The 55,401-nt window shown below is 56.6% G+C and carries 44 protein-coding genes, 1 rRNA gene and 2 pseudogenes; 25 read left to right on the top strand and 22 right to left on the bottom strand.

Annotated features, from left to right (window positions below; all coding sequences use genetic code 11):
• The 4 genes from rrf to SPH27_RS17240 all read left to right on the top strand — a co-directional run bounded on the left by rrf (position 1) and on the right by SPH27_RS17240 (position 3,237).
• Positions 1–116, top strand: a 5S ribosomal RNA gene (gene rrf, locus SPH27_RS17255).
• Positions 117–240: 124 nt separating this feature from the next.
• Positions 241–1,269 (top strand): UDP-N-acetylmuramate dehydrogenase, encoded by a 1,029-nt coding sequence (gene murB / locus SPH27_RS17250; protein WP_182072907.1) that lies wholly within the window; start codon positions 241–243, stop codon positions 1,267–1,269.
• On the top strand, positions 1,266–2,228 hold the full coding sequence (birA, locus tag SPH27_RS17245) for a bifunctional biotin--[acetyl-CoA-carboxylase] ligase/biotin operon repressor BirA (RefSeq protein WP_048976750.1): 963 nt from the start codon (positions 1,266–1,268) through the stop codon (positions 2,226–2,228). The genes murB and birA overlap by 4 nt, the downstream gene beginning before the upstream one ends.
• Before the next feature lie 16 nt (positions 2,229–2,244).
• Positions 2,245–3,237 (top strand): glycosyl hydrolase family 8, encoded by a 993-nt coding sequence (locus SPH27_RS17240; protein WP_182072906.1) that lies wholly within the window; start codon positions 2,245–2,247, stop codon positions 3,235–3,237.
• Positions 3,238–3,285: 48 nt separating this feature from the next.
• Here the strand turns inward: SPH27_RS17240 and bcsG are convergent, their stop codons facing one another.
• The 3 genes from bcsG to bcsE are packed head-to-tail and all read right to left on the bottom strand — an operon-like array spanning position 3,286 to position 6,711.
• Entirely contained in the window at positions 3,286–4,965 is a 1,680-nt protein-coding gene (gene bcsG / locus SPH27_RS17235; RefSeq protein WP_033146878.1) for a cellulose biosynthesis protein BcsG, read from the bottom strand.
• Positions 4,958–5,155, bottom strand: a complete 198-nt coding sequence (gene bcsF / locus SPH27_RS17230; protein ID WP_024908822.1) for a cellulose biosynthesis protein BcsF — start codon at positions 5,153–5,155, stop codon at positions 4,958–4,960. Before bcsF ends, bcsG begins: the two co-directional genes overlap by 8 nt.
• On the bottom strand, positions 5,149–6,711 hold the full coding sequence (gene bcsE, locus SPH27_RS17225; RefSeq protein ID WP_033146877.1) for a cellulose biosynthesis c-di-GMP-binding protein BcsE: 1,563 nt from the start codon (positions 6,709–6,711) through the stop codon (positions 5,149–5,151). Before bcsE ends, bcsF begins: the two co-directional genes overlap by 7 nt.
• Before the next feature lie 175 nt (positions 6,712–6,886).
• On the opposite strand from bcsE, the gene bcsR reads away from it, so the two are divergent.
• The 9 genes and pseudogenes from bcsR (at position 6,887) to SPH27_RS17180 (ending at position 22,831) form a co-directional block, all read left to right on the top strand.
• Positions 6,887–7,075: a cellulose biosynthesis protein BcsR gene (gene bcsR / locus SPH27_RS17220; protein WP_008503237.1), complete on the top strand. Its 189-nt coding sequence runs from the start codon at positions 6,887–6,889 to the stop codon at positions 7,073–7,075.
• An 11-nt stretch (positions 7,076–7,086) separates the two neighbouring features.
• The gene (bcsQ, locus tag SPH27_RS17215; RefSeq protein ID WP_029740463.1) at positions 7,087–7,839 is read left to right on the top strand and encodes a cellulose biosynthesis protein BcsQ; all 753 of its coding nucleotides are present in this window, start codon (positions 7,087–7,089) and stop codon (positions 7,837–7,839) included.
• Entirely contained in the window at positions 7,836–10,451 is a 2,616-nt protein-coding gene (gene bcsA / locus SPH27_RS17210; protein ID WP_029740462.1) for a UDP-forming cellulose synthase catalytic subunit, read from the top strand. Before bcsQ ends, bcsA begins: the two co-directional genes overlap by 4 nt.
• A gap of 10 nt (positions 10,452–10,461) precedes the next feature.
• Entirely contained in the window at positions 10,462–12,882 is a 2,421-nt protein-coding gene (bcsB, locus tag SPH27_RS17205; protein ID WP_045143092.1) for a cellulose biosynthesis cyclic di-GMP-binding regulatory protein BcsB, read from the top strand.
• Between the two features lie 6 nt (positions 12,883–12,888).
• A complete protein-coding gene (bcsZ, locus tag SPH27_RS17200) occupies positions 12,889–13,995 on the top strand; it encodes a cellulose synthase complex periplasmic endoglucanase BcsZ (protein ID WP_033146873.1) in 1,107 nt (368 codons plus the stop codon).
• Positions 13,977–17,432 (top strand): annotated as a pseudogene (bcsC, locus tag SPH27_RS17195) (cellulose synthase complex outer membrane protein BcsC); the annotation flags it as partial. The gene bcsZ and the pseudogene bcsC, both read left to right, overlap by 19 nt.
• A gap of 225 nt (positions 17,433–17,657) precedes the next feature.
• On the top strand, positions 17,658–19,664 hold the full coding sequence (gene hmsP, locus SPH27_RS17190; protein ID WP_039263030.1) for a biofilm formation regulator HmsP: 2,007 nt from the start codon (positions 17,658–17,660) through the stop codon (positions 19,662–19,664).
• Positions 19,665–19,823: 159 nt separating this feature from the next.
• Complete coding sequence (locus SPH27_RS17185) at positions 19,824–21,110, top strand: dicarboxylate/amino acid:cation symporter (protein ID WP_023309587.1); 1,287 nt, start codon at positions 19,824–19,826, stop codon at positions 21,108–21,110.
• A gap of 227 nt (positions 21,111–21,337) precedes the next feature.
• On the top strand, positions 21,338–22,831 hold the full coding sequence (locus SPH27_RS17180; RefSeq protein ID WP_033146870.1) for a M16 family metallopeptidase: 1,494 nt from the start codon (positions 21,338–21,340) through the stop codon (positions 22,829–22,831).
• A 63-nt stretch (positions 22,832–22,894) separates the two neighbouring features.
• On the opposite strand, the gene SPH27_RS17175 is transcribed toward SPH27_RS17180, so the two are convergent.
• Positions 22,895–23,824 carry a sugar kinase gene (locus SPH27_RS17175; protein ID WP_096150265.1) on the bottom strand — a complete coding sequence of 310 codons (930 nt, stop codon included), beginning with the start codon at positions 23,822–23,824 and terminating at the stop codon, positions 22,895–22,897.
• A gap of 229 nt (positions 23,825–24,053) precedes the next feature.
• Between SPH27_RS17175 and pdeH the strand changes: the two genes are divergently transcribed.
• Together pdeH and SPH27_RS17165 are read left to right on the top strand one after the other, a co-directional pair.
• Complete coding sequence (gene pdeH, locus SPH27_RS17170; protein ID WP_039263033.1) at positions 24,054–24,827, top strand: cyclic-guanylate-specific phosphodiesterase; 774 nt, start codon at positions 24,054–24,056, stop codon at positions 24,825–24,827.
• A 65-nt stretch (positions 24,828–24,892) separates the two neighbouring features.
• A complete protein-coding gene (locus tag SPH27_RS17165; RefSeq protein ID WP_182072904.1) occupies positions 24,893–26,935 on the top strand; it encodes an AsmA family protein in 2,043 nt (680 codons plus the stop codon).
• Between the two features lie 60 nt (positions 26,936–26,995).
• On the opposite strand, the gene SPH27_RS17160 is transcribed toward SPH27_RS17165, so the two are convergent.
• The 3 genes from SPH27_RS17160 to SPH27_RS17150 all read right to left on the bottom strand — a co-directional run bounded on the left by SPH27_RS17160 (position 26,996) and on the right by SPH27_RS17150 (position 30,556).
• Complete coding sequence (locus tag SPH27_RS17160) at positions 26,996–28,318, bottom strand: MFS transporter (protein ID WP_023309582.1); 1,323 nt, start codon at positions 28,316–28,318, stop codon at positions 26,996–26,998.
• A 260-nt stretch (positions 28,319–28,578) separates the two neighbouring features.
• Positions 28,579–29,604, bottom strand: a complete 1,026-nt coding sequence (yhjD, locus tag SPH27_RS17155) for an inner membrane protein YhjD (RefSeq protein ID WP_047059925.1) — start codon at positions 29,602–29,604, stop codon at positions 28,579–28,581.
• Between the two features lie 52 nt (positions 29,605–29,656).
• Positions 29,657–30,556, bottom strand: coding sequence for a LysR family transcriptional regulator (locus SPH27_RS17150; protein ID WP_045404754.1), 900 nt, complete (start codon positions 30,554–30,556; stop codon positions 29,657–29,659).
• Between the two features lie 119 nt (positions 30,557–30,675).
• On the opposite strand from SPH27_RS17150, the gene SPH27_RS17145 reads away from it, so the two are divergent.
• Entirely contained in the window at positions 30,676–31,434 is a 759-nt protein-coding gene (locus tag SPH27_RS17145; protein ID WP_048981462.1) for an SDR family NAD(P)-dependent oxidoreductase, read from the top strand.
• 97 nt (positions 31,435–31,531) lie between these two features.
• On the opposite strand, the pseudogene SPH27_RS17140 reads toward SPH27_RS17145, so the two are convergent.
• Both SPH27_RS17140 and SPH27_RS17135 read right to left on the bottom strand, forming a co-directional pair.
• Positions 31,532–31,630 (bottom strand): annotated as a pseudogene (locus tag SPH27_RS17140) (lysozyme); the annotation flags it as partial.
• A gap of 71 nt (positions 31,631–31,701) precedes the next feature.
• The gene (locus SPH27_RS17135; RefSeq protein WP_182072903.1) at positions 31,702–32,241 is read right to left on the bottom strand and encodes a GNAT family N-acetyltransferase; all 540 of its coding nucleotides are present in this window, start codon (positions 32,239–32,241) and stop codon (positions 31,702–31,704) included.
• Between the two features lie 148 nt (positions 32,242–32,389).
• On the opposite strand from SPH27_RS17135, the gene SPH27_RS17130 reads away from it, so the two are divergent.
• Positions 32,390–33,979, top strand: coding sequence for an STY4199 family HEPN domain-containing protein (locus SPH27_RS17130; RefSeq protein ID WP_032662140.1), 1,590 nt, complete (start codon positions 32,390–32,392; stop codon positions 33,977–33,979).
• A gap of 127 nt (positions 33,980–34,106) precedes the next feature.
• Here the strand turns inward: SPH27_RS17130 and SPH27_RS17125 are convergent, their stop codons facing one another.
• The 3 genes from SPH27_RS17125 to SPH27_RS17115 form a co-directional block, all read right to left on the bottom strand.
• Entirely contained in the window at positions 34,107–35,756 is a 1,650-nt protein-coding gene (locus SPH27_RS17125; protein WP_045355923.1) for an alpha,alpha-trehalase, read from the bottom strand.
• Positions 35,757–35,938: 182 nt separating this feature from the next.
• A complete protein-coding gene (gene gorA, locus SPH27_RS17120) occupies positions 35,939–37,291 on the bottom strand; it encodes a glutathione-disulfide reductase (protein WP_033146863.1) in 1,353 nt (450 codons plus the stop codon).
• Positions 37,292–37,362: 71 nt separating this feature from the next.
• Positions 37,363–38,205 carry a 23S rRNA (adenine(2030)-N(6))-methyltransferase RlmJ gene (locus SPH27_RS17115; RefSeq protein ID WP_032640380.1) on the bottom strand — a complete coding sequence of 281 codons (843 nt, stop codon included), beginning with the start codon at positions 38,203–38,205 and terminating at the stop codon, positions 37,363–37,365.
• A gap of 214 nt (positions 38,206–38,419) precedes the next feature.
• Between SPH27_RS17115 and prlC the strand changes: the two genes are divergently transcribed.
• Positions 38,420–40,462, top strand: a complete 2,043-nt coding sequence (gene prlC / locus SPH27_RS17110) for an oligopeptidase A (protein WP_048976969.1) — start codon at positions 38,420–38,422, stop codon at positions 40,460–40,462.
• A gap of 7 nt (positions 40,463–40,469) precedes the next feature.
• Entirely contained in the window at positions 40,470–41,222 is a 753-nt protein-coding gene (rsmJ, locus tag SPH27_RS17105) for a 16S rRNA (guanine(1516)-N(2))-methyltransferase RsmJ (RefSeq protein ID WP_033146861.1), read from the top strand.
• Positions 41,223–41,318: 96 nt separating this feature from the next.
• Here rsmJ and uspA read toward each other — a convergent pair whose 3' ends face one another.
• Entirely contained in the window at positions 41,319–41,756 is a 438-nt protein-coding gene (gene uspA, locus SPH27_RS17100; RefSeq protein ID WP_003861223.1) for a universal stress protein UspA, read from the bottom strand.
• Positions 41,757–42,038: 282 nt separating this feature from the next.
• On the opposite strand from uspA, the gene uspB reads away from it, so the two are divergent.
• Positions 42,039–42,374, top strand: a complete 336-nt coding sequence (gene uspB / locus SPH27_RS17095) for a universal stress protein UspB (RefSeq protein WP_003861224.1) — start codon at positions 42,039–42,041, stop codon at positions 42,372–42,374.
• 43 nt (positions 42,375–42,417) lie between these two features.
• Here the strand turns inward: uspB and SPH27_RS17090 are convergent, their stop codons facing one another.
• The 3 genes from SPH27_RS17090 to pitA all read right to left on the bottom strand — a co-directional run bounded on the left by SPH27_RS17090 (position 42,418) and on the right by pitA (position 44,866).
• A complete protein-coding gene (locus SPH27_RS17090; RefSeq protein ID WP_182071617.1) occupies positions 42,418–42,825 on the bottom strand; it encodes a hypothetical protein in 408 nt (135 codons plus the stop codon).
• Complete coding sequence (locus SPH27_RS17085; RefSeq protein ID WP_028018334.1) at positions 42,803–43,192, bottom strand: polymorphic toxin type 44 domain-containing protein; 390 nt, start codon at positions 43,190–43,192, stop codon at positions 42,803–42,805. Before SPH27_RS17085 ends, SPH27_RS17090 begins: the two co-directional genes overlap by 23 nt.
• A 174-nt stretch (positions 43,193–43,366) precedes the next feature.
• On the bottom strand, positions 43,367–44,866 hold the full coding sequence (gene pitA / locus SPH27_RS17080; protein ID WP_023309552.1) for an inorganic phosphate transporter PitA: 1,500 nt from the start codon (positions 44,864–44,866) through the stop codon (positions 43,367–43,369).
• Positions 44,867–45,094: 228 nt separating this feature from the next.
• Between pitA and SPH27_RS17075 the strand changes: the two genes are divergently transcribed.
• Positions 45,095–46,291: an NAD(P)/FAD-dependent oxidoreductase gene (locus SPH27_RS17075; RefSeq protein WP_096150772.1), complete on the top strand. Its 1,197-nt coding sequence runs from the start codon at positions 45,095–45,097 to the stop codon at positions 46,289–46,291.
• Between the two features lie 32 nt (positions 46,292–46,323).
• Here SPH27_RS17075 and SPH27_RS17070 read toward each other — a convergent pair whose 3' ends face one another.
• The gene (locus tag SPH27_RS17070) at positions 46,324–47,262 is read right to left on the bottom strand and encodes an NAD(P)-dependent oxidoreductase (RefSeq protein WP_182071621.1); all 939 of its coding nucleotides are present in this window, start codon (positions 47,260–47,262) and stop codon (positions 46,324–46,326) included.
• Positions 47,262–47,954: an RraA family protein gene (locus SPH27_RS17065; RefSeq protein WP_063441593.1), complete on the bottom strand. Its 693-nt coding sequence runs from the start codon at positions 47,952–47,954 to the stop codon at positions 47,262–47,264. The genes SPH27_RS17070 and SPH27_RS17065 overlap by 1 nt, the downstream gene beginning before the upstream one ends.
• Before the next feature lie 169 nt (positions 47,955–48,123).
• Between SPH27_RS17065 and SPH27_RS17060 the strand changes: the two genes are divergently transcribed.
• Positions 48,124–48,861 (top strand): IclR family transcriptional regulator, encoded by a 738-nt coding sequence (locus tag SPH27_RS17060; protein WP_182071620.1) that lies wholly within the window; start codon positions 48,124–48,126, stop codon positions 48,859–48,861.
• Positions 48,862–48,898: 37 nt separating this feature from the next.
• Here SPH27_RS17060 and SPH27_RS17055 read toward each other — a convergent pair whose 3' ends face one another.
• Positions 48,899–50,233 (bottom strand): MFS transporter, encoded by a 1,335-nt coding sequence (locus tag SPH27_RS17055; protein WP_182071615.1) that lies wholly within the window; start codon positions 50,231–50,233, stop codon positions 48,899–48,901.
• Between the two features lie 317 nt (positions 50,234–50,550).
• On the opposite strand from SPH27_RS17055, the gene SPH27_RS17050 reads away from it, so the two are divergent.
• Complete coding sequence (locus tag SPH27_RS17050; protein WP_182071614.1) at positions 50,551–50,949, top strand: potassium channel family protein; 399 nt, start codon at positions 50,551–50,553, stop codon at positions 50,947–50,949.
• 166 nt (positions 50,950–51,115) lie between these two features.
• Entirely contained in the window at positions 51,116–52,141 is a 1,026-nt protein-coding gene (locus SPH27_RS17045) for a TerC/Alx family metal homeostasis membrane protein (protein WP_024908851.1), read from the top strand.
• A gap of 60 nt (positions 52,142–52,201) precedes the next feature.
• On the opposite strand, the gene SPH27_RS17040 is transcribed toward SPH27_RS17045, so the two are convergent.
• Positions 52,202–52,864: an HAD family hydrolase gene (locus SPH27_RS17040; RefSeq protein ID WP_014885577.1), complete on the bottom strand. Its 663-nt coding sequence runs from the start codon at positions 52,862–52,864 to the stop codon at positions 52,202–52,204.
• A gap of 320 nt (positions 52,865–53,184) precedes the next feature.
• Here SPH27_RS17040 and SPH27_RS17035 point away from each other — a divergent pair, with 320 nt between their 5' ends.
• Positions 53,185–53,631 (top strand): NlpC/P60 family protein, encoded by a 447-nt coding sequence (locus SPH27_RS17035; protein WP_223862644.1) that lies wholly within the window; start codon positions 53,185–53,187, stop codon positions 53,629–53,631.
• A gap of 5 nt (positions 53,632–53,636) precedes the next feature.
• Here SPH27_RS17035 and SPH27_RS17030 read toward each other — a convergent pair whose 3' ends face one another.
• Both SPH27_RS17030 and SPH27_RS17025 read right to left on the bottom strand, forming a co-directional pair.
• Positions 53,637–54,431, bottom strand: coding sequence for an SDR family NAD(P)-dependent oxidoreductase (locus SPH27_RS17030; protein ID WP_045403298.1), 795 nt, complete (start codon positions 54,429–54,431; stop codon positions 53,637–53,639).
• Positions 54,432–54,463: 32 nt separating this feature from the next.
• The gene (locus tag SPH27_RS17025) at positions 54,464–55,345 is read right to left on the bottom strand and encodes a LysR family transcriptional regulator (protein WP_033146854.1); all 882 of its coding nucleotides are present in this window, start codon (positions 55,343–55,345) and stop codon (positions 54,464–54,466) included.
• Between the last annotated feature and the right edge of the window lie 56 nt (positions 55,346–55,401).

Raw genomic sequence — 55,401 nt, 5'->3', positions numbered from 1 at the left:
CCTGGCGGCTTTAGCGCGGTGGTCCCACCTGACCCCATGCCGAACTCAGAAGTGAAACGCCGTAGCGCCGATGGTAGTGTGGGGTCTCCCCATGTGAGAGTAGGGAACTGCCAGGCATCAAATAAGTAGAAAGGCCATCCGCAAGGATGGCCTTTTTGCGTTTATACGCTGCACAAACTAATCCCCCAACGCCCTGCTTATACGGTAAACTACCTGCGTTTTTGCATCAGGATAGCGTCTATGAACCACTCCCTTAAGCCCTGGAATACCTTTGGCATTCAACGCAATGCTAAACAAATTGTACGTGCCGATACTGCACAGCAAATGCTGGATGCATGGCAAAGCGCAACTGAAAATAACGAACCCGTACTGATTCTGGGCGAAGGAAGTAATGTCCTGTTTCTCGATGATTTTGCGGGAACGGTGATCGTTAACCGCATCATGGGAATTGATGTGGAAGAGCGTGCCGACAGCTGGCACCTGCACGTGGGGGCCGGAGAAAACTGGCATCATCTGGTGCAATTCACCCTCGAAAAAGGGATGCCGGGCCTGGAAAACCTTGCGCTTATTCCAGGCTGCGCCGGATCGTCACCTATTCAAAACATCGGTGCCTACGGCATCGAACTGAAACATGTCTGCGAATATGTCGACTGCATCGAACTGGCGACCGGAACGGCAAAGCGTTTAACGGCGGAACAGTGCCGGTTTGGCTATCGTGACAGTATTTTCAAACATGAATATCAGGATCGCTACGTGATTGTTGCCGTGGGCCTGCGCCTGTCGAAGGACTGGCAGCCTGTGTTGACCTACGGGGATTTAACGCGTCTCGATCCGGCTACCGTAACCGCCCGCGACGTTTTTGATTCCGTTTGCCATATGCGGATGGCCAAACTTCCCGATCCAAAAGTAAACGGAAACGCAGGAAGCTTCTTCAAAAACCCGGTTATCAGCAGCGAAAATGCAAAAGTCTTTCTTGAAGGATGGCCAGCCGCGCCACATTACCCTCAGGCGGATGGCAGCGTGAAGCTTGCCGCAGGATGGCTTATCGATCAATGCCAGCTAAAAGGCACTTCAGTAGGCGGTGCTGCCGTTCACCAGCAGCAGGCTCTGGTGCTGATTAATCAGCGCGATGCGACCAGCGATGATGTTGTACAGCTGGCTCATTATGTTCGTCAGCGTGTGGGCGAAAAATTTAACGTCTGGCTGGAGCCAGAAGTTCGCTTCATTGGCTGCACAGGTGAAGTTAATGCCGTGGAGGCTATCGCGTGAAGGACAATACCGTTCCCTTAACCCTGATTAGCATCCTTGCTGACGGCGAGTTTCATTCTGGCGAGCAGCTGGGTGAGCAGCTTGGCATGAGCCGTGCTGCTATCAATAAACATATCCAGACGCTTCGCGACTGGGGTGTTGATGTGTTCACGGTTCCCGGAAAGGGCTACAGCCTGCCGGAGCCGATTCAATTGCTGAATGAAGAAACGATCCGCAGCCAGATCGGACACGGCAATGTTGCGGTGCTGCCGGTGATTGATTCGACGAACCAGTATCTTCTGGATCGTCTGCCTGAGCTGAAATCCGGCGATGCCTGCGTTGCTGAATATCAACAGGCCGGTCGCGGCCGTCGCGGTCGCAAATGGTTTTCGCCATTTGGCGCTAACCTCTATCTGTCCATGTACTGGCGACTCGAGCAGGGCCCGGCCGCTGCCATTGGTCTGAGTCTGGTCATCGGCATCGTCATGGCGGAAGTGCTGCACGATCTGGGGGCGGATAAAGTACGCGTTAAATGGCCTAATGACCTCTACCTCAACGATCGTAAACTTGCCGGTATTCTGGTCGAACTGACGGGAAAAACGGGCGATGCGGCGCAAATCGTCATCGGCGCAGGCCTCAACATGGTAATGCGCAATGTACAAAATGATGTGGTGAATCAGGCCTGGACTAACCTCCAGGAGGCGGGGATCGTCATCGATCGCAACACCCTTGCCGTGCGTATGATTAAAGAGTTGCGCAGTTCGCTCACGCTTTTTGAGCAGGAAGGGCTGGCATCGTTCCTGTCTCGTTGGGAAAAGCTGGATAACTTCATCAACCGCCCGGTGAAATTGCTGATTGGTGATAAAGAGATCTACGGAACTTCGCGCGGTATTGACGCACAGGGCGCGCTGCTCCTGGAGCAGGATGGCGTGATCAAACCCTGGATGGGCGGTGAGATTTCACTGCGAAGTGCCGAATAACCGGATCGAGTTAATTATGCGAAAACCCGTCTGCGCAACGCTGGCCGTCATGATGAGTGTGCTGTTTTCGCCTCTCTCTCATGCGGATCGGGCCTGGGAGAGTTACAAGGCCCGCTTTTTCAAACCGGAAGGCCGCATTGTTGATACCGGTAATGGCGGCGTGTCGCATACGGAAGGTCAGGGTTTTGCCATGCTGATGGCGGTGGCTAACGACGATAAAGCCACGTTCGATAAGCTCTGGCAATGGACAGACAGTCAGCTGAAGAACAAAGAAAATGGTCTGTTTTACTGGCGCTATAACCCCGCAGAGTCCAACCCGGTCGCCGACAAAAACAACGCTGCAGATGGCGACGTGCTGATTGCCTGGGCGTTGCTGAAAGCCGACGCCCGCTGGCATGACAAACGCTACAGCACCGCATCGGATGCAATTACCAAAGCACTGATTGACCACAGCGTGATCCGCTATGCCGGTTACCGCGTAATGCTGCCCGGCGTCCAGGGGTTTAAGCTTGAGGGTGAAGTGGTCCTTAATCCTTCCTATTTCGTGTTTCCGGCCTGGCAGGCCTTCTCCAGACGCAGTCATTTGCCGGTCTGGCGCGATTTGATTAAGGACGGGAAAGGCCTGCTGGGGAAAATGGGCTCGGGTAAAGCGAATCTGCCCACTGACTGGGTTTCACTGGCATCAGGTGGCAAGCTGGCTCCTGCTAAAGGCTGGCCGCCGCGAATGAGCTATGACGCGATTCGTGTTCCGCTGTACGTTGCCTGGTCTGATAAGCAAAGCCCGCTGCTGACGCCGTGGAAGGCCTGGTTCGGTCAGTTCCCCCGGGAACAAACGCCCGCCTGGGTTAACGTCGCGACCAACGAATATGCGCCCTACATGATGGAAGGCGGCCTGCTGGCCGTACGTGATTTCACGATGGGGCAGGCTGCCGGTGAACCCGAAATCACCTCTAAAGACGACTACTATTCGGCAAGTCTGAAAATGCTGGTGTGGATCGCCCAGCAATAATGTCGACATTGCCCCTCTCCCCGATGGGGAGAGGGACGTCATACCGTGTTACTGCGGATACGGTACCCAATCCCCGCCGTTCAGGCGAACGTACGGTTTGTTCTGATACTGAATGACGACCGCGTTAGCGTTTTCTGAGACTTCTGCGGTTTGCGGCAGGTTACTGGTGAGCTGATCCCAGTTCACGCTATCCTCCACAAACAGCTTCCCGTCAACGGCGCGGGCAACCAGCTCTGAGATCGCCAGATAGCTGGTTGGCTGTGTAATCTCAATCGGTGCGCCCTGATGCGGTGCCTTCATCCCAAAGAATTTAATGCCTGCAGGCACGTTAGTGATGGACGGGCTTGGGATATCACGCAGACCCGACACCTGCATTCTGTCACCTTTCAGCGCACCACCGTGCTCAGGTACCACAACCACCATCACTTTACGGCCCGATTTTTCCAGCTCCGTGAAGAACGCGTCCAGCTCGTCAAAGAACTTCTGTGCACGCACTTTATAATCAGCCGTTTTGCTCACGCCCGGGAAATGGTTACCGTCGTGGAGCGGCAGGGTGTTAAAGAACGTCGCGCTGCGCGGATTACTGTCTTTTTCGATGGTCTGCAGCCAGCGCTGCAGGACGGCAGTATCGTCATAAACTGGCGAGCCGTCGAAGCCCAGCAGAGAGACGGGAAGACCGGTTTGATCCATCAGCGGTGCCTGCATGCCGCCCTGTTCGCGCACCTCTTTCAGGAAGTTACCGAACTGGCCGTTATGCCCCAGCATCAGGTGCTGCGTAAAGCCCAGCTTTGCGAGGTTATCGAACAGATAACACTGGTTGCCGGCGGGTTGATACAGGTTTTTATGCGATGTCTGACCGCAGCTTGCGCGCAGCAGGCGGATCGCCGCCGGGCCGCTGTACGAGGTGGCTGAGTTGAAATCTTTAAACTGAATATCGAAGTGTGACCACAGCGGATGAGACATCAAACCGGCGGCGTCCACGTCGGCCCAGGAGAGAGAACAGATGTTGATCACCAGCAGTTCAAACGGCTGAGCATCCGCCGGCAGCGCGTCCGGGAATTTAGTCTGTCGCTTGTCTTCCGCGGTATAGAAACTGGAGAGCCAGGCGTTCAGGTTGGTAGAGGTCGGCGGTGCGGTCTGGGTTGGGATATCGCCCACCACAGGCGTATCGCCTGCCGTTGTGACGGTTGCCGCCGCGCTTCCCCCTGTGGTGGTCACCGTGGTGGTCGGTTGACCGGCAGGCCACAGGGAAAAGTTCGGCCCAGCCAGCGTCAGCACGTTAAGCCAGATCATAATCGCGACGACAAACACCGTGACGCGGATCCACTGTGACAGGAACAGCCAGGCAACCAGCAGCACAAATACCGCGCCAATCATCTGCCAGTTAATAAAGCGCTCGGTCAGATCGAGGACATAGCTGGCGCTAAAGCCCGCCACCTGCGACCCCTGGCTCATAATGCTGTCCGGCCCCGGTAGCCAGGTATCATGCCAGAACAGCGCAAAGCCGACAGGTATAGCGACCCAGTGGCGCAAGCGATGTAACCTGATATTCGGCAGCGGCATCAGCAGGAAGGCCATAAACACGAGGTTGAGAAGGGGATGGAAATTCAGATAGCCTGCCCACAGCAGGCCAAACTTCACCAGAAAGTAGAAGTTCCAGCCGGAAAGGCCGCGCCAGTATTGCCAGAGCGGCGAGGGTGACGAAGCGGTATAGGTAGAATTAGTCATGTTTTCGGTCTGCCTTGACGTGTGATGCCCGTGTCAGTGTTCCGGCTGGTTTTACATAGCGAGGTTTAATAAACAGCACTCTGGCCGTATCACGGATACGGCGGATGGAATGGCGCGCATAGTAGCCAAGCGGGAAAAAGATCAGCGCACAGAATATAACCAGTTGAATGATATCGCTGATGTTCATGATGATGCGTTCTCCGCGTTGTCTGTTAATAAGCGAAGGGGTTCCGGAACCCGACGCCAGACGTGTCCATCATGCCTGGCATTGAGGATCGGTTTGGCATCGCTCTTGATAGCGAGCGGCTTAACCCATTGTTCAGGCTGGAGCGCACGCATCTGCACCAGCTCCGCGCTAATCGTATTATCTTCGAACCAAATCATACGGTTCGAGAAAATATCCCCTGTAGGCAGAGGGAAGATGTGGTTAAGCGCCGTATCGAGATCGTTTACCCGGCAGAAGGACAAAAACAGCACCAGGCGATTGTCGCCAATGGTCATGATGTCCCCTGTACGGTTCGGGCGACATAAGGTGAGAGCCTGTTCAACGCGAATACCCGGCACGGGACGCAGAGCAACCATGACCCCTTTTCCGTCAGCAGGAAGAAGCGTGTTGTTCATCATGTTGCCGACGGCGTCGCAGAAGGTATCCCATTTTTGGTATCCACGCAGCTTCATCGGCTGCGTCATGGAGAGCAGCGTGGAAATATCTTCCGGTACGTGGCGGCTAAACTGCTGGCCCTGAACGCTTTCGATAAGCGTCAGGCAGCGTGACAACGGCGCATTCCATGGAATAACCATATTGGCGCCGCAGCCGAGAAGCAGGCGCTCATCGGTGGCGCGCAGGCTGGTATTATTTTCGCGCACGATGATTTTCAACGCACTGCCGCGCTGGCGGCGTAAGGTGTGGATTTGTCGTGCCAGCGTCTCAATCTGGTTATTCTGCATCAGCGAGAAAATAAGGGTTGCCGCCTGGGTTGTGCGGGCTTCATGGAAAAGGGCTTCGTTAGAATCAAACAATGTCCAGTTTTCCGACAGGGCGGGTGCCCCCTCTAAAACCGCGATATGGCTCAGGATGCGTTTTTCATCACTGCGCGGCTGCACCACGGTTTCTTCCTGCTGCGCCAGGTGCCACTCGCCCTCAATATGTTTCAGCGTAAGCTGTTGCCTGGCGCTCACGCCTTTTTCATTACACCAGAATGCAATATCGTAGAGATAGCTGCCTGCCTGGTCACGAATGCTTGCCAGACCGAACAGGGAGCGATATTCGCCCATTAAAAGTGAGAACAGCTTGTCATTATTACTGCCGGGATTGACTATCAATAGCGTGCAATTTTGAAATTTTGCCCATTTATTGATTTTTTCCAGCCAGGGCAGCAGTTTTTCAGCGGGCATATTTTGCAGGACGTTATTTGCGCATTTCAGAATCACAAAATAGTGATCCGGATCAATAGAGCACTGAACGTCGCGGGACAAAAAGTATAGACTATCGGCTTCCGATGTCATGGAAAATAATCGCACCGTCTGGGGGCCGCGACCACTTTCAAGCGTAATAATTTTCTTCGGATCTTCGCCCATGCTAATGACGGCCACGCGGGAATCCTTATCCTGAGCAGCAATTGTCTGGTTTACCAGACTGATAGCATCTTCATTACGGTCCGTATTAATCCACCAGACTCCTCCGACTGGCATGTGGCTCAATTCGTCCCATAATGACTGGATGCCAATAGAAAATATGGAGTCCACGGTGTCCCTCTTTTCGTCTAATTTATCTGTATCTCAGTTTACTAGCGAAAGCGTAGAAATAAACCTAACATTGAAATTAAAGAACATCAGATTTAGCATGTAAATGAAATTTGTCAGGGCAGGAAGCCCCGCAACTTCTTTAGCGTGCGATTTTCCTTAAAGGGATGGAAAAAGAATGGATAATAACGAACCTGGAACCCCAGTCGACTCGACTCTGGGTTACACATTCCAAAACGATTTTCTGGCGCTGACGCAGGCCTTTTCTTTACCTGAAATAGATTACACCGATATTTCCCAGCGGGAACAGTTGGCCGCGGCTATTAAACGCTGGCCGTTATTAGCTGAATTCGCCCATCAACAATAAGGGAGCCATTGATGGCCATACTCGGATTACAGGGTGTCCGTGGCGGTGTGGGTACCACATCAGTTACCGCGGCGCTGGCGTGGTCATTACAGCTTTTAGGTGAATCGGTGCTGGTTATTGACGCCTGCGCCGATAATTTGTTGCGTATGTCGTTTAACGTCGACTTTTCTCGTGAAGAGGGCTGGGCCCGCGCGCTGCTTGATGATAAAGACTGGCAGGATGCAGGGATGCGCTATACCTCCCAGCTTGATCTGCTGCCGTTTGGGCAACTGAGCACCACGGAACGCGAGAATGAAGCCGCGTATCAGCGCCTGTTTTCGCAGTTCACGCTGGCGCTGCAAACCCTGAAAGAAAAGGGGCACTACAAGTGGATCCTGCTGGATCTGCCGCACGGCGCCGGCACGCTGACCCGACAGCTAATCGCCCAATGCGATCATATACTTTCCATCGTCAACGTCGATGCGAACTGCCATATCCGCCTGCATCAGCAGGGGCTGCCTCAGAACGCTCATCTTCTGATTAACGATTTGCGCATTGGCAGCCAGATTCAGGACGATCTGTATCAGGTCTGGCTGCAAAGCCAGCGCCGTCTGCTTCCCATTGTCATCCATCGTGATGAGGGGATGGCGGAATGCCTTGCGTCTAAGCAACCGCTCGGCGAATACCGCAGCGATTCACTGGCGGCAGAAGAGATCCTGACGCTGGCTAACTGGTGTCTGCTGAACTTCGCCAACAGGGCGGAGCATGCAGGGAGTTCTGTATGAGTCGTCTCGCCAGCTGGTTACTCATCCCACCGGTCAGTTCGCGTTTGAGCGAACATTACCGGCATTTCCGCCGGCACGGTGCTTCGGCATTTAGCGCCGCGCTCGGCTGCTTCTGGATGATTCTGGCCTGGATGTTTATTCCACTCGAACACCCGCGCTGGCAGCGCATACGTGCCCGGCACAGTGAGCTATATCCGCATATTAATCCCAACCGGCCGCGTCCTTTGGATCCGGCGCGCTATCTCATTCAGGCCATCTGGCTGGTGGTCACGTCATCCCGCTCAGAGAAAATAACGCCGCACTGGCGCAGTTTTTCCCGCGTGCAGCAGTTACGTGAGCGCTACCACCAGTGGCTGGACAGACTGCCCAACAGCGTAAGCGATAAGACCAGCCATCTGGATAACCATAAAGAGCTCGGGCATCTTCACCCGGGCCTGCGGCGTTTTATCCTCGGCGTGATCGTCGTGTTCTCGCTCATTCTGGCGCTGGTCTGTATTACGCAACCTTTCAACCCTCTGGCGCAGTTCACCTTCCTGATCCTGCTGTGGGGCGTGGCGCTGCTGGTCCGCCGTATTCCGGGCCGCTTCTCGGCGCTGATGCTGATTGTGTTGTCGTTGACCGTCTCCTGTCGCTACATCTGGTGGCGTTATACCTCAACCCTGAACTGGGACGACCCGGTCAGCCTGGTGTGCGGCCTGGTGCTGCTGTTTGCCGAAACCTACGCCTGGATCGTGCTGGTGCTGGGCTATTTCCAGGTCATTTGGCCGCTCAACCGCCAGCCGGTTCCGCTGCCTAAAGACACCGCGCAGTGGCCGTCTGTTGATCTCTTTGTACCGACCTACAACGAAGATCTGAGCGTGGTGAAAAACACCATTTATGCCGCGCTGGGCATCGACTGGCCGAAAGACAAGCTTAAGGTCTGGATCCTGGATGACGGCAACCGTCCGGCATTCCGCCAGTTCGCAGAGGAGGTTGGCGTCGAGTACATCGCTCGTCCGACTCACGAGCATGCGAAAGCCGGGAACATCAATAACGCGTTGAAGTATGCCACAGGGGAGTTTGTCTCGATCTTTGACTGTGACCACGTGCCGACGCGCTCGTTCCTGCAGATGACCATGGGCTGGTTCCTGAAGGAGAAAGAGCTGGCGATGATGCAGACGCCGCACCACTTCTTCTCGCCGGATCCGTTTGAACGTAACCTTGGCCGCTTCCGTAAAACCCCGAACGAAGGCACGCTGTTCTATGGCCTGGTGCAGGACGGAAACGACATGTGGGATGCCACCTTCTTCTGCGGCTCCTGCGCGGTTATCCGCCGTAAGCCGCTGGATGAAATTGGCGGTATCGCCGTCGAAACGGTCACTGAAGATGCGCATACCTCTCTGCGCCTGCACCGTCGTGGCTATACCTCTGCGTATATGCGTATTCCGCAGGCTGCCGGTCTGGCAACGGAGTCACTGTCGGCGCACATTGGTCAGCGTATTCGCTGGGCGCGCGGCATGGTGCAGATCTTCCGTCTCGATAACCCACTGATTGGTAAAGGGCTCAAGCTGGCGCAACGTCTCTGCTACGTCAACGCCATGTTCCACTTCTTATCCGGTATCCCGCGGCTGATCTTCCTGACCGCGCCGCTGGCGTTCCTGCTCCTTCACGCTTATATCATTTACGCCCCGGCGCTGATGATTGCGCTGTTTGTTCTGCCGCACATGATCCACGCGAGCCTGACGAACTCGAAGATACAGGGTAAATACCGCCATTCCTTCTGGAGTGAAATCTACGAAACGGTGCTGGCCTGGTATATCGCACCGCCGACGATGGTGGCGCTGATTAACCCGCACAAAGGGAAATTTAACGTCACCGCCAAGGGCGGCCTGGTGGAAGAGGAGTACGTCGACTGGGTGATCTCCCGTCCGTATATCTTCCTGGTATTGCTGAATATCGTTGGCGTCATCGCCGGTATCTGGCGTTACTTCTACGGCCCGGAAAACGAAATCCTGACCGTCTTTGTGAGTATGGCCTGGGTCTTCTACAACCTGATTATCCTCGGCGGCGCGGTGGCGGTGTCGGTGGAGAGCAAGCAGGTTCGTCGTGCGCATCGCGTTGAAATCTGCATGCCTGCGGCGATCGCCCGTGAAGATGGCCATCTCTTCTCCTGTACCGTGCACGACTTCTCTGACGGTGGCCTGGGGATCAAAATCAACGGCCAGGCGAAGGTGCTGGAAGGCCAGAAAGTTAACCTGCTGCTTAAGCGCGGTCAGCAGGAGTATGTCTTCCCGACGCAGGTTGTGCGCGTGGCGGGCAATGAAGTCGGTTTGCAGCTGATGCCGTTGACCAAAAAGCAACATATCGATTTTGTGCAGTGTACGTTTGCCCGCGCGGATACGTGGGCTCTCTGGCAGGACAGCTTCCCGGAAGATAAACCTCTGGAAAGCCTGCTGGATATTCTGAAGCTGGGGTTCCGTGGCTATCGTCACCTTGCAGAATTCGCCCCGTCGTCGGTGAAATTAATTTTCCGGTCACTTACTTCGCTGGTTTCCTGGGTCGTGTCGTTCATTCCTCGTCGTCCTGAGCGGGATGAGGCGAAGCAGGCGGACCCGGTTATGGCTCAACAATGATGATAACGCGATGAAAACAAAACTTTCCTGGTTATGTGCAGTGGCAATGGGGATGAATGTCCTCCCCGCAACAATGGCTAACGCAGCTCCTGGTAACGCAGCGGCAACGCCTGCGCCAACGGTACCTGTCGTCGCGCAAGCAACCGATCCGGTTGTCACCGCGGCACCTGGTCAAACAGAAAATATCATGCCGAACCAGCCAACGGAGGGGAACACCCTGCCGGCAGACGGCCAGGTCATCGGGCAGGTGATGCCGGGCGTCCGGGGGGCGAATGCGCCTGTCGTTGCGGACAATGCGCCGTCGCGGGACGTGAAGCTGACCTTCGCGCAAATTGCACCGCCTCCGGGCAGTATGGTGCTGCGCGGCATCAACCCTAACGGCGGCATTGAGTTTGGCATGCGCAGCGATGAGGTCGTCTCCAATGCGGTGCTGAACCTGGAATACACGCCGTCGCCGTCTCTGCTGCCGACGCAGTCTCAGCTGAAGGTCTACCTGAATGATGAGCTGATGGACGTACTGCCGGTCACCAAAGAGCAGCTTGGCAAGAAAACCCAGGCGCAGGTGCCGATCAACCCGCTGTTCATCACCGACTTTAACCGTATCCGTCTGGAATTTGTCGGCCACTATCGCGATGTCTGCGAAAACCCTGCCAGCAACACGCTGTGGATGGACGTCGGGCGTAACTCCTCGCTGCAGATGACCTACCAGTCGCTGGCGCTGAAAAACGATCTCTCGGCATTCCCGGTTCCGTTCTTCGATCCGCGTGATAACCGTCCGCTCACGCTGCCGATGGTGTTTGCATCATCCCCGGACGTGACCGAGCAGCTGGCGGCCACCATTGTGGCGTCCTGGTTTGGTTCACGTGCTGGCTGGCGTGGACAGAGCTTCCCGGCGATGTATGACAAACTGCCGGACAGAAATGCCATTGTGTTTGCGACCAACGCGAAACGCCCGGCCTTCCTGCGCGATCATCCGGACGTCAAAGCGCCGACCGTTGAGATGATAAGCCACCCGGAAAACCCGTACGTGAAGCTGCTGGTGGTGTTTGGCCGTGATGATAAAGATCTGGTGCAGGCAGCAAAAGCGATTGCCCAGGGCAACGTCCTTTTCCGTGGCAACAGCGTTGTAGTGGATGAGGTCAAACCGCTGCTGGCGCGTAAACCTTATGATGCGCCAAACTGGGTGCGTACCGACCGTGCGGTGACATTTGGCGAACTGAAAACCTATGAAGAACAGCTGCAGGCGACGGGGCTTGAGCCAGCGCCGATTAGCCTGTCACTGAATCTGCCGCCGGATCTGTATCTGCTGCGTACCAACGGCATTGATATCAATCTGAACTACCGTTATACCGCGCCAGCGACCAAAGACAGCTCGCGCATGGATATCAGCCTGAACAACCAGTTCCTGCAATCGTTCAGCCTGCAAAGCACGCAGGATACTAACCGCCTGATGCTTCGCCTGCCGGTGTTGCAGGGGCTGCTGGACGGTAAAACGGATGTCTCCATCCCGGCGCTGAAGCTGGGCGCGATAAACCAGCTGCGCTTTGACTTCCAGTACATGAACCCGACGCCTGGCGGTTCGGCGGAAAACTGCATCACCTTCCAGCCCGTACAGAACCACGTCGTGATTGGCGATGAGTCGACCATCGACTTCTCGAAGTACTATCACTTCCTGGCGATGCCGGATCTGCGCGCCTTTGCTAACGCAGGCTTCCCGTTCAGCCGCATGGCCGATCTCTCTGAGTCCATCGTTGTGATGCCAAAAGCGCCAAGCGAAGGGCAGGTCACGACCCTGCTGGATACCATGGCGACCGTTGGGGGGCAGACGGGATTACCGGCGATTAACGTCACGTTGACGGACGATGGCAGCCAGATCCAGAACAAAGATGCTGACATCATGGTGATCGGCACCATTCCGGATAAGCTGAAGGATGACAAACGTATCGATCTGCTGGTGAAAGCGGCCCAGTCCTGGGTTAACACGCCGCTGCGTCAGACCGAGTTCCCGAGCATTATGCCGGATATGAACGACCGTCAGGCCAGCGCGCAGACGACGGTAACGTCTCAGGGGGCAATGGCCGCGGTGGTGGGCTTCCAGTCACCTTACAACGAACAGCGTAGCGTGGTGGCTCTCCTGGCGGACAGCCCGCGCGGATATGAACTGCTCAATACGGCCATGAACGACAGCGGTAAGCGTGCCGCGATGTTTGGTTCCGTGTCGGTGATCCGTGAGTCCGGCGTCAATAGCCTGCGCGTGGGCGACGTGTACTACGTGGGCCATCTGCCGTGGTTCGAACGCCTGTGGTATGCGCTGGCTAACCATCCGGTTCTGCTCGCCATCCTGGCGGCGGTCAGCGTGGTCTTGCTGGCATGGGTGCTGTGGCGTCTGCTGCGTATCATCAGCCGTCGTCGCCTGAACCCGGATGAGTAAGATGTGATGAAAGCCTTTCGCTGGTGTGCATTAGCAGCGTTGATGCTGGCGGCGCTTCCTCTTCGCGCCGCCTGTACCTGGCCTGCCTGGGAGCAGTTTAAAAAGGATTACATCAGTGAGGGCGGGCGTGTCGTTGATCCCAGCGACACGCGCAAAATTACGACCTCTGAAGGGCAAAGCTACGCCTTGTTCTTTGCCCTTGCGGCGAACGATCGCAGCGCGTTTGACCAGCTGCTGACCTGGACGCGCGATAATCTTGCCAGCGGCAATCTCAACGACCATCTGCCCGCCTGGCTATGGGGCCAGAAAGATAAAGAGACGTGGGCGGTGATTGATACCAACTCCGCCTCTGACGCCGATGTCTGGATCGCCTGGTCTCTGCTCGAAGCGGGCCGGTTGTGGAAACATCCGGACTATACCCGCACGGGTAAGGCGCTGCTGAAACGCATTGTCAGTGAGGAAGTGGTGAAAGTGCCGGGGCTCGGCGCAATGCTGCTTCCCGGTAAAGTCGGTTTTGCCGATGAAAACGTCTGGCGTTTTAACCCCAGCTATCTTCCTCCGCAGTTAGCGAGTTATTTCACGCGCTTTGGTCCCCCGTGGACCCAGCTTCGTGAAACCAATCAGCGTCTGCTGCTGGAGAGCGCGCCGAAAGGGTTTTCGCCGGACTGGGTTCAGTATCAGAAAAACAAAGGCTGGCGGTTACAGCAGGATAAATCGCTGGTGGGCGGCTACGACGCCATCCGCGTTTATCTCTGGGTGGGAATGATGAGTGATAAAGATCCTCAGAAAGCCCGGCTGCTGACGCGCTTCCAGCCGATGGCGGCAAAGACAATGAAACGGGGTGTGCCGCCGGAGAAAGTGGATGTGGCGACGGGTAAACGCACCGGGAATGGTCCGGTCGGGTTCTCTGCCGCCATGCTGCCGTTTTTACAACAACGTGATGCTCAGGCGGTTCAGCGCCAGCGCGTTGCGGACCATTTTCCCGATAACAATGCCTATTACAGCTACGTGCTGACTCTCTTTGGGCAAGGATGGGATCAGCATCGTTTTCGCTTCACCGCAAAAGGTGAATTAATACCGGATTGGGGCCAGGAATGCGCAAGTTCACAGTAAATCTACTCACTTTATCGCTTGGCCTGGCACTGATGCCGATGGCTGAAGCCGCCAACTCTCCGCAGCAGAAACAGCTGCTGGAACAGGTTCGGCTGGGCGAATCGACACAGCGTGAGGATTTGGTTCGTCAGTCGCTTTACCGTCTTGAGCTGATTGACCCGAACAACCCTGACGTCATTGCTGCACGCTTTCGCTACCTGCTGCGCCAGGGCGATAACGCCGGTGCGCAAAAAGAGCTGGATCGTCTGAAAGGGATTGCGCCGGGCTCGAGTGCATACCAGTCATCACGCAACACGATGCTGCTGTCCACGCCGGATGGCCGCCAGCAGCTCCAGCAGGCGCGTTTGCTCGCCACCACGGGACACACGCAGGAGGCGATTGCAGCCTATGACAAGCTGTTTGACGGCAACCCGCCGGGCGGCGACGTGGCGACGGAATACTGGAACGTCGTGGCGAAAGACCCCGCTCGCCGGAATGCGGCCATTAACCAGCTCAAGAAAATCAACACCAGCAGCCCCGGAAATACACAGCTGCAGGCGACGCTGTCCCAGCTTTTGTTCCAGAGCGGACGCCGTGACGAAGGCTTTGCGGTATTGCAGGATATGGCTAAATCGACCAACGGGCGCAGCCAGGCGTCTGATATGTGGTATGACCAAATCAAAGGCCAGCCTGCCAGCAGCGCCAGCGTCAGCGCGCTGCAAAAATACCTGAGCGTATTCAGTGACGGCGATAGCGTCGCGGCGGCGCGTGCCCAGCTCGAAGAACAGCAAAAACAGCTCGCTGACCCGGCGTTCCGCGCGAAAGCGGAAGGGCTGGCGGCGGTGGATGCCGGGCAGGGAAGTAAGGCGGTCGCGGAACTGCAAAAAGCCGTCAGCGCCAACCATGCCGACAGTGAAGCGGTAGGTGCCCTTGGCCAGGCCTATTCCCAGAAAGGCGACCGCGCCCGCGCGGTGGCGCAGTTTGAAAAGGCGATTGCCCTCGATCCCCAGAGCGATAACCGGGGTAAATGGGACAGTCTGCTGAAGGTCAACCGCTACTGGCTGCTGATCCAGCAGGGCGATGCGGCCCTGAAGGCGAATAACCCTGCGCAGGCGGAGCGTTACTATCAGCAGGCGCGCAGTATCGACAATACCGACAGTTATGCCGTGCTGGGGTTGGGCGATGCCGCCGCGGCGCGTAAAGATAATGACGCAGCGGAACGTTACTATCGCCAGGCGCTGCGTATGGACAGCGGCAACAGCAATGCGGTCCGCGGCCTGGCCAATATTTACCGTGCCCAGTCCCCGGAGAAGGCCTCGCAGTTTATCCAGTCTCTCTCCGCCAGCCAGCGCCGGAGCATTGATGATATTGAACGCAGTCTGACCAACGAGCAGCTCTCCGCTCAGGCAGAACAGCTGGAAAATCAGGGAAAATACGCCCAGGCGGCAGAGATTCAGCGCCGTCGTCTGGCGCTCTCTCCCGGCGACGTTTGGATAACCTATCGTCTCTCGCGCGATCTCTACAGCGCGGGTCAGCGCAGCCAGGCGGATACCCTTATGCGTCAGCTTGCCAGCCAGAAACCGACCGATCCGGATCAGGTGTACGCCAGCGGGCTCTATCTTTCCGGCAACGATCAGGACCGCGCCGCGCTGGCGCATCTGGACACGCTGCCGCGCAGCCAGTGGAGCGGCAATATTCAGGAGCTTGCCGACCGCCTGCAAAGCAATCAGGTGCTGGAAACCGCCAACCGTCTGCGCGACAGCGGAAAAGAGCAGGAGGCGGAAAACCTTCTGCGTCAGCAGCCGACCTCCACCCGCATCGACCTGACGCTGGCTGACTGGGCGCAGCAGCGTGGCGATCTGGCGTCGGCGAAAACGACGTATAACGCCGTTCTGCAGCGTGAACCGCAGAACGAAGACGCGATCCTCGGCCTGACCGAGATTTACAGCGCGCAGGGTGACAAAGATGCCGCGCGCGCAGAGCTGGCGAAATTGCCCGCCGCGCAAAACGGCCAGCCGCTGTCGCTCAACATGCAGCGCCGGATCGCGATGGCGCAGGCAGGTCTGGGCGATTCCGCGGCCGCAGAACAGACCTTCAACAAAATCATTCCGCAGGCTAAATCGCAGCCCGGCTCCATGGAAAACGCGCTGGTGTTACGTGATGCCGCGCGTTTCCAGGCGCAAAACGGTCAGCCTCAGCAGGCGCTGGAAACCTATAAAGACGCGATGGTGTCGACGGGCATCACCACGACGCGTCCGGCCGACAACGACAGCTTCACCCGTCTGACGCGCAACGATGAAAAAGACGACTGGCTGAAGCGCGGCGTGCGCAGCGATGCCGGTGACTTGTACCGTCAGCAGGATGTTAACGTCACGCTGCAGCACGACTACTGGGGCTCCAGCGGCACGGGCGGCTATTCTGACCTGAAAGCGCACACCACCATGCTGCAGGTGGATGCTCCGCTGTCAGACGGGCGTATGTTCTTCAGAAGCGATCTGGTCAACATGGACGCCGGTTCATTTGATAACAATAACGGGACTTACGATCCAAAATGGGGGACCTGCTACGAAACGCCGTGTAGCGGCAACACCCATCAGTCCGACAATGGCGCAAGCGTCGCCGTCGGCTGGCAGAATAAAACCTGGGCGATGGATATTGGCACCACGCCAATGGGCTTTGACGTCGTCGACGTGGTGGGCGGTATCAGCTACAGCAGCGATCTGGGCCCCATCGGCTATACCGTTAACGCCCATCGCCGCCCCATCTCCAGCTCTCTGCTGGCCTTCGCCGGGCAAAAAGATACCAACACCGGCACCACCTGGGGCGGCGTACGTGCCTCCGGTGGCGGCGTAAGCATGAGCTATGACAAAGGGGAAGCGAACGGCGTCTGGTCAAGCCTGAACGCGGAAACGCTGACGGGTAAAAATGTGGAAGATAACTGGCGCGTCCGCTGGATGACGGGTTACTACTACAAGCTCATTAATAAAAACAACGAGCGCCTGACGGTCGGCGTCTCCAATATGCTCTGGCACTACGACAAAGACCTGAGCGGTTATACCCTGGGTCAGGGCGGCTACTACAGCCCGCAGGAGTATGTCTCCTTCGCACTGCCGGTGACCTGGCGTAAACGCACGGAGAACTGGTCCTGGGAGCTGGGCGGCTCGGTGTCCTGGTCTCACTCGAAAACCAAAGACGAACTGCGCTACCCGATCCAGAATCTGATCCCGACCGATGAGCCAGACCGCTATACCGACCGGGGCGTGATGGAAACGGGCAGCAGCTCCTCAGGCACGGGTTATACCGCGCGGGCCATTATCGAACGCCGCGTAACGTCCAACTGGTTTGTGGGCATGGGCGTGGATATTCAGGAAGCGAAAGACTATACCCCAAGCCATGCGCTGATCTATGTGCGTTACTCTGCTGCAGGCTGGCAGGGCGATATGGACTTACCGCCGCAGCCNTACCCCAAGCCATGCGCTGATCTATGTGCGTTACTCTGCTGCAGGCTGGCAGGGCGATATGGACTTACCGCCGCAGCCGCTCATCCCTTACGCGGACTGGTAATCGGATTATCCTTAATCCATTTGTAAGTCTCTCTTAATAGCGCGGCAATCGGGTATACTCAGGCGCGCCAGGTTTACACCCTGGCGCGCCCTGCGCTTCGAGTTTTGTGGAGAGTCATTTTGCGTGTCAGCCGTTCCTTAACAATCAAACAGATGGCGATGGTTTCTGCCGTCACCATGCTGTTTGTACTGCTCTTCTGCGTAATTTTGCTGTTTCATTCCGTACAGCAGAATCGCTATAACACGGCTTCGCAGTTAGAAAGTATCGCGCGATCGGTGCGCGGCCCGCTCTCTGCCGCTATCCTGAAAGGGGATATTCCCGAAGCGGAAACCATTTTAAAACGCATTCAGCCTGCCGGCGTCGTTAGCCGCGCCGATGTCGTCTTGCCCAATCAGTTTCAGGCGCTGCGGATGAGCTTTATCCCGGAGCGTCCCGTCCCGATGATGGTGATGCGCCTGTTTGAACTGCCGGTGCAGATTTCGCTGCCCGTTTATTCGCTTGAACGCCCTGCCAATCCGCAGCCGCTGGCCTACCTGGTATTACAGGCGGATTCCTACCGCATGTATAAATTCGTCATGAGCTGGGTGGTTACGTTAGTGACCACTTGCTTACTTATGACGCTTATTCTCAGCGTGGCGCTCACCTGGTGCATTAACCGGCTGATTGTTCATCCGCTGCGCCGTATCGCCCGCGAGCTGAATACGCTTGCGCCGCAGGATCAGATGGGGCATCAGCTTGAGCTGCCGCGTCTGCATCATGACGATGAGATAGGCATGCTGGTGCGCAGCTACAACCTCAACCAGCAGCGCATTCAGCGCCAGCAGGATGAGTTAAACAGCAGCGCCACGCGCTTCCCGGTGTCGGAGCTTCCCAATAAAGCCTTCCTGATGGCGATGCTGGAGCAGACCGTTGCCCGTCAGCAAACCACGGCGCTGATGGTTATCGCCTGTGAAACCCTGCAGGATACGGCTGGCGTGCTCAGGGAGAGCCAGCGCGAAATGCTGCTGCTGACCCTGGTGGAAAAAGTGAAGTCTGTCCTTGCCCCGCGCATGGTGCTGACCCAGGTCAGCGGTTACGACCTTGTGGTGATTGCCAACGGCGTAAAAGAACCCTGGCATGCGATCACTTTAGGTCAGCAAGTACTCACTGTCATTAATGAGCGGTTGCCCATTCAGGGTATCCAGCTTCGTCCAAGCGCCAGTATCGGTATTGCGATGTACTATGGCGATTTAACGGCAGAGCAGCTTTATCATCGCGCGTTCTCGGCGGCGTTCACCGCCCGGCGCAAAGGGAAAAATCAGATCCAGTTCTTCGCGCCGGAAGAGATGGAAAAGGCGCAGCAGCGCCTGACGGAAGAGAGCGACATCCTGACCGCGCTGGATAACCGCCAGTTTGCCCTCTGGCTACAGCCGCAGGTGAATTTGCTGACGGGAGAAGTGAAAAGCGCCGAGGCACTGCTGCGCGTGCAGCAGCCGGATGGTTCATGGGAGCTGCCGGAAGGGCTGATTGAGCGCATTGAATCCTGCGGCCTGATGGTTACCGTCGGCTACTGGGTGCTGGAGGAGTCCTGCCGTCAGCTTGCCGCCTGGCAGGAGCGCGGCGTGACGCTGCCGCTGTCGGTCAATTTGTCTGCCCTGCAGCTTATGCACCCGACCATGGTTTCAGAGATGCTGGAGCTGATCCATCGTTACCGAATCAAGCCTGATACGTTAACTCTGGAAGTGACGGAGAGCCGACGCATCGACGACCCTAATCAGGCAGTCGCAATTCTGAAACCGCTGCGTAATGCCGGCATTCGCATTGCTCTGGACGATTTTGGTATGGGGTACGCCGGGCTGCGTCAGCTTCAGCATATGAAAACCCTTCCGGTGGATGTGCTCAAAATTGACAAAGCGTTTGTCGACGGTTTGCCGGGCGACAGCAGCATGGTGCAGGCGATTATCCAGATGGCGCGCAGCCTCAACCTGCATCTTATTGCCGAGGGGATTGAAACCGAAGCGCAACGCGCATGGCTGGCAGAGGCGGGCGTGGAGAGCGGACAAGGCTTCCTTTTTGCCCCTGCTGTTCCTTCGGATGTCTTTGAAGAACGATACCTTTCTGGTGCTGACAATAACGCAAAAGTGTAATTTTGTTGCTGGCTTGTGCGAGCCAGCTCAAAGTTCTTAACATTTGTGTTTCAAATTTGAACTGAGTTTATTTCTGTCCTGTTATGTGGGTGTTATTTTAAAGCCGCAGGTTAACCATAACCTTACAAAACCTGTGGTTTTTCTTCCCAAGGACACCTTATGAAAACCTCACTCTTCAAAAGTCTTTATTTCCAGGTCCTGACAGCCATCGCCATCGGTATTCTGCTGGGTCACTATTACCCTGAGCTGGGTGCGCAAATGAAACCGCTTGGCGACGCGTTCGTTAAGCTCATCAAAATGGTCATCGCTCCGGTGATCTTCTGTACCGTAGTAACGGGCATCGCTGGCATGGAAAGCATGAAGGCGGTCGGCCGTACCGGTGCAGTGGCGCTTCTCTATTTTGAAGTGGTCAGTACCCTTGCGCTGATTATCGGTCTGATCATCGTCAACGTGGTGCAGCCGGGCGCGGGGATGAACGTAGACCCGTCAACGCTGGATGCCAAAGCGGTCGCGGTATATGCCGAGCAGGCGAAGGATCAGGGTGTGGTGGCCTTCCTGCTGGACGTGATACCGGGCAGCGTCATTGGCGCGTTCGCCAGCGGAAACATCCTGCAGGTTCTGCTGTTTGCCGTGATGTTTGGCTTTGCTCTGCACCGTCTGGGCAGCAAAGGCCAGCTTATCTTTAATGTGATCGAAAGCTTCTCCCAGGTGATTTTCGGCATCATCAATATGATCATGCGCCTGGCGCCGATCGGTGCTTTCGGCGCGATGGCCTTCACCATCGGTAAATATGGCGTCGGTACGCTGGTGCAGCTGGGTCAGCTGATTATCTGCTTCTATATCACCTGTATCCTTTTCGTGGTCGTGGTGCTGGGCTCCATCGCCCGCGCGACGGGTTTCAACATCTTCAAATTTATCCGTTACATCCGCGAAGAGCTGCTGATCGTTCTGGGGACTTCCTCTTCAGAATCGGCGCTGCCGCGTATGCTCGACAAGATGGAAAAGCTGGGGTGCCGTAAATCGGTGGTCGGGCTGGTGATCCCGACGGGCTACTCCTTCAACCTGGACGGCACCTCGATATACCTGACGATGGCGGCCGTGTTTATCGCTCAGGCGACCAACAGCCATATGGATATTTTCCATCAGATTACCCTGCTGGTGGTGCTCCTGCTCTCCTCTAAAGGCGCGGCAGGCGTGACGGGCAGTGGCTTTATCGTGCTGGCTGCTACTATTTCCGCTGTGGGCCACCTGCCAGTGGCGGGTCTGGCGTTGATTCTCGGTATCGACCGCTTCATGTCAGAGGCGCGTGCGTTAACCAACCTGGTGGGTAACGGCGTGGCAACGGTGGTGGTGGCGAAATGGGTGAAAGAGCTGGATCACAAAAAGCTCGACGATACTCTGAATAACCGTTCAACTGACAGCAAAAATCCTGGCTTAACCTCTTAATCTTGTCACAAATGCCCGTATTCCCTTGTCGGGATGCGGGCTCCTGCGCATAATAACTGTTCGTACCTGTCATAATTCGACAAGATTTTTTTTGGGTATATTTCACTTCTGACCGTGACGTTTTGCCGAACGCGCGGTCTAATCGACGTGTTTTCATCGTCATCTTTAAGAGTGAAGCGCGTCGCGAAACACTCTTTTTTAACCAGGAATGTTGATCAGGGGTTCACATGCAGGGCACAAAAATTCGACTCTTAACCGGCGGTTTGCTGATGATGGCAGCAGCCAGTTATGTGCAGGCAGATGCGCTCCAGCCAGACCCGGCCTGGCAACAAGGGACATTAGCGAACGGTTTTCAGTGGCAGGTTTTAGCCACTCCGCAACGTCCCAGTGACCGTGTAGAAATCCGTCTGTCCATTAATACCGGTTCCCTCGCGGAAAGCACTCAGCAAACCGGTTTTAGCCATTTTATTCCCCGGCTGGCGCTCACGCAGAGCGGCAGCCTGCAAGCGGTTCAGGTGCGTTCGCTTTGGCAGCAGGCCATCGATCCGAAACGCCCGCTCCCTCCGGCTGTGGTCTCGTATGACTACACCATGTTTAACCTGAGCCTGCCTAATAACCGTAACGACCTCCTTAAAGAAGCGCTTACGTATCTCTCCGATGCCTCTGGCAATCTGGCGATTACGCCGGACACCGTCAACTATGCGCTGAGCAACAGCGACATGGTGGCAACCTGGCCCGGGGATACCAAAGAGGGCTGGTGGCGTTACCGCCTGAAGGGCTCGACGCTGCTGGGACATGACCCGGCCGAACCGCTGAAACAGCCGGTGGACGCCGAACAGGTAAAATCGTTCTACCAGAAGTGGTATACCCCGGACGCGATGACGCTGATCGTGGTGGGTAACGTGGACAGCCGCGCGGTGGTGGAGCAGATCAACAAAGCGTTTGGTGATTTGAAAGGCAAGCGTGAAACGCCAGCCCCTGTCCCGACGCTCTCTCCGCTACGTGCAGAGCCTGTCAGCATTATGACGGACGCCGTGCGTCAGGATCGCCTCTCCGTCATGTGGGATAACGCCTGGCAGCCCATCCGCGAGTCCGCGGCGATGTTGCGCTACTGGCGTGCCGATCTCGCGCGTGAAGCGCTGTTCTGGCACGTTCAGCAGACGCTGAGCAAGAACAACGTGAAGAATATCGGTCTTGGCTTTGACTGCCGCGTGCTGTTCCAGCGTGCACAGTGCGCCATCAACGTTGAATCGCCGGGCGATAAGCTGAATGCCAATCTGGGCGTGGTCGCAAAAGAGCTGGCAAAAGTGCGTAAAGAGGGGCTTTCCGAAGAGGAATTCAACGCTCTCGTGGCGCAGAAAAAACTCGAGCTGCAGAAGCTGTTTGCGACCTACGCTCGCGCCGATACCGACATTCTGATCAGCCAGCGTATTCGTTCCCTGCAGAATCAGGTGGTGGACATTGCGCCGGAACAGTACCAGAAACTGCGTCAGGACTTCCTGAACGGTCTGACCGTCGAGATGCTCAATCAGGACCTCCGTCAGCAGCTGTCGCAGGAGATGGCGTTGATCCTCCTGCAACCGAAGGGCGAGCCGGAATATGACATGAAGGAACTTCAGAAGACCTGGGATTCCATTATGGCTACCGCGCCGCAGCCAGCGCAGGCCGCCACGGCTGATGATTTACATCCGGACGCGACGGATATTCCGCAGGGGCAGTAATGCTTAAACATTCCCTCTCCCTGTGGGAGAGGGTTAGGGTGAGGGCATCAGCCCGCACCCTCCTTAAACAGGCATCGCCTCACGCGGAATAATCGCCCCGCGATACTGAATCACCGTGCTGGCCGTCAGGTGACCACGCTGTGCCGCCGCTTCCGGCGTTCCACCCGTCAGACGTACCGCCAGATAGCCCGCGCTGAATGAATCACCGGCCGCCGTGGTATCAATCACTTTCTCTCTGGCAAGCTTCACCGCCGGAACGTCAACCAGCGCTTCGCCCGCCACCGCGACCAGGCTCGAATCTGCCCCGCGCTTAATCACCACTTCGCTCACGCCAGCCGCCTGCGTGCGTGCAATCACGTCCTCTACCGGTTTCTCACCCCATAGAGCGTCTTCATCGTCGAGCGTGAGGAAGGCGATGTCGGTGCACTGCAGCATCTGCTGATAGACCTGCTGCGTCTCTTCGCGGCTGGCCCACAGGCGCGGGCGGTAGTTGTTATCGAAAATAACCTTGCCGCCGTTTGCACGGCATTCGCGCAGCAGCGAGAGCAGCTTTTCACGGCTGGTAGGGCTCAGGATCGCCAGGCTAATCCCGCTCAGATAGAGGTAGTCAAAGGTCGCCAGCTCTTCGCAGATGGCCGCGGCCGCGTCGCTCTCCAGCCAGAATTTGGCCGCGGCTTCGTTACGCCAGTAATAAAACGTGCGTTCGCCGGTGCTGTCGGTTTCGATGTAATAAAGCCCCGGGAGGCGGTTCTCCATACGCTGAATCAGCGACGTTTCGACATGTTCACTCTGCCAGGCCTCCAGCATTTGCTGGCTGAAGCTGTCCGTACCCAGGGCGGTCACGTAGTTCACGGTGAGCGCCTCAGGCGCGACCTGACGGGCAATATAAACGGACGTGTTTAACGTATCGCCACCAAATCCGCGGCTGACTTCCGCGCCTTTTTGTGACAGCTCAATCATGCATTCGCCAATCACGGCAATTTTTTTGGACATAGTCGTGAACCTGAACAGAAGAATTATCAGCAGTGTGCGCTGAGTGAATTAACCGGTCAACTATATTAAAACAACGTTCCATTATTTTATTTGAGCCAGCGCGTGTTCCCGCGCATTTCTGTCATCTTAATTTCATTTTCCCGGTGAATTGAACATAAAGTTCTCAATTGTCGCGCCGATAATCCTGTGACGAGTCCAGAAAGGCTATCCCAACAACAGGACATCTGAAATGAAGTCAGAGCAGGTTATCCAGCGGCTGAGCACTACGCCTGAGGCAAGTATTGAGAACTTGCAGGAGCATCGCTACTGGCTGCAATGTGAGCGTGCGTACACCTATCAGCCGATCTACCGAACAGATGGTCGACTGATGGCAATTGAAATTTTGACCGTCGTTACGCATCCCTCAAACCCTACTCAGCGCATCGCGCCGGATCGCTATTTTGCCGAAGTTGCCGTTCGCCAGCGTCTGGACGTGCTGGAAGAACAGCTTCGCATGCTGGCGACGAAGCAGTCCTTTTTCGAACGGCACGATATCCTCGCCTCGGTGAACGTCGATGGTCCAACCCTGCTGGCGCTGCGTCAGAACGCAAAATTGCAGGAGCTGATCGCCACCCTGCCGTGGATGCGCTTTGAGCTGGTGGAGCATGTCCGCCTGCCGCAGGATTCCTCGTTTGCGTCGATATGCGAATACGGCCCGCTGTGGCTGGATGACTTTGGCACCGGCATGGCGAACTTCTCCGCCCTGAGTGAGGTGCGCTACGACTACATCAAAGTGGCCCGCGACCTGTTCATTATGCTGCGTCAGACCCCGGAAGGGCGGAATCTGTTTACGCTGTTATTACAGCTGATGAACCGCTATTGCCAGGGCGTGATTGTTGAAGGTGTGGAAACACTGGAAGAGTGGCGTGATGTGCAAAACTCTCCCGCAGCGGCGGCGCAAGGCTATTATCTCTCCCGCCCGGTACCCATGGATCGCCTCGATAGCGTTATAACGACCCTCTGATAAGCCCGCTTCCCTTTGTCTGGACTATAGTTTTACAGGACAGGTCATCAGGAAAGGGGATAAAAATGACGAGAACAACCAGGGTAATCTCCTGGACAGCAGGGATTTTCTTGTTGTTGATCGTGGTCGTCGCCATCATTATTGCGACGTTTGACTGGAACCGTCTCAAGCCGACCATCAACCAGAAAGTCTCAACCGAACTGAACCGCCCCTTCGCCATACGCGGTGATTTAGGGGTGGTATGGGAGCGTCAGAAAGAGGAGCCCGGCTGGCGTAGCTGGATCCCCTGGCCTCATGTCCATGCCGACGACATCATTCTCGGCAACCCGCCGGATATCCCGGACGTCACCATGATCCACCTGCCGCGCGTTGAAGCCACGCTGGCTCCGCTGGCGCTCTTCACCAAAACGGTCTATCTGCCGTGGATCAAACTTCAGCAGCCCGATGCGCGTCTGATCCGACTCTCAGAAAAAAACAACAACTGGACGTTTAACCTTGCCAGCGACAGCGAAAAAGATCCGAATGCCCGGCCTTCCTCCTGGTCGTTCCGTCTCGACAATATTCTTTTCGATCGCGGGCGGATCGCCATCGACGATAAGGTCAGCAAGGCGGACGTGGAGATCCTCGTCGATCCGCTTGGCAAACCGCTGCCGTTTAGCGAGGTCACGGGCACGAAAGCAAAAGGCGACGCGGCAAGCGTGGGGGACTATGTCTTCGGCCTGACGGCAAAAGGACGCTACAACGATCGGCCTCTCAGCGGTAAAGGGAAAATTGGCGGCATGCTGGCGCTGCGGAGCGAAGGCACGCCGTTCCCGGTGCAGGCGGACTTCCGTTCCGGTAACACCCGCGTGGCGTTCGTCGGCACGGTCAACGACCCGATGAATATGGGGGGCGTCGATCTTCAGCTTAAATTTGCCGGCGATTCACTGGGCGAGCTGTATGAACTGACCGGCGTGCTGCTGCCGGATACCCCGCCGTTCGAAACGGACGGGCATCTGGTCGCCAAAATCGATACCGAAAAAGCGTCCGTTTTTGACTACCGGGACTTCAACGGCCGTATCGGCGACAGCGACATCCACGGCACGCTGACCTACACCACCGGAAAACCGCGCCCGAAACTGGAAGGGGATGTCGAGTCCCGTCAGTTGCGTCTGGCCGATCTTGGTCCGCTGATTGGCGTGGATTCGGGTAAAGGTACCAGGTCGAAAGAGGTCAAAAAGGATGTTCAGCCTGCGGGCAAAGTGCTGCCATACGATCGCTTCGAAACCGACAAATGGAACGTGATGGATGCGGATGTGCGCTTCAAAGGCGGAAAAATTGAACATGGCAGTACGCTGCCGATCAGCAATCTTTCGACCCATATCCTCCTCAAAAATGCCGACCTGCGCCTGCAGCCGCTGAAGTTCGGCATGGCGGGCGGGACAATTTCCTCGAACATTCATCTGGAAGGCGATAAGAAGCCGATGCAGGGACGGGCGGAGATCCAGGCGCGTCGATTGAAGCTGAAAGAGCTGATGCCGAACGTAGAGCTGATGCAGAAAACCCTCGGTGAAATGAACGGTGATGCCGACATTCGCGGCGTGGGGAACTCGGTGGCGGCGCTGCTGGGCAGCGGCAATGGTAACCTGAAGCTGCTGATGAACGACGGGCTGGTCAGCCGCAACCTGATGGAGATCCTGGGGCTGAACGTCGGTAACTACGTCATCGGGCAAATTTTTGGTGATGACGAGGTGCGGGTGAACTGCGCGGCGGCCAATCTGGATCTGGTTAACGGCGTGGCGCGTCCGCAGATATTTGCCTTCGACACGGAAAACGCGGTGATTAACGTGACCGGGACCGCCAGCATGGCCTCGGAGCAGCTTGATTTGACGATTGACCCGGAAAGTAAGGGGATCCGCATCATCACCCTGCGCTCGCCGCTTTACGTGCGCGGAACCTTCAAAAACCCTCAGGCGGGCGTGAAGCCCGGACCGCTGATTGCGCGCGGTGCGGTGGCTGCGGCCCTGGCGACGCTGGTCACCCCGGCCGCAGCGCTGCTGGCGTTGATTTCGCCGTCAGAAGGCGAGGCCAATCAGTGCCGGACTATTTTGTCGCAGATGAAGAAGTAGCTCCCTTTCTCCCTCTCCCTGTGGGAGAGGGCCGGGGTGAGGGCATCAGGCCGCAGTGAATTACAGAGCCTGATGCTTCGTCTCGTGAGTCAGCAGCAGCGCAATCAGCGTCAGCGCCGCCATGGCCGCCAGATAGACGCCCACATAGAACAGACCATAGTTCGCCTGCAGCCAGGTGGCGATATACGGCGCAACGGACGCGCCCAGAATAGAGGCAACGTTGTAGGAGAACGACGCGCCGGTATAACGCACTTCCGTCGGGAACAGCTCAGGCAGCAGCGCGCCCATCGGGCCGAAGGTCAGCCCCATCAGGCTCAGGCCAATCAGCAGATAGGCCATCACCAGCGCCGGGCTACCTGAACCCAGCAGCGGCGGGAAGACGAACAGAGCAAACAGAATGATGAGCGTGGTGATCGTAATCATGCTCGCACGACGACCAAATTTGTCCGCCAGCAGGCCCGCAATCGGTACCATCACGCCAAACCCGATCACCGCCATCATCAGCATCCACAGCACTTCGTTACGCGGCAGGCCCAGGCCAACCGGCGCGGCGGCGGTACTGAACGTCATGGAGTAGACGGTCATGATGTAGAACAGCGTATAGGTTGCCAGCATGATGAACGTGCCCAGCACGGTCACGCGGACGTGTTTGGTCAGCAGCGTACCCAGCGGCACTTTCACCTGCTTGTTCGCCGCGGCCACTTTCGCAAAAACAGGAGTCTCATGCAGCGAAACACGCACATACAGGCCAATCAGCACCAGCACGGCTGAGAAGATAAACGGGAGACGCCAGCCCCAGCTCATGAACTGTTCATCCGTCAGCAGCCAGGAGAGCAGCAGGAACGTCCCGTTGGCAAAGAAGAAGCCAATCGGCGCGCCCAGCTGCGGGAATGAGCCGTACAGCGCGCGCTTGCGCGCCGGGGCGTTCTCGGTGGCCAGCAGCGCCGCGCCGCCCCATTCACCGCCCAGCCCCAGACCCTGACCGAAACGCGCCAGCGCCAGCAGGACCGGCGCCAGAATGCCGATGGTTTCATAGGTCGGCAGCAGACCGATGGCTACGGTGGAGATGCCCATCGTCAGCAGCGAGGCCACCAGGGTGACTTTTCGGCCAATGCGATCGCCAAAGTGTCCAAACAGCGCAGAGCCAATCGGACGCGCAACAAACGCGATGGCAAAGGTCGCCAGAGACTGCAGCGTGGCCGCCGTCGGATCGCCCTGAGGGAAGAAAATATGCGGGAAGACGATGACCGCGGCGGTGGCATAAATATAAAAGTCGAAGAACTCAATGGCGGTGCCAATCAGCGAGGCGACGACAACTTTATTGCGCGAGTTTACCGGAACGTTTTCCGTCCCTGAGTCGAGTGTGGTGGCTGTTGCTTGCATAATATTTTCTTATTTTTGTCGAACGAAAGGCCATATTACGCACAGCAAAAGCGACATTTCAATCTGTAACAAAGCCGCGTGCTGGTGATAAAAGCAACAAAAAGCGGATAATTTTCAGACCAGCGAAAACACGTCTATGAAATGCTTCACAGATTTTAAATATCAGTCAATTAAACTGGTTTTCAGTTAAATAAAAGTTACGGGCTGGATTTATATGCTGAAATGATGAATCGGGCTGAAATTTCAGCCCGAGAGCGGGGCTAGCGGTGCGTTTTACCGGGCATTCGCGTGTCGCCTTTGTACTCGGCGGTGGCAATCCATGCCGCGCAGAACAGCGTCAGGCGGGCGAAGAAATAGAAGAAGGCCATCAGTCCCAGCACCGAGCCAAACGCCGCACCAGAAGGGGATTTCACCAGCGACGGCAGCGTGTAGGTCATCACGATTTTGATCACCTCAAAGCCGATCGCCGCAATCAACGTGCCGCGGATCAGCGCCTTCTTGCGCGGACGATGGCGGGGCAAGCGCCAGAATATCCAGAAGAACAGCAGGTAGTTGGCGAAGATGGAAATGGCCAGCCCAATGCCGCGCCAGGCGGGCTTGAGCCATTCGATGTAATCAAGGTAAAGCGCGGAGATGATCATCTGCTGCGCCGAGCCCGCCACGGAGGTAATGGAAAGCGTCACGATCAGCGCGACGAGCAGGCCAATCAGCGAAACAAAATCGCGGAGATACTTCACCCAGATTTTCTCCTGGTCCTGCGGCTTACGCTCCCAGACGTCGCGCGACTGGGCGCGGATGGCCTCGCGCAGGTTGCCCATCCAGTTAACGCCGGAGTAAAGGGCAATCAGCAAACCGACGATGCCGACGGTGGTACGCTGCTGAACGGCGGTATTGATGGTGCTCTTGAGCGTGCTGGCAAGAGTCGGGTCACTGACGTTATTCAGGATTTTACTGAAGATATCCTGCAGCAGCGTCGGGTGCGACGCGAGCACAAAACCGGCCGCTGCAAACGACACCATCAGGATCGGGATCATCGACAGGAAGGAAAAATAGGTGATGGCGGCACCAAACTGGTTCCCCATGCGGTCATTAAACCGTTCTGTGGCGCGTATCAGGTGCGCAATCATGGGAAGCTGCTGGATCTTTTCTGCCATGCTGGTAACCGTACCCAGCGCTTTGCTGGCTGTTCCCGGCGTTGCGGGCGCTTCAGGCTCGGTTTCCATCTTTTTGATGGGCTCATATTCTAAATGTTGGGTGGGTCGTTGCGGATTGTTTTCCGGCGTCACGCGCATTTTCCTTTTCGTTGAGCTGGATGTGTTTTTGAATTATAGCTTGCGGCTAGTCCACGTAAGCTTTTGTGAGTTCAGTAAGCCACTCCATGAACAGATGGACCCGGCGGGAGAGGTTGCGGCGGTGGGGGTAAATCAGGGAGACAGGCATCGGTTCGGCCCGGTATTGCGGGAGGATCTCAATCAGTTTCTTCGCGCGCAGTAAATCACGCACCCCAACCCGCGGAACCTGAATAATGCCCAGCCCGGCGAGACAGGCAGCCTGGTAAGTTTCCGTGCTGTTGACGGTTAATACCCCGCCCGTTTTTATCCACTGCGTCGCACTGCCGTTATAAAACTCAAAGCCCTGCGGGCGGGTTCCCAGCATCGCGGCGTAGTGGATGACGGCGTGCGAGCCTAAATCGTCGAGCGTTTCCGGGTAGCCAAATCGCGCCAGATAATCCGGGCTGGCGCAGTTAATCACCGACAGCTTGCCCAGCGGACGGGCAATCAGCCCTGAATCCTTCAATGTGCCGACGCGCACCACGCAATCAAACCCTTCGCGGATCACATCCACCAGACGATCGCTGCTGCTGAGCTCGAGTTCAATGCCCGGATAGTGCTGCAGAAAAGCAGGCAGTTTGGGGATGACTAAATTTCGAGCAACGCCGACGGGCATATCCACGCGGAGCCGACCGCTGATGCTGGAGGGATCGTGCTGAAACATACCGTCGAGTTCATCAAGGTTTGCCAGCAGATCTTTTGCCCGTTCGTAATAGACCATGCCGTCCTGCGTCAGGCTGACGCGGCGCGTGGTGCGGTGCAATAGCTGGGTGCCAAGCCGGTTTTCCAGGGCCTGAATTTGCCGCGAGACGCTGCCTTTCGGCAGGGTTAATGTTTCGGCCGCGCGGGAAAAACTCTCCAGTTCCGCGACGCGGACGAACAACTGCATTGCGTGAATTTTATCCATAGAGGAAGCTCATTGTTGTTTCTGTTGAAACAGTGAAGCGTTATAACCCATCTTTATTGATTTTCTATCACCTAATAAGCTCTTTCTCAATCTCCTTAACAGCCAAAACGAGGTTTATGATGAGTGAACGTATCGCATTAGTGACGGGTGGTAGCCGTGGTCTGGGTAAAAACGCTGCGTTAAAGCTGGCGGCAGACGGAACGGGAATTGTCCTGACATACAATCGTAGCCAGCAGGAAGCGCTGGATGTTGTGCATGAAATTCAGGAAAAAGGCGTCAACGCAGCGGCATTACAGCTCAACGTCGGGGATATCGCGAGTTTTGATCATTTTGCCCGACAGCTTCAGGAAACCCTTAAGACCGTCTGGCAGCGCGAAACCTTTGACTATTTATTGAACAATGCCGGAACGGGTTTATATGCGCCCTATGCCGACACGACGGAAGCCCAGTTTGATGAAGCGCTGAACATTCATTTCAAAGGACCTTTCTTCCTGACCCAGCGCCTGCTGCCGCTGCTTAACGACGGGGGGCGTATCCTCAACGTCTCCAGCGGGCTGGCCCGTTTTACCCAGCCGGGCTCTGGGACCTACGCGGCCATGAAGGGAGCGATGGAAGTGCTGACGCGTTATCAGGCGAAAGAGCTGGGCGCGCGCGGAATTTCCGTCAATATCATTGCGCCGGGCGCGATTGAAACCGACTTTGGCGGCGGACGCGTGCGCGACAACGCGGAGCTGAATCAGCTGCTGGCGTCGCAGACGGCGCTGGGACGGGTGGGGCTGCCGGACGATATTGGCGATGCCATTGCGGCACTGCTCAGCGATAAATTGGGCTGGATGAATGCGCAACGTATTGAAGTATCAGGTGGTATGTTCCTGTGATGCACGGGCTTAAGGGGAAGGAACCTCTTAAGGAAACCCTTAATATGGATGTGTCTGCATACTGACAGTGATAAAGAACGCAGGCAGCCATAGCCGATAACCCATTTTCATCACGATATTTCTCAAGAGAAAGACCCTGATGTTTATTTATTAACGCAATGGCGGCAGAAAATATTTTCAGAGAATGACGTTTGATATTCGTTTCCTCTTAATAGCGACGCTGAAGAGGAAACGACGTCCGGGAAATATCTGCTAAAAAGCGGTTGGTCAGGAATTATTATTCAGGTATTCCTGCTGTAATAAACCAAATAGCCAGTCATTTTGCCAGCGCCCCGCAAGGTAATAGCTCTCGAGTAATTCACCTTCCAGACGAAAGCGGGCTTTTTCCAGCAGGCGTCTTGACGCGACATTTCCCGCGGTGACGGTGGCGGTGAGCCGCCGTATACCGCCCTGATCAAAAGCGTAATCGCAAAGCGCTTTCAGGGATTCAAAGCCGTAACCTTTCCCCTGCGCCTCGGGTGCGAAAAGGAAGCCCACTTCGGCGCAATCCTCCTCCCGATGAATATACCCGGTAACGCCCAGCGGGGCCTGCGAGGCGGTGTCACGCACTACGAGACAAAGCCAGTGTGCGCTGCCCGGTGCCCATGGGGCCAGGCGCGAATCAAACGCCTCGCGGATCGCCGCGACGGGGCGGTTTTCCGCCACAAAGCGCATCACGTCCGGGTGCTGCTGTAGCGCCAGAAAAAAGGGCCAGTCTTGCTCCTGCAGGGGCGAACAGGTCAGGCGAGAGGTAATTAAAACCGGCATTCAGATTCTCCTGAAACATTTTAAATCATTTTAGGGTTGTCACTTTATTTCAACAGAAACTCAGGTATGGTTAACCGCGTATAAATAAAAAGAATAAAGGGCGTTTCGTGCCCATTCCGGATGTCTTCGTTGTCGCTTAAGGAAAACAATGACTCTCAGCACATCACATCATATTCGCGAACAGTTTGAACACTGTCTGGCGGTCATTCGCCATGCGTCAGTGGAAATTTTACTCCTTCTGAATGTACATGCTTCTGAGGGCAAAGATCCACGCTGGTTCCTGGAACAACTCGACAGCGCGCGATTAGCTCTGGGCGGCTGGGGAGCCGTTGCGAAAAAACTCAACCTCAATGATGCCGAGATGTCGGAATTTACGCTCCAGCTGCGCCTGCTGCAGCAGCGCGTTCCGCAGTATGAAAGCGGACAGGATGTGAGTGAAAACCAGCTTATTGCGGCGATGCGGTTTGTGACCGCGCTGGAACATCTTCGCCTGCAGCAGCCGCTGTTGACCTACAGCACCGACCTGGCACCGGGAAGCGAACTCCAGCAGCAGCAGGCGCACAAGCAGGTACGCGCGATTGAGCTGATGATCAAAGGGCTCATCCAGCAGGCCTGGCCCGATCAGGTGCGGCTGAACAACCATCTTAAGACCCTGTTTAACGCTGACCGCGTACGGCGCTGGCTGAAGCTTGGCGAGATCAATGATGTCCTCAGCGGCATGATGTTCAGTGAACTGGCGCAGATGCTGGTGGATAAAAAAGAGTTCAGCCGCTATTACGCTTCGCTGTTCAGCGACCCGTCCATGCTGACGCTGCTGGTTGAACCGCGCAAAACGCTGCAAACCTTCCTCGATGACATTCGGCAAATCCGCAACAGCATCACCGTTCAGAAAACGCTAAGCTCGGCGCAAATCCAGCTGCTGGATAACTACTACGCGCAGATCGCGCGGCCCGTTCAGCGCGCGTTTGAAGAGGGGAGAACGCGCGTCAATCCGGCCGGATTCATGGCGGTAGATGCCAGCGAATTGCATACCTTCTGGGAAAAGGCGCAGAAAATGGATCGGGTCACTGGTGGGGATCTGTTTGAAGTCCGTGACACCATTGAAAAGCCGACCCAGCGCGCGCCGCGTACCCCTGAACAACGCGAGCAGCTCATTTCCGGTGCGCTATGGGGGGCGGTTGGCGTCATGGTGATTGCTATCGTGGCGGGAGGCTTCTGGCTGGTGACCAGCAGCAAACCGCAGCCTGCAACCGCCAGCGCGGCTGAAGCGGCCCCTCCGCAGGAAATGCGCGAGACGCCTTCCTCGCGCGAAACGCTCACGCGCATGGGGGTCACCTGGGACGAGAATAATTTCCGCTCGGCCATTAACCGCAACGATACCCGCGTGACCCTGCTATTTTTGCAGGGCGGCATGGACTGGAAGCTCTCCTGGACCGAAGAGGCGATGTCGGCAGGCTATGACGATGTGCTGGAGCTGATGCTACGCTACCGGCAGAACATGGTGGAAGAGAAGCCGTGCCGTCGCTTCATCAACACGCTCAGCCACGCCATGTCGAACGGCGAGTCTCTGACCTCGGTTCGTAAAGAGTATCTCAAAGCGTTCTGCACCGTGCCTGCCGTGGTGAAACGCCAGCAGCACGATCTCGACATGGCCACACGTCGCGCGCAGTCGCAGCCGGATGCCACCACGAAAAAATGGCAGTCCATTCAGACTGCCATTTATGAGGTGATTCGCTAAAATTTTTCCCCTCACCCCAGCCCTCTCCCCATAGGGGCGAGGGAGATGCAGAGCGCACCGTGCAGTCCCCTCTCCCCTTTGGGGAGAGGGTTAGGGTGAGGGGTGAGGGCACCAGACCGCACCCCGCTTAAGGCTCCCCATACAACCCAATCAGCCGCCGCACCACGCCGTTCGTCCAGCCGAAACCGTCCTGCAGCGGATACTCACCCCCGCCACCTTCGCGCGGCGTGCTGCTGGCGATGTGGTACTTCTCAATCAGCTTGTGATGCGTCTTATAAAAATGGTTCACCGTATGCAGCCAGCTCCAGGCGATCTCATCGCCCAGCGAGTCGTTGCCGTACTGCTTGAACCCCTGAATCGCCATCCACTGCAGCGGCGCCCAGCCGTTGGGTTTATCCCACTGCTCGCCGGTTTCGTATTCGGTCGCCAGAATTCCGCCCGGGGTCAGCAGCCGCGATTTGACCGCATCCGACAAACGTTCTGCCTGCTCGTGCGTCGCCATTCCAACATACAGCGGCACAATGCTGGCGGCAGAAAACAGCGCCAGCTCTTCGCGTCGCCAGTCGTAATCGCGGTAGCAGCCGCTCTCCTCATCCCACAGATAGCGGTTCACCGCCGCGCGGCGATCGTTGGCTTTCTGGCGGAACGCCTCTGCCGTCTCTTTATCCCCTTTCGACGCGGAGATGTTGGCGATAGCGCTTTCCAGCTTGAACAGGAAGGCGTTCAGATCGATGGGGATAAACTGCGTCGTGCGGATGCTGGCGAGCCGCGACGGATCGCGCAGCCAGCGGGACGAATAATCCCAGCCGGACGCCGCCCCCGCGCGCAGGTCGCGATACACCTCATTGGGCGGACGACCCGAGTGGCGGGCGGTTTCCACGTCCTCGATCCACGATTCGTCGCGCGGTGTATCGCGGTCATCCCAGTAGCGGTTTAGCAGTGAACCGTCCGGCATGCGCACGGCGCTGCGGTAAGCCTGGTTAAGCAGCAGCGACTCCGCGCCGTCCATCCAGAAGGCGTACTCCATTTTGAGGTGATCCAGATAGCGTTTCGCACCGCGCACGCCGTCCTCCTCGAACAGCTCCACCATCAGGGCAAAGACCGGTGGCTGCGAGCGGCTGAGATAATAGGTGCGGTTGCCGTTGGGGATATGCCCGTAGCGTTCAATCAGCCAGGCGAAGTTGTCCGCCATACACTTCAGCAGATCGTTACGGCCACTCTCCGCCAGCCCCAGCATGGAGAAGTAGGAATCCCAGTAGTAGGTCTCGCTGAATCGCCCGCCGGGAACGATATAAGCCTGCGGCAGGGCCAGCAGGGAAGACCAGGGAATATGATCCTGCGGCTCGCGTGTCAGCACCGGCCACAGGTTATCAATGTGCTCTTTCAGGGAGAGTCCCGGGTCGGAGACATATTCTGTACCGTACGTTTCCGGCATCCAGAAGTGGTTCTCCACAAACTGGCGCAGGTCGAAATCCCGGTGGCGTCTGACCTTGCGGTAGCGGATCAGGATATCTAACGGATCCATCTTCGGCGCGCAGTCGGGGAAGGTTTTACTGTCCGCAAACAGCCGCGTCGACTGCACATGCTCGAACAGTTCAAGATAGCGGTCTGCGGGCGTCAACGCATCGGAGGCGGGTAGCCCCTCGATCATTTCGGGTTCCGGCTCCGCCTCAATCATTTCATCCAGTTTCAACTCGCAGGGATCGGTCTCGTAGCGCAGCTCTTCTGCAATCTCGAACTCGATGTTCTCGGTAGCCTGTAGTTTCTGGTTGAACATGGTGATAGGGACCTCCGGTTGTGTGTTCAAAAGACAGGTTTATCCGGGCGTCCTATAAGCGTAGACATTCGCTTCGGTAGATGGGGAGGGATATGTGCGGTAGATCACTATTTTCGGAGCATTCGTTTTGCAACGATTTATGAATGTTAAAAAAAATGCCCCTCCGGAGAGGGGCATCAGGATTAACGCATGGTCACAAACTCTTCCGCGGCCGTAGGGTGGATGGCCACCGTGTTGTCGAAGTCTTTCTTGGTTGCGCCCATCTTCAGCGCCACGGCGAAGCCCTGCAGGATCTCGTCCATACCGAAGCCGATGCCGTGGATGCCGACAATCTTCTCTTCCGGACCTACGCAGACCAGCTTCATGCGGCACGGCTGACGGTGAGAGGTGACGGCGGTGTACATGGCGGTAAACGCCGATTTATACACTTTCACCTGGTCGTCGCCGTACTGTTCGCGCGCCTGCGGCTCGGTTAAGCCGACGGTGCCGATTGGCGGGTGGCTGAAGACCACGGTCGGGATGTTGCTGTAGTCCAAATGCTCGTCCGGCTTGTTGTTGAACAGGCGCTCGGAGAGACGACGACCCGCCGCAACGGCCACCGGCGTCAGCTCAACCGCACCGGTATTATCGCCGACCGCATAAATGCCCGGTACGCTGGTGTTCTGGAATTTATCGACGACGATATAGCCTTTTTCGTCGGTTTTCACGCCCGTTACGCCCAGGTTGAAGTTATCGTTCGCAGGTTCACGGCCAATCGCCCAGATCAGGCAATCGACGGTCTGGCTGCGGCCATCTTCCAGCTCCAGCGTCAGGCTGCCGTCCGCGTTTTTCACCACCGCTTTTGGCACGGCGTTGGTATGCAGGGTCGGGCCTTCGGTGTTCATCACTTCAACCAGCGTATCGACAATCAGCGGGTCAAAGCTGCGCAGCGGCGCGTGTTTACGTACGAACAGGTGCGCTTCCGCGCCCAGGCCGTTAATCACGCCAGCCAGTTCCACCGCGATATAGCCCGCGCCAACAACGGCAACGCGTTTTGGCAGGGCAGGCAGCTCGAAGAAACCGTCGGAGTCGATGCCGTATTCCACGCCCGGGATGTTCGGGTGGCTCGGACGACCGCCGGTGGCGATCAGGATGTGATCGGCGGTGATCGTCTCGCCGTTCACTTCGATCGTTTTCGCGTCCACAAAGCGGGCGAAACCGTGGATAACATCGACGTTATTTTTACCCAGCACGTTGTCGTACGAGGTGTGAATGCGGTCGATGTAGGCGGTACGGCTGGCGATCAGTTTGTCCCAGTCGAAGCGGTTGATGGTGGTGTCAAAGCCGTAGTCCGGGCCATACATATGGATAGCTTCACGGATCTGCGCCGCATGCCACATCACTTTCTTCGGTACACAACCCACGTTCACGCAGGTGCCGCCCAGCGCTTTGGCTTCAATCAGCGCGCACTTCTGGCCGTACATGGCCGCACGGTTGATGGAGGCGATGCCGCCGCTGCCGCCGCCGATTGCGATGTAGTCATAATGCTTAGTCATTGCTTTTGTCCTTAATCGTGAATTGCCGCGATTGTATACCTGAAATCAATAGTTTCCACCGATGACTGCGATTACTCCGGCACGATCCAACTGACGGTGGCGTGGCCTGTACCGGCGGGCACCAGCGTTTTATGCAGCCACGGCAGCACGTTGTTCATCTGCGCTTCGAGCTTCCACGGCGGGTTGATCACAATCATGCCGGAGGCGGTCATCCCGCGCTGATCGCTGTCAGGGCGTACCGCCAGCTCGATCTGCAGGATCTTGCGGATGCCGGTCGCTTCCAGGTCTTTGATCATGCGTTTGATTTGCGCGCGCAGCACCACCGGGTACCACAGGGCATAGGTGCCGGTAGCAAAGCGTTTGTAGCCTTCGTGGATGCCGGTTACCACCGCCTGATAGTCGGTTTTGATTTCGTACGGCGGGTCGATCAGCACCAGGCCACGACGGGAAACCGGCGGCAGTTTGGCCTTCAGCTGCTGGTAACCGTCGGCTTTTTCCACGCGGGCGCGGCTGTCTTTCTGGAATTCGGAACGCAGCAGCGGGAAGTCGCTCGGATGCAGCTCGGTCAACTGGAGGCTGTCCTGCTCGCGCAGCAGCTGGCGTGCAATCAGCGGTGAGCCAGGGTAGTAGCGCAGCTGGCCGTTGCGGTTGAAGTGATTCACCACGCCGATGTAAGGCTCCAGCTCGGCAGGCAGGTCGTCCTGCTGCCAGATGCGGGCAATCCCTTCCAGATATTCACCGGTACGCTCGGCATGCTCGCCGCTCAGCTGATAACGGCCCGCGCCCGCGTGCGTGTCCAGATAGAGAAACGGCTTCTCTTTCTCTTTGAGCGATTCGATGATCAGGCTCTGAACGGTGTGTTTAAGGACGTCGGCGTGGTTGCCTGCGTGGAAGCTGTGGCGATAACTGAGCATGGATGAATGTGTTCCAGGTAGTAAACGTAGGCCCGATAAGCGTAACGCCATCGGGCAAAAATAGAGCGTATCGCCACAGTATACAGAAAAGTTTCCACCGCCGCGAAAGCGCAACGCCCGGCATTGAAATCCTCTACACTTAACCCCATTCTAGATCCCATATGCATAGCGCCGGATGCGCGCTTCATTCACCTATTTCAACAGGACAGCGTTTATGACCAATCCATTACTGACGCCTTTTTCGTTGCCGCCGTTTTCTAAAATCCTCCCTGAGCATGTTGTTCCAGCCGTTACGCAATCGCTGGACAACTGCCGCGCGGCGGTAGAAAGCGTGGTAGCGCAGGGCGCGCCGTACACCTGGGAAAATCTGTGTCAGCCGCTGGCCGAAGTGGACGACGTGCTGGGGCGTATCTTCTCCCCGGTGAGCCACCTGAACTCGGTAAAAAACAGCCCGGAACTGCGCGAAGCCTACGAGCAGACCCTGCCGCTGCTCTCTGAGTACAGCACCTGGGTCGGGCAGCACGAAGGGCTGTACAAAGCCTACCGCGACCTGCGCGACGGCGACCACTATGCCGAACTGAACACGGCGCAGAAAAAATCGGTCGATAACGCCCTGCGTGATTTTGAGCTGTCCGGGATTGGCCTGCCAAAAGAGAAGCAGACCCGCTACGGCGAAATTGCCGCGCGTCTGTCCGAGCTGGGCAACCAGTACAGCAACAACGTGCTCGACGCCACCATGGGCTGGACGAAGCTGATTACCGACGAAGCGGAGCTGGCCGGTATGCCGGAAAGCGCGCTGGCGGCGGCAAAAGCCCAGGCTGAAGCGAAAGAGCAGGAAGGCTTCCTGTTGACGCTGGATATCCCGAGCTATCTGCCGGTGATGACCTACTGCGACAACCAGGCCCTGCGCGAAGAGATGTACCGCGCGTACAGCACCCGCGCCTCCGATCAGGGGCCGAATGCCGGTAAGTGGGACAACAGCCCGGTAATGGCGGAAATCCTCGCCCTGCGTCACGAGCTGGCGCAGCTGCTGGGCTTCGAAAACTACGCCGATAAATCCCTCGCCACCAAAATGGCGGAGAACCCGCAGCAGGTGCTCGACTTCCTGACCGATCTGGCGAAACGCGCCCGTCCGCAGGGTGAGAAAGAGCTGGCCCAGCTGCGCGCCTTCGCGAAAGCGGAGTTCGGCGTGGACGAGCTGCAGCCGTGGGATATCGCGTACTACAGCGAAAAACAGAAGCAGCATCTCTACAGCATCAGCGACGAGCAGCTGCGCCCGTACTTCCCGGAAAACAAAGCCGTTAACGGCCTGTTCGAAGTGGTAAAGCGCATCTATGGCATCACCGCCAAAGAGCGTACCGATATCGACGTCTGGCACCCGGACGTGCGCTTCTTCGAGCTGTATGACGAGAAAAACGAGCTGCGCGGCAGCTTCTACCTCGATCTCTACGCGCGTGAGAACAAGCGCGGCGGGGCGTGGATGGACGACTGCGTAGGCCAGATGCGTAAAGCCGACGGTTCCCTGCAAAAACCGGTCGCCTACCTGACCTGTAACTTCAACCGTCCGGTAAGCGGCAAACCGGCGCTGTTCACCCACGACGAAGTGATCACCCTTTTCCACGAGTTCGGTCATGGTCTGCACCACATGCTGACCCGCATCGAAACCGCAGGCGTAGCCGGTATCAGTGGCGTGCCGTGGGATGCGGTCGAGCTGCCAAGCCAGTTTATGGAAAACTGGTGCTGGGAGCCGGACGCGCTGGCGTTTATCTCCGGTCACTATGAGACCGGCGAACCGCTGCCGAAAGCGCTGCTGGATAAAATGCTGGCGGCGAAAAACTACCAGGCGGCGATGTTCATTCTGCGCCAGCTGGAGTTCGGCCTGTTCGATTTCCGCCTGCACGCCGAGTTTAGCCCGGAGCAGGGTGCGAAAATCCTTGAGACCCTGGCCGAGATTAAAAAGCAGGTTGCCGTTATTCCAGGGCCAACCTGGGGCCGCTTCCCGCATGCCTTCAGCCACATCTTCGCCGGCGGCTACGCGGCGGGCTACTACAGCTACCTGTGGGCCGACGTGCTGGCGGCAGATGCCTTCTCCCGCTTCGAAGAAGAGGGGATCTTCAACCGCGAAACCGGCCAGTCGTTCCTCGATAACATCCTGACCCGCGGCGGGTCTGAAGAGCCAATGGTGCTGTTCAAACGCTTCCGCGGCCGCGAGCCGCAGCTGGATGCGATGCTTGAGCATTACGGGATCAAAGGCTGATTGTTACGTGAAGATCTGCTTAGTAGATGAAACAGGCGCCGGAGACGGCGCCTTATCTGTTCTGGCGGCCCGCTGGGGGCTTGAGCACGATGAAGAAAACCTGATGGCGCTGGTGATGACGCCGGAACATCTCGAATTACGCAAGCGCGACGAACCGAAGCTCGGCGGGATTTTCGTCGATTTTGTCGGCGGCGCGATGGCGCACCGGCGCAAGTTCGGAGGCGGTCGCGGCGAAGCGGTGGCCAAAGCGGTCGGCATCAAAGGGAGCTACCTCCCGGACGTGGTCGATGCCACGGCGGGGCTGGGGCGCGATGCGTTTGTGCTGGCGTCCGTCGGCTGTCGCGTGCGGATGCTGGAGCGTAATCCGGTGGTCGCTGCGCTGCTCGACGACGGGCTGGCGCGAGGCTACGCGGACCCGGAAATCGGCCCCTGGCTGCAGGATCGTTTGCAGCTGATCCACGCCTCCAGCCTGACGGCATTAACGGACATCACCCCGCGCCCGCAGGTGGTCTATCTCGACCCTATGTTCCCGCATAAGCAGAAAAGCGCGCTGGTGAAGAAAGAGATGCGGGTGTTTCAGTCGCTGGTGGGGCCTGATTTGGATGCCGATGGCCTGCTGGAGCCGGCTCGTCAGCTTGCCACGAAGCGGGTGGTGGTAAAGCGCCCGGACTATGCGCCGCCGCTGGCGGACGTTGCGACCACTAACGCGGTGACCACCAAAGGGCACCGGTTTGATATTTATCCGGGTACGCCGGAATAAAAAAGCCGGGTGGCGGCTTCGCCTTACCCGGCCTGTGTCCTCGATCTATTCCCTCTCCCTTTGGGAGAGGGTTAGGGTGAGGGGAGTTTAACGCACTTACTCGTCTTCTTCGTCACGCAGTGGAACAATCAGCATATCCACGTGAACGGTGTTAATCAGCTGGCGCGCTGAAGACATCAGCTTGCTCCAGAAGTCCTGATGGTGACCGCAAACCACCAGGTCCATATCGTATTTCTTGATCGCATCAACCAGCACCTGGCCCAGGTCGCCGCTGCCGCTCAGGGTTTCGGTAATCGGATAGCCCGCGTTGGTGGAGAGTTCGCTCAGGGCATGGTGAGTCTCTTCGGAGATGCGTTTCTGCATATCGCCAAGATTCACGTCGATCAGACCGGTGTAGAGGTCGGAGTAATTCACGTCAACGTGAATCAGCGAAACTTTCGCGTTGTAGGGACGTGCCATGGATACCGCTTTATCAACCAGCACTTTGCTCTCCGGAGAGAGGTCAACCGCGATGAGAATGTGTTTGTAAGCCATAGTGTTACTCCTTCCTTAAGTTATCGATGACTAAGTGAGAATGCCGTCGTCTGATACTTTCATTACGGCCCAGTTAAACATATTTTTCAAGCTTTGGTGTTGATAACGATTAACCTTGTGGCAAAAAAATTAACGGATCTCCTACACTGTTAAATGAGCCGTTCGGATATTAAAACGCGAACCGGATCGATTTTGGTCATTCTTTCACTGAACTGTCTGTCAGGGCATTGGGGTGCGGTAGCTCAGGAGCCTTGCTTCGTGGGCGGACGCCGGGGAGGATGTATGATTAGCACCGTCGCATTGTTTTGGGCGTTATGCGTGGTTTGCATAGTGAATATGGCGCGCTACTTCTCATCGTTACGTGCGCTGTTAGTGGTACTTCGTGGTTGCGATCCGTTGCTTTATCAGTATGTGGACGGTGGAGGGTTCTTCACCTCGCATGGACAGCCCAGCAAGCAGATGCGTCTGGTGGGGTACATCTACTACCAGCGCTACCGCGATCATCACGATGAAGAGTTTATTCGTCGCTGCGAGCGCCTGCGTCGTCAGTTCATTTTGACCAGCGCCCTGTGCGGGCTGGTCGTAGTCAGTATGATTGCATTGATGATTTGGCACTGAGCGCCACAACAGGCGGGGTCAGCCCCGCCTTCTTTCCTCTGGCTCATGGCTTAACTGAGAACCGGAGATCGGAGATATTGCTCTCAATCGAAATAACTTTCCCGCTATAGGTGATTTTGACTTCTCCGTTTGTATCAAGGCTGGCCGCGGTAATCGTACCTGTACCTTCAATGACGGGATTCTTCATGGCCAACTGATGGATAATGTCGATATCTTTCCCTGCTATCTCCCCTGAGAGATAGTAACGGTAGATTGTGGGCACGGTTGCACCGCCCTGATTGTTCACGGTCATATAGAGCCAGACGCTATCGGATAATTTATAAACGCGCTGTAGTTCATCGTTATTTCGCGGATTAGGCTGGTGGTTTAACCAGAAAAATCCAATGACTAAAATCAAAAGCGAAACGGTAACAAGGCGATGAGTCCATCTAATAGCCGTTTTGAATGGCATAGTCTATTCCTTCTCTGATGTTGCGTTGGTCCGTTGGATCATCCCCGTAAGGCGGCTTTTCGTACCATTTTCCCCATTCAGGTTTTGAGGTGCCAGCACGGCCTTGAGCCCAACCGGCGCCCATAAGAAGGATGTTTGCAGGGATACCTGCCGCAGTACCAGCGGCTCCGAAGTTGAAGTTACCAAATGCAGCAAAATATGGGTCGAATTTTTTATAATCCCAGGGACCGCCATTTCGGACTTTTTGGTAGAACCAGTAATACGTTGAGGGCGTAGCCATATTGCGAGACATTCCGTGAAGGCGTGCTTCACGCATATTGTTCGCTATAACGATTGAACCCGGTCCTGAAATAGGGACAGAAGCCATACATTCTCCTTTGTCTGGTTTTTCTTCTGGCCGCCATGATAGTTATTTCTGTGTTTTGAAGTTGCGCAAAAAATGTTCAGGAAATCCTCATGTGATCAAACACCTTATGGCAAACAACAGCCATAAAAAAAGCGGGTCAGCTTCCTGACCCGCTTTTTTGTCGCCTTCAACCGATTAAATCAGCTTCAGCGAAATCCAGTACAAACCGCCAGACAGCAGGATGGATGCCGGAAGGGTGAACACCCAGGCCATCAGAATGTTGGTCACGGTTTTGCGCTGCAGACCGCCACCGTCAACAATCATGGTACCTGCCACGGATGAAGAGAGTACGTGGGTGGTGGATACCGGCATACCGGTGTAGCTCGCCAGACCGATAGACACTGCCGCCGTCATCTGCGCGGACATACCCTGCGCATAGGTCATGCCTTTCTTACCGATCTTCTCGCCGATGGTGGTCGCCACACGACGCCAGCCAATCATCGTACCGATACCAAGCGCCAGCGCGACGGCCATGATGATCCAGATTGGCGCGTACTCAATGGTGTTGAGCATATCGCTTTTCAGTTTCTTCAGCAGACGTTTGTCGTCACCATTCACCTCTGGCAGCTTCGCGACTTTATCGGTCACATCAGAGATACAGAGCATGATACGACGCAGCTGACCACGCTGTTCTACAGCCAGTTTGTCGTAGCTTTCGATATCGCCCAGCATGCCTTTCGCACGTTCCAGCGCGTTAATCGCGTTTGCCGGATGGCAGTGGAACTCGCCAGGCGCGGTGGTTGCACCGGCTTCCGGAGAAGGGATCAATTGATCAACGCCGGTCGCTTTTTTCAGCAGGTCAGGATGCTGCTGGAAATAGGTTTCAACGTTGTTGACCGCATCGCGGGTACGGGTGATTTCGTAACCCGAGGCGTTCATGTTCACCACGAAGCCTGCCGGTGCGACGCCGATCAGAACCAGCATCACCAGACCAATGCCTTTCTGCCCGTCGTTCGCGCCGTGAGAGAAGGCCACGCCGATAGCAGAAATGATCAGGGCGATACGCGTCCAGAACGGCGGCTTTTTCTTGCCGTCTTTCTTCTCACGCTCTGCTGGCGTCAGGTGGATACGCGCACGTTTTTTCGTGTTACTCCAGTAGCGACGCAGGATGAAAATCAATCCCCCCGCGACTACCAGACCCACGATAGGGGAGATGATCAGGGAGCCGAAAATGCCCAATACTTTAGGCAGGTTCAGCGCATCAACAACCGATGTCCCGGTCATCAGGGCGTTGGTTAAACCGATACCGATAATCGCGCCGATGAGGGTGTGAGAACTGGATGCAGGCAGGCCAAAATACCAGGTACCGAGGTTCCAGATAATTGCAGCAAGCAGCATTGAGAACACCATAGCGAGGCCATGGCCAGAACTAACGTTAAGCAGCAGATCCGTTGGCAGCATATGCACGATGGCATACGCAACGCTCAGTCCGCCCAGGAGAACACCAAAAAAGTTAAATACCGCCGCCATAACAACCGCAAGCTGCGATCGCATTGCGCGAGTGTAGATAACCGTCGCTACTGCGTTTGCAGTGTCGTGGAAGCCGTTGATCGCTTCGTAAAACAGTACAAAAACCAGAGCAAGCAATAATAAAAGCCCGGTATGTAAATCCAGGCCGGCAAACAAATGTAGCATAGGACGTTACGCCATTTTGAGGACATGAACGCGGCGCATTATCCAGGACAAATGCGCGGCGGGCAAAGTGAAATATAGACTTTTTTTGACATACCACCTGATTTGAGAAAAGCACTAGAAAGGATATTCTTTAAATTTCAATGAAATGGCTTTGTAATATCTTTTTACGCTGGTGTGACCACAGAGGAAACTTTACAATCCGCGGCAGTTAACAAAGAGGGTTTTGACGTGGAAAGGTTTGATGCCGTGGTAATTGGCGCCGGTGCGGCGGGTATGTTTTGTGCGGCAATGGCCGGACAGGCGGGTCGTCGCGTGCTGCTGCTGGATAACGGTAAAAAGCCCGGCCGTAAGATCCTGATGTCCGGCGGCGGGCGCTGCAACTTTACTAATCTGTATGTTGAACCCGCGGCCTATTTGAGCCAAAACCGTCATTTTTGTAAATCTGCGCTGGCGCGCTACACCCAATGGGATTTTATCGACCTTGTGGGTAAGCACGGTATCGCGTGGCATGAAAAGACGCTGGGGCAGCTGTTCTGCGACGACTCCGCGCAGCAGATTGTCGATATGCTGGTGGCCGAGTGCGAGAAGGGCGGCGTCGTCATGCGCCTGCGCACGGAAGTGCTGGAGGTCGCCCGCGACGACCAGGGCTATACGCTGCAGTTAAATGGTGAAACCGTCAGCGCTGACAGCCTGGTGATCGCCAGCGGCGGCCTGTCTATGCCGGGGCTGGGCGCCTCCCCGTTCGGCTATAAGATTGCCGAACAGTTTGGCCTGAAAGTCTTGCCCACGCGCGCCGGGCTGGTGCCGTTTACGCTGCATAAACCGCTTCTTGAACAGCTTCAGACGCTGTCCGGCGTGTCTGTTCCCTCCGTCATTACCGCCGAAGACGGGACGGTGTTTCGTGAAAATTTGCTCTTTACCCATCGCGGCCTCTCCGGCCCGGCGGTACTGCAAATCTCCAGCTACTGGCAGCCGGGGGAGTTTGTCACGGTTAACCTGCTTCCCGATTGCGATCTCGACGCGTTCCTTAACGAGCAGCGTACCGCGCACCCGAATCAAAGCCTGAAAAACACCCTGGCAATGCAGCTGCCAAAACGTCTGGTGGAATGTTTGCAGGCGCTGGGGCAGATCCCGGACGTGTCGCTCAAGCAGCTTAACAGCCGCGAGCAGGAAACGCTGGTCGAGACCCTGACAGCCTGGCGCGTTCAGCCAAACGGCACCGAAGGCTACCGCACCGCAGAAGTGACGCTGGGTGGCGTCGACACGAATGAACTTTCGTCCCGCACCATGGAGGCGCGCAACGTGCCGGGGCTCTATTTTATTGGCGAAGTGATGGATGTGACCGGCTGGCTCGGCGGGTACAACTTCCAGTGGGCATGGGCAAGTGCCTGGGCGTGTGCTCAGGCGCTGGCAGAAGACAAGTGACATAAGAGCACAGCCACTCGTCACGGTTGGCTTTACGAGCTGACGGTGGTGACGTCTGTCACAGCAAGAATATTGCTCGCGGCCACGGTCCCCATCCTGATATATGACGCTGCGGTAACGCCGCCAATATGCGGTGAAATAACCACGTTTTCTACGGACTGCCAGAGGTGCGGCGCGGTCAGCGGCTCGTGGGTAAAGCTGTCCAGCGCGGCGCTGTGCAGCCTGCCATCCCTGAGCGCCGCCAGTAACGACTCATCGTGGATCAGCCCACCGCGTGCCGTATTGACCAGAATTGCGTTCCGCTTGCAGTGTGCGAGCGTTTCGCTATTGATCATCCCCCGATTCTCATCGGTCAGCGGACAGTGCAAAGAGATGACATCGGAACGGGAAAGAAGTCCGTTCAGCGTTTCTGCGCGTTCGCACAGGGCAGGCATAGTCTTAGCATAGGGATCGTAAGCCAGCACCTTCATGCCGAAAGCATGACCAATAGTCGCCACGCGCGAGCCGATAGCACCCAACCCAATTAGCCCTAACGTTAAGCCCTCCAGTTCAATGGATTTATGCGTCGCCTTATCCCAGTGCCCGTCTCGCAGCCGCTTGTCCAGAGGCACCACTGACTTTGCGCAGGCGAGGATAAGCGCCCAGGTATGTTCAGCCACTGCCGCCGCGTTTGCGCCTGGCGCAGCCCGGACGGCGATGTTGCGCTCGGCCGCTGCCGTCTGGTCTATCACATCGATCCCACTTCCGTGCTTGGAAATAACCTGCAAAGACGGGGCGGCATCCATAACTTTCTCGGTGATCCTGCCGTAACGTACCAGGATCGCCACAGGATTGTGTCGTTTACACAGCGCGATCAGGTCATCTTCTGTGGGCTGGCGGCCCGCAAACACCACCTCAAAGCCCTGTAACATCACCATGGCCTGCTCCGCCAGGTCGCTTCCGGTAACCAGCACTACGTCTTTGCCCCCCATCACAGCGTCTCCCCGTCGCTCAACATACCTGCCTTACGAAGCGCGTCATCAAGCCAGTGTGGACGTAAATCGCCTTCACGGATGGCGGCAAGACGCCGGGTCTCCATCTCCAGCTTTTCTTTTGCCAGAGCGATAACCTCCTGAACCTCATCGCGCGGGATAACGACCACGCCGTCGATATCCGCGACAACCAGATCCCCGGCCTGAACCGTCGCCCCGGCGACTGAAATGGGATGATTAACCCGGCCAGAAATTAACTTTGTCGGGCCGCAGGGGTTCAGACCGGCAGAAAAGACGGGGTAGTGACCTTTGCTCAGGGTGTCGGCGTCACGTACAGCCCCGTCAATAATAATGCCCGCAATGCCGCTCGCCTGAGCCTGAGTGGCCATGATTTCCCCCAGCAGCGCGCAGCTCAGGTCGCCTTTGCCATCGACGATCAGGACATCGCCGGGCTGCGCCACCGCCATCGCGGCATGAATCGCCAGATTATCACCCGGACGGACTTCAACGGTGATGGCCGGACCCGCAACGGACATGTGTGGGGCCAGCGGTTTGATGCGGCCATGAAGCGTACCGCGGCGACCGGCCACGTCGGCCAGAATAGCTGCCTGATACTCGGCAGCCCGACGAACGTCCTCGGCAGAAACGCGCTCGAAATGGCGATTAATCGGTTTTTTTTCAGTAACGGACATAAATACCTCCATATTGTTTTACTGAGTACAATGCAGGTGTACAGAACAAAACAACTATAGCGGTGTTGCTTTCCTTTTAGCCAGACCCGAGGTGGCGTTTGTGATGTAAACACGAAGTGACTCACAAAATTTGAGGTACACTCACTGCCGGGCTAACAAGGAGATAATGATGGGGAATGAAGGCGTTGTAGCGGTTGAAAAAGCGCTGGCTTTACTGGATTGCTTCCGTCCTGGAGATGAGAGCCTGACGCTGACCGCGCTGGCACAGCTGTCGGGTTATCACAAAACCACGGTTTACCGCTTGATGAATTCTCTTGAACGGATGAATTACGTCGTCAGGCATGAAGACGGCAATTATGCGCTGGGCCCACGTCTGCTTTACCTCGGCAAGCTGTATGAACAATCTTTCCATCTTTCCCGGGTGGTTCAGCCAGAGCTTCAGGCCTTATCCCTGGCGTCTCAGGAGAGTGCCAGCTGGTATGTGCTGGAGGGAGGGCAGCGGCTTTGCCTGTTTCGCGCTGAAGCGTCGCATGGCCTGCGACACAGCAATCTTCCCGGCAGCCAGTTCCCGCTCGATAATTCGGCCATCAGTAAGGTATTACGCCATTGGGGGCTCAATGAAAGCCTACCGGAGGGAGAAGCTGAACTCCCATTCTACACGTCAGGCGCGCGCGATCCCCATACCGCTGCGTTTGCGATGCCTGTCTTCGGCGTTCACGACAAGCTGGTTGCGGCGTTAGCCCTGACCGGCCCCATCTCGCGGCTGACGGAAGATCGTCGTGAGAAGGAAATAGGGCAGTTGATGAAGGCGGCTGCAAGCCGTCTGTCGCAGAAAATGGGCGCCAGTAAGCCCTTCTGTCAGCAGTTCTTTGGTGAAACGAGCGACGCGGCGGAAGAAAATCTTTAAACGCAGAAGCGGGACAAATGTCCCGCTTCTGTCATCGTTAATGCGTGACCTGTTTTTCGTGTAGCTGAGCGCGGCGGGCCTGCCGCCCCATAATGAGCACCGCGATACCCCCGGCCACGCACAGCGCGGCCAGCGGAAGCATTGCCAGCGTGTAGCTGCCTGTCCGCTCATTGATAATGCCGTACGCGTTTACCATCACCGCCCCGCCTATCAGGTTTGCGATGGCGCCAATCGCGGCCAGTCCCGCCGCCGCTGAGGTACTGCTCATCCAACCGGACGCCAGCGCCCAGAAAGGCCCTTTCATTGAATAAGCGCCTATCAGCATAATGCTGAGGATAACGATCGTGGCAGACAGCGAGACGCTTACAAAGGCGGCGAACACACCTGCGGCAATCATGAACAGCGTGAGTGCGGTATGCCAGCGGCGTTCGTTGGTACGATCGGAATTCCGTCCCCATACAATCATCAGAACCGATGCCAGACCGTAAGGAATGGCGTTAAACAGACCTGTCTCAAGGTTATCCAGATGGAAGGATTTCAGCAGTTGAGGAGACCAGACGCTGATCGTGGTGCCCGCGGAAGACGCACCCGCGTAAATCAGGGCCATCAGCCAGATTTGACGATGCTTTAGCAACTGCCACGTGGTCTGGTGTCCAATACTCTTTTGCTGATTGCGCTCGGTCTCAAGCGTGGTTTCCAGCCACTTTTTCTGTTCGCTGCTGAGCCAGCTCGCCTGATGAGGGCGATCCCGGAGAATAAACCAGGCTGCAATACCCAGCAGCACCGCCGGCAAGCCTTCAATAATGAACAGCAGATGCCAGCCGCGAAGACCCAGCCAGCCATCCAGTGACAGTATCAACCCGGAAAGCGGGGAGCCGATGAAGTTAGCGAGCGGGATGGCGACCATAAAGGACGCAATAATGCGTGCGCGGTAGCGGGAAGGGATCCACCAGGTCAGATACAGCACGACGCCCGGGAAGAAGCCCGCCTCTGCAGCACCGAGAAGAAAACGGACGATATAGAGCGACGTGGTGTTCTGCACCAGGGCCATACACATGGAGACGATGCCCCAGCTGATCATAATGCGCGGGATCCACAGCCGGGCGCCGACTTTCTGCATGGCCAGGTTGCTGGGTACTTCAAACAAAAAATAGGCCACGAAATAAAGACTGCTGGCGAAGCCAAACGCGGCTTTGCTGAGGCCAAGGTCCTCATTCATCTGCAGCGAAGCCATGCCGATATTCCCGCGATCGATAATGGAGACCAGGTAACTGACAATCAGAAACGGGAGAATACGCCAGATCACCTTCCGCATCGTCTCTCTTTCTATGTCCTCGGTGGCGGTAGCGCCGTTACGTAAATGTTCTGTCATTGTGTCCTCGCAGGGTTTGTTCTTTGTTTTATTAGGTACAACTCAGTTTTATTAAACAAAACCACTATAGCGACGGCGCGTTATTTTTATCCAGTTAATGGAAGGTTTAAATGATGTAAATAAGAGGTGACTCACAGATAGTGCGCTGCAGATATATCGCTCACAGCAGTCGAACCAGCCGCAAAGAGGGCACGCTGCAAAGGAGATAATCACGCAACGCAATTATTGCACCAACTTTTCCTCGTCATTCAACTAAGCTTCGACCAGGTGCCCCGCCTCGTTCGCGGGGCCAGATTCCTTTTGGTCGAGCACGCATCATGCAGCTACTCAGTATTATTATTTTGCTTACCCTCACCGTAGTGATCCATTCGCTGTGGATGTTTGGCGTTTTAAAATTCATTAGGTTAGAAGTCGATTCTGCGGTACGTATCGTGTTACGGAACGTCGGTATCGTCATCTCCATGATCTTCGCCCACCTCCTTGAGGCCGGACTGTTTGCTGCGTTTTATTATGTCATCGACGCGTTTAATGACTGGAACACCAGCTTCTATTTTTCACTGGTCAGCTACGCTACCGTGGGATACGGCGACGTCACGTTACCCCAGCACTGGCGGCTCATCGGCGGAGTGGAAGGGCTGGTGGGCGCGTTGATGGTGGGCTGGTCTGTGGCGGTTCTGGTGGCGGTGCTGCAGCGTTTGCGCGGCATGAGCGCCTAAACGGCAGATGCGCGATCCCCGTCTGGTAAGGTAAAGTACTCCTCCTTGCGCGGCCCGAAGGTCGCGAATTTGAGGGCGAAGAGGCTGATTAACGGCCCGCCCTTTTCTGTTCCTGGTTTACGCCAGTTTGCATGGTGTTGTGTTTTGTCTGCCAAAAGGGTGTTGTATGTCTGCTGCTCATCTCGGTTTCCCGACGGAAACCGTTGTTGTCTTTGTGGTGATGGCCGTAGGGGCGATGTTTATCGACCTCTTTATGCACCGTCACGATAAACCCGTCTCGCTGAAAAGCGCGGCGATGTGGTCCATTTTCTGGGTCATGATGGCGATGGCCTTCGCCGGATTCCTGTATGTTCACCACGGCGCCGAGATGGCGAGCCTGTTCCTCACCGGCTACGCGCTGGAAGAGGTGCTCTCCGTCGATAACCTGTTTGTGATGATGGCAATCTTCGCCTGGTTCGGCGTGCCGGATAAGTACCGTCACCGCGTGCTCTACTGGGGCGTGCTGGGGGCGATTGTCTTCCGCGGCATCTTTGTGGCTATCGGCACCAGCCTGTTAAGCCTGGGGCCGTACGTTGAGGTGATCTTCGCGCTGGTCGTCGGCTGGACGGCGGTGATGATGCTCAGGCGCAATGAAGAGAGTGACGAAGTGGAAGATTACTCGGGTCATCTCGCCTATCGCCTGGTGAAGCGCTTCTATCCGGTTTGGCCGAAAATCAGCAGCAACGCCTTTATTCTGACCCAGAAAGAGGTGGATGCGGAGCTGGAGAAACCGGAAAACCAGGACGTGATGGTCGGACGCGTGAAGAAGGCGAAGCGCTATGCGACGCCGCTGCTGCTTTGCGTAGCCGTCGTCGAGCTCTCTGACGTCATGTTCGCGTTTGACTCCGTGCCGGCCATTATTGCCGTGAGCCGCGAGCCGCTGATTATCTACAGCGCCATGATGTTCGCCATTCTCGGCCTGCGTACGCTTTACTTCGTGCTGGAAGCGCTGAAGCAGTATCTGGTGCACCTCGAGAAAGCCGTGGTTCTGCTGCTATTCTTCGTGGCGTTCAAGCTGGGGTTAAATGCCACCGATCACTTCTGGCATCACGGTTACAGCATTGGCGCCACGGCCAGTCTGTTTGTGGTATTAGGCGTGCTGGCGCTGGGGATTATTGCGAGCGTGATGTTCCCGGGGAAACGTGAGGCCTGATGTACCGCCTTTCTCCCTCTCCCTGTGGGAGAGGGCCGGGGTGAGGGCACCGGACCGCACCTAACCCTTAATCGGTGAATTCCGACGCTTGCGCGGGTGATGGAAGTGCCGCCAGTGCGGATCCTGCGCCGCCGCCAGCAGTTCGTGGTCGCCGCGGGTGTCTCCCCAGGCGCGCAGGTGATAGGCGTTCAGATCGCCATATACTTTTTCCAGCCTTGCCACCTTCTGGGCGCAGCGGCAGTTATTGCCCGTGATGCGCCCCGTCAGCTTGCCGTCTTTCACTTCCAGCTGCGTGCCAATCAGCTTAATGCCGAGCTTATCAGCCCACGGCTGGAGCACCAGCGCCGGGGATGCGGAACAGATGGTCACCTCCGCACCGGAATTTACCTCAGCCGCCACCGCCAGAACCCCTTCGGGGCGCATCAGCTTGTTCCAGTATTTTTCGCAAAAGGCTTCCGCCTGCTGGCGCAGCCAGTGTTCATCCACGCCCGTCAGGAAGGTTTTAATCAGCACTTCCTTCAGCTCATCGCGCGTCAGCTTGCGACGCACGCAGTGGAGCGTGGGCAGCGCCATGCGCACCAGGCGGCCCGCGAAGTAACGTTTGCCGAAGGCAAAACGCAGGAAAGGAATAAAGCTGTCGTGGTGCGTTAATGTCCCGTCAAAGTCGAAGACAGAGAGCACGCTGGATTTAGCCACCGTCTCGTCGGCAATCATATTGGTCATAAATACGTCTTAGCTGAAATACACATTCTGCGGATCAGTTTACCTGCTTTAGCTGGACAGTCCTTATATCACCACTCTTTTTTTCTCGATCTTGCGATCTCAAAGTGAGTCCATTTTTGGCCTCGATAACAATTGGTGAAAAAACGAGCTGTCTATATTATCGCCACATCGCAAGATATTTAGGGGAACCATTGGCCCCCACAGGTAAGGAAAAACTCACTCACTACTTCTTTCTTGATATGACTCTTAGATCGCTTATTTCAATCCTCACGTTAAGTTTTGCTTCGTTTTCTGCGTTCAGCTTTCAGCTTTCAGCGTCGATGTTATCGATGAACAGCGAGCTGGCGGCATCACCGGCGAAATCTGCGCTGGTGCATCAGGAAACAGGTCCGCTGCGCTCGCGTATTCTCGATCAATACCAGAAATGGAAAGGCACCCAGTACCGGTGGGGCGGAACCACGCATCGCGGGGTGGATTGCTCCGCGCTCATGCAGCACCTGTTCACCGATGCGGCGCATCTTAATTTGCCGCGCACGACGAGTGAACAGATCCATCGCGGCGTGCAGGTCGCCCAATACCGCCTGAGAGCCGGCGATCTGGTCTTCTTCCAGACGGGCCCGAACCGCAAGCACGTCGGCGTTTATATTGGCAAAAACCAGTTTATTCATGCCTCAACCAGTCAGGGCGTAACGGTCTCAACCCTGACGGATGATTACTGGCAGGCACACTACATTACCGCCCGTCGCATCGCAGGCAGTGCGGCCTGACAGCGTCAGATGATGTCATCCACGACGCCACCGTCGACGCGCAGCGCCGCGCCCGAGGTGGCGGAGGCCTGGGTCGAACAGACATAAATCACCATATTGGCCACCTCTTCAACCGTGGCCGCGCGCTGGATAACCGAGCTGGGGCGGTTGGCCATCACAAACTCTTTCGCCAGCTGCTCCAGCGATTTGCCGGTTTTTTCGATTTCATCTTTCATCATCTCGGCGAAACCGTCAGACATCGTCGGGCCCGGCAGGACGCTGTTGACCGTCACGCCGCTCCCCGCCACAAACTTCGCCAGACCGCGCGCCAGCGAGAGCTGCGCCGTTTTGGTCACGCCGTAGTGGATCATATCCGCCGGAATATTGCAGGCCGACTCTGACGAGATAAACACCACGCGTCCCCAGCCTTTCTGCACCATACCCGGCAGCAGGGCGCGGGACAGACGCACGCCGGACATCACGTTGGTCTGCCAGTAACGCTCCCAGGTTTCATCGTCGGTGGCATAGAAGTCCTGCGGGCCGTAAATCCCGGCGTTGTTGACCAGAATATCGACGTTATTCGCCACCTTCAGAAGCGACTCGACCCCTTCCGCCGTGCTGAGATCGGCAATCGCGGCACGCACCTGTACGCCCGGCACCACCTGCTGGAGCTGCTGAATGCCTTTATTCACCGATTCAGTGCTGCGGCCATTGACGATCACTTCCGCACCGCTTTCTGCCAGACCTCTGGCAATGGCGAACCCGATCCCGCCGGTTGAGGCGGTCACCAGCGCCACTTTCCCCGCAAAGTCGATTTTCATCATCTGCTCCTTCTCGTTTTAACGTTCGGACCTTAAAGCGTAGCAGGTGAGGATGACGGCTCCTGGCTAAAAAGGCGCAACAGCGTCTCAACCTGTTCATCAAGCGGGGCGAGGGAACGTTTAACAATCAGGTGAAGCGGCGTTGCCCTGCGCGCGCCGTGGCTCAGCGGCAGCCGTTTTAGTACACCCTGATCCAACTGGGTCTGGATGCGTTCCTCTGGCAGCCAGCCGTAGCCGACCTGAGAGACGACGGCTTCAATCGCGGCATCGATGGTGGAGAAGGTCCACGACTCGCCGGCAGCACGCGCGGCGGGCTGGCTGTCCGCAATCTGGATGAGCGGCCACGGGCGCAGCATCTCATCATTGAGCGGCGCGTCGAGGAGAAACAAGGGGTGCCGGGAATGGGCCACGGCAACAAAGTCGATATTCATCAGCCATTCTCCGAGCCCGGTAATGTCCTGGCGGCGGGTTAAGACCATCACATCGGCTTCGTCGTTAATGGCATCAGCGCGGGTATTTTCCAGCACCTCGGTCAGACGTACCTGAGTCTGCGGATACTGCTGCTGGAACTGACGAAGAATAGCGAACAGGCGGCGGCGCGGGAAAATGGAGTCCACCACCAGATCTAACCGCGTTCGCATCCCGTTGCGAAGGGTCGCTGCGCGCGTCTCAACGTACGAAAACGCTTTCAGCAGCGGTTTAACCTGGTTGAGAAGAAGTTCTCCGGCCGGAGTTAACACCGCCCGTCGCCCCTCCGGGACCAGCAGCGCCACGCCGAGCCGCTCCTGCAGCAGCGACAGGTTATAGCTCACCGAGGACTGGCTGCGGTGGGTTTCTTCCGCGGCTTTGGCAAAGCTGCCCGCTTCCACCACTCTTTCCAGTAAAGCCCATTGTTCCAGCGTCGTCTTATGCATGATTTATCTAAAATTTGGATGAATTTGATTAAAACATAGCGTTATTCATTCATTTT

This window comes from Enterobacter sp. A103, from assembly GCF_034427535.1.
GTDB lineage: Bacteria > Pseudomonadota > Gammaproteobacteria > Enterobacterales > Enterobacteriaceae > Enterobacter > Enterobacter asburiae_B.
The sequence above is the reverse complement of the archived record's forward strand: the minus strand, read 5'-3'. Positions and strand labels throughout refer to the sequence as shown.

Excerpts from the sequence above, each read along its gene's own strand:
- bcsA (WP_029740462.1), top strand. The coding sequence starts at position 7,836 with ATGAGTCGTCTCGCCAGCTGGTTACTCATCCCACCGGTCAGTTCGCGT.
- SPH27_RS17085 (WP_028018334.1), bottom strand. The coding sequence starts at position 43,192 with ATGGCTTCTGTCCCTATTTCAGGACCGGGTTCAATCGTTATAGCGAAC.
- SPH27_RS17035 (WP_223862644.1), top strand. The coding sequence starts at position 53,185 with ATGTTATCGATGAACAGCGAGCTGGCGGCATCACCGGCGAAATCTGCG.
- bcsZ (WP_033146873.1), top strand. The coding sequence starts at position 12,889 with ATGAAAGCCTTTCGCTGGTGTGCATTAGCAGCGTTGATGCTGGCGGCG.
- SPH27_RS17240 (WP_182072906.1), top strand. The coding sequence starts at position 2,245 with ATGCGAAAACCCGTCTGCGCAACGCTGGCCGTCATGATGAGTGTGCTG.
- gorA (WP_033146863.1), bottom strand. The coding sequence starts at position 37,291 with ATGACTAAGCATTATGACTACATCGCAATCGGCGGCGGCAGCGGCGGC.
- SPH27_RS17175 (WP_096150265.1), bottom strand. The coding sequence starts at position 23,824 with ATGTCCAAAAAAATTGCCGTGATTGGCGAATGCATGATTGAGCTGTCA.
- SPH27_RS17060 (WP_182071620.1), top strand. The coding sequence starts at position 48,124 with ATGGGGAATGAAGGCGTTGTAGCGGTTGAAAAAGCGCTGGCTTTACTG.
- SPH27_RS17130 (WP_032662140.1), top strand. The coding sequence starts at position 32,390 with ATGACTCTCAGCACATCACATCATATTCGCGAACAGTTTGAACACTGT.
- SPH27_RS17055 (WP_182071615.1), bottom strand. The coding sequence starts at position 50,233 with ATGACAGAACATTTACGTAACGGCGCTACCGCCACCGAGGACATAGAA.
- SPH27_RS17180 (WP_033146870.1), top strand. The coding sequence starts at position 21,338 with ATGCAGGGCACAAAAATTCGACTCTTAACCGGCGGTTTGCTGATGATG.
- bcsB (WP_045143092.1), top strand. The coding sequence starts at position 10,462 with ATGAAAACAAAACTTTCCTGGTTATGTGCAGTGGCAATGGGGATGAAT.
- bcsG (WP_033146878.1), bottom strand. The coding sequence starts at position 4,965 with ATGACTAATTCTACCTATACCGCTTCGTCACCCTCGCCGCTCTGGCAA.
- SPH27_RS17025 (WP_033146854.1), bottom strand. The coding sequence starts at position 55,345 with ATGCATAAGACGACGCTGGAACAATGGGCTTTACTGGAAAGAGTGGTG.
- SPH27_RS17070 (WP_182071621.1), bottom strand. The coding sequence starts at position 47,262 with ATGGGGGGCAAAGACGTAGTGCTGGTTACCGGAAGCGACCTGGCGGAG.
- SPH27_RS17125 (WP_045355923.1), bottom strand. The coding sequence starts at position 35,756 with ATGTTCAACCAGAAACTACAGGCTACCGAGAACATCGAGTTCGAGATT.
- SPH27_RS17040 (WP_014885577.1), bottom strand. The coding sequence starts at position 52,864 with ATGACCAATATGATTGCCGACGAGACGGTGGCTAAATCCAGCGTGCTC.
- SPH27_RS17165 (WP_182072904.1), top strand. The coding sequence starts at position 24,893 with ATGACGAGAACAACCAGGGTAATCTCCTGGACAGCAGGGATTTTCTTG.
- SPH27_RS17185 (WP_023309587.1), top strand. The coding sequence starts at position 19,824 with ATGAAAACCTCACTCTTCAAAAGTCTTTATTTCCAGGTCCTGACAGCC.
- SPH27_RS17150 (WP_045404754.1), bottom strand. The coding sequence starts at position 30,556 with ATGGATAAAATTCACGCAATGCAGTTGTTCGTCCGCGTCGCGGAACTG.
- SPH27_RS17045 (WP_024908851.1), top strand. The coding sequence starts at position 51,116 with ATGTCTGCTGCTCATCTCGGTTTCCCGACGGAAACCGTTGTTGTCTTT.
- uspA (WP_003861223.1), bottom strand. The coding sequence starts at position 41,756 with ATGGCTTACAAACACATTCTCATCGCGGTTGACCTCTCTCCGGAGAGC.
- SPH27_RS17050 (WP_182071614.1), top strand. The coding sequence starts at position 50,551 with ATGCAGCTACTCAGTATTATTATTTTGCTTACCCTCACCGTAGTGATC.
- prlC (WP_048976969.1), top strand. The coding sequence starts at position 38,420 with ATGACCAATCCATTACTGACGCCTTTTTCGTTGCCGCCGTTTTCTAAA.
- bcsR (WP_008503237.1), top strand. The coding sequence starts at position 6,887 with ATGGATAATAACGAACCTGGAACCCCAGTCGACTCGACTCTGGGTTAC.
- SPH27_RS17065 (WP_063441593.1), bottom strand. The coding sequence starts at position 47,954 with ATGTCCGTTACTGAAAAAAAACCGATTAATCGCCATTTCGAGCGCGTT.
- SPH27_RS17090 (WP_182071617.1), bottom strand. The coding sequence starts at position 42,825 with ATGCCATTCAAAACGGCTATTAGATGGACTCATCGCCTTGTTACCGTT.
- SPH27_RS17115 (WP_032640380.1), bottom strand. The coding sequence starts at position 38,205 with ATGCTCAGTTATCGCCACAGCTTCCACGCAGGCAACCACGCCGACGTC.
- SPH27_RS17030 (WP_045403298.1), bottom strand. The coding sequence starts at position 54,431 with ATGAAAATCGACTTTGCGGGGAAAGTGGCGCTGGTGACCGCCTCAACC.
- bcsQ (WP_029740463.1), top strand. The coding sequence starts at position 7,087 with ATGGCCATACTCGGATTACAGGGTGTCCGTGGCGGTGTGGGTACCACA.
- uspB (WP_003861224.1), top strand. The coding sequence starts at position 42,039 with ATGATTAGCACCGTCGCATTGTTTTGGGCGTTATGCGTGGTTTGCATA.
- SPH27_RS17135 (WP_182072903.1), bottom strand. The coding sequence starts at position 32,241 with ATGCCGGTTTTAATTACCTCTCGCCTGACCTGTTCGCCCCTGCAGGAG.
- murB (WP_182072907.1), top strand. The coding sequence starts at position 241 with ATGAACCACTCCCTTAAGCCCTGGAATACCTTTGGCATTCAACGCAAT.
- SPH27_RS17145 (WP_048981462.1), top strand. The coding sequence starts at position 30,676 with ATGAGTGAACGTATCGCATTAGTGACGGGTGGTAGCCGTGGTCTGGGT.
- pdeH (WP_039263033.1), top strand. The coding sequence starts at position 24,054 with ATGAAGTCAGAGCAGGTTATCCAGCGGCTGAGCACTACGCCTGAGGCA.
- SPH27_RS17160 (WP_023309582.1), bottom strand. The coding sequence starts at position 28,318 with ATGCAAGCAACAGCCACCACACTCGACTCAGGGACGGAAAACGTTCCG.
- pitA (WP_023309552.1), bottom strand. The coding sequence starts at position 44,866 with ATGCTACATTTGTTTGCCGGCCTGGATTTACATACCGGGCTTTTATTA.